The sequence below is a fragment of the Neobacillus drentensis genome (genome assembly GCF_036965645.1).
Classification (GTDB): Bacteria; Bacillota; Bacilli; order Bacillales; family Cytobacillaceae; genus Neobacillus; species Neobacillus drentensis_D.
The window spans coordinates 8,738-66,408 of sequence record NZ_JBALPZ010000092.1; the positions used below are offsets into that span (position 1 = coordinate 8,738).

The following is a 57,671-nucleotide window of genomic DNA, read 5'->3' on the forward strand; positions in this document are numbered from 1 at the left end:
CGCCCGCGGGTTTGCTGAGCGCCTGGAGCGGAAATCAACATCCAAGATTAAAACAGCCTTCTTTTTAAGTTCACAATTTTTTCACTGAAAATCCATAAAACTGTTAATGATAACGGTTCCAAATTAAAATAAAACGCTACCAGTTTACTAACTATTCCGTCTATTATAATTACTAATATGAATCGGTTGTTAACACGTTTTCTTCGTGTTATTTTATAAATATTCGAGAGCTTTATGTTAATAATAATAAAGTACTATGAAGTGTGGCTTAAATTCATTTATTTACTAACAAAATGTACATACGTTCAAATTGATTATTGAGGTGATAAACATGAAAAAAATAGGTGTTCTTACAAGTGGGGGAGATTCTCCAGGGATGAATCCTGCCATACGTGCGGTAGTTCGTAAGGCAATCTTTCATAATGTAGAAGTTTATGGTATTTACGGAGGCTACGCAGGATTAGTTAGCGGGAATATAAAAAAACTAGAGCTTGGTTCTGTTGGTGACATCATTCACCGTGGAGGTACGATGCTTCAGTCTGCCCGCCTGCCGGAATTTGCAAATAAAGAAGTGCAGCAACAAGGAATTGAGCAGCTTCGTGCCCATGGAATTGAAGGACTTGTTGTAATCGGGGGTGACGGTTCCTACCGTGGCGCAAGAGCCTTAACCCAGCAAGGGTATCCCTGTGTTGGTGTACCTGGAACGATCGACAATGATATTCCAGGAACAGAATTGACCATTGGCTTTGATACTGCTCTCAATACTGTAATTAATGCAATTGACAAAATTCGTGATACGGCAACATCCCATGAAAGAACATTTGTTATTGAAGTAATGGGACGTAATGCTGGAGATATAGCACTGTGGGCTGGACTTGCAGGCGGTGCGGAAACCATTTTGATCCCAGAAGAAAATTATGACATGAAAGAAGTGGCTGAAAGGCTGCGCAGTGGTCATGAACGCGGTAAAAAACACAGTATTATTGTCGTGGCTGAAGGAGTTTGCAGTGGCTATGAATTTGCCCGCCAGCTTAAAGAGACCACAACATTTGATACAAGAGTATCGGTATTGGGGCATATCCAGCGCGGCGGTTCACCGACCGTAGCAGACAGGGTCCTTGCCAGCAGGCTTGGAGCACGTGCAGTTGAATTACTAATTGATGGAAAAGGCGGACGTGCCGTAGGAATTGAAAATAATAAGCTTGTTGACTACGATATTATTGAAGCCTTAGAGAAAAAACATACGCTTGACCTTGAATTATTTAGGTTATCTAAGGAATTATCAATATAGGAATTAGAGTTTGTCTTTTCTAAAATAGGAGGAAAAAAGCATGCAACGAAAAACAAAAATTGTTTGTACGATTGGACCGGCAAGCGAATCAGTTGAAAAATTAACTCAATTAATTAATTCGGGTATGAATGTTGCCCGTTTAAACTTTTCTCATGGCGATTTTGAAGAGCATGGGGCAAGAATCAAAAATATCCGTGAAGCTGCGAAGCAAACTGGAAAGACCGTAGCTATATTGCTCGATACTAAAGGACCTGAAATTCGGACAAATAACATGCAAAACGGGGCAATTGAGCTTGAAGCAGGCAAAAATATTATTGTATCCATGATAGAAGTAGAAGGAACTACTGAGAAATTTTCTGTTACATACCCTGGATTAATTGAAGATGTACATGTAGGTTCTAAAATTCTTTTAGACGATGGATTAATCGGTCTTGAAGTTATTGAAATCAATCAAGCTGAAAAAGAAATTCATACAAAAATATTAAACAGCGGTACATTAAAGAATAAAAAAGGTGTTAACGTTCCAGGTGTGTCGGTTAATTTGCCAGGGATTACGGAAAAGGATACAAATGACATCCTATTTGGAATTGAGCAGGGAATCGATTTTATCGCTGCATCGTTCGTACGCCGTGCAAAAGATGTATTAGAAATACGTCAACTCTTGGAAGATAATAATGCTGCACATATTCAAATTATACCAAAAATTGAGAATCAAGAAGGCGTAGATAACATTGATGAAATTCTTGAAATATCAGATGGTTTAATGGTTGCCCGTGGAGACCTTGGTGTAGAAATTCCCGCTGAAGAAGTGCCTCTTGTGCAAAAAATGTTAATTAAAAAGTGTAATGCACTAGCAAAACCAGTTATTACAGCAACGCAAATGCTTGATTCTATGCAGCGCAACCCTAGACCAACTCGTGCGGAAGCTAGTGACGTTGCCAATGCCATTTTTGATGGTACGGATGCAATTATGCTATCTGGTGAAACAGCTGCAGGACAGTACCCTGTAGAAGCTGTACAAACGATGCATAACATTGCTTCAAGAGCAGAACAAGCCTTGGATCATAAAGAAATCTTATCAAGCCGCAGCAAGGACACTGAGCACAATCTTACGGATGCGATTGGTCAATCTGTAGCCCATACCGCATTAAATCTTGAGGTTAGATCAATTATTACACCAACCGAGAGTGGCCATACTGCCAGAATGATTTCTAAATATCGTCCAAAAGCAGCGATTGTTGCCGTGACTGCAAATGAAACAACTGTTCGTCGTTTACAGCTAGTTTGGGGTGTTTATCCACAACTTGGCAGAACTTCAACGACTACGGATGAAATGTTAGATACAGCAGTTGAATCAAGTCTAGAAAGTGGTATTGTTAAACATGGTGATTTAGTTGTCATTACTGCTGGCGTACCAGTTGGGGAAGCAGGCACAACCAACTTAATGAAGATTCATGTGGTTGGGGACATCATTATCAAGGCCCAAGGAATTGGACGTCGTTCGGCTTTTGGTAAAGTTGTGGTTGCGCATGATGCAAAGGAAGCATTGGATAAAGTGAAGACTGGATCCATTCTCGTTACACTCGGAACTGACCGTGATATGATGCCTGCTCTTGAAAAGTGTGCTGCTGTAATTACTACAGAAGGTGGGTTAACCAGCCATGCAGCAGTAGTTGGTCTTAACTTAAGCATTCCTGTTATTGTTGGAGTAGAACGTGCTCTAGAGTTATTTAGAGATGGACAAGAAATTACAGTTGATGCAGCAAGAGGTATTGTCTACAACGGCCACGCAAGTGTCCTTTAATGTCGAATGTTCAAATAAACGAGGAAAAAAATAAGTGATTAAAGCCAAAAAACGTCAGCATCCTTTTGGAGCTGACGTTTTTTATAATTTCCTTTAAATTCGCAGACAGTTAAATTTCTTTCCCTTTAATATAGGACCAGACATCATGAAAAACGTTTGCGCGATAAAGTGTACTAATGATTACAAGGGTCACTGGACCAACGATTAGGCCTAAAAATCCGATTAGTTTAAAGCCGACAAATAAGGCGATAAGGGTAGCTAATGGATCCAAGCCGATACTAGATGAGAGGATTTTTGGCTCCATGATTTGACGTTGTACGAGGACGATAATATAAAGAACACCTAAACCAATCGCCAGCCCCATATCACCGCTTATGGAGGAATAAATGATCCATGGTACAAAGACAATACCTGTTCCTAAGTAGGGGATAATATCAACAATACCTGTTGCTAACGCAATCGTGATCGCATAATCTACTCTTAGGATTAGCAAGCCGATTAAGATAATGACCGTTGTGATTGAAATAAGGGTTAGTTGTGCTTTAATAAAACCGAATAACGCCTTCTTTAAGTCTACAAAGACGGTTTTACCACTTGTTTTTGCTTTTTGCGGCAATATTCTGCCGCCCATTGCTGTCAAGTGATACCAATCTTTACTGATAAAAAAGGTTGCTAATAGAGAGAAAATCAGGACAGTAGCAGCGTTGGGAAACCAAGAAAGGATATTAGGAATATTTCCGAATAGATTTTTAATAAATGTCCCAACTGTAGAGCCGATTTTTGCCCCTACATTTTGGATATTACCAATAATCGTGTCCTGCTGGCCTGCTTCCAGTTTATTGAATACACTTGTTAATTGGTTGTATAAGGGAATAATTTGGGCTGTAAAATAATCCTCAAGATAATTAATCAGGGTATCTAGATGTTCAGGAACCACTGCAGCCAAGTAGGCAGCTCCAGAGACAATCTCTGCGATTAAAAGCGTAATTAGTCCTGCACAAAAAGCAAATATGACAATTAGGGATAGCAGGACGGCTAGAACCCGGGGCATCTTTGCCTTTTTCTCAAGGAGGTCGACTAAGGGGTTAATCAAAAAGGCAATGATAAGACCTATTAAAAATGGATAAGTGACTTTTGACAAAAAATAAAAAAGGTACAACGCTAAACACACACCGCCGATTACGAGCAAAAATCGTATGGTCCGGTATATATATTTAAGCTCCAAAAGCAGCCCTCCTAAAGGATGAATAGTAATTTCAGTTTACCATTTTATGATTGAAACTGCATAATTTTCCAGAATATATATTCTCTAAAAATATTACGAACTACCTGAGAAAAAGTTTCATTAGATATAAATAGAAAAAATGAAAAACGTTATATCAAACTGTCAATAAATAGTATGGTACGATAATTTGGAAAGGATTGGTGAGAAAATGCTCAGCGAGTCACTATTATTCCTCCTTCTTTTACTCGTAATCGGGTTCATTGCGAAAAATAGTTCTTTGATGATTGCTATAGCTGTCTTATTATTATTAAAAGTGGGTGGGATAGAGTCGAAATCATTTTCCTTTATTCAGTCAAAGGGAATTAACTGGGGTGTCACGCTGATTACGATTGCTGTTTTGGCCCCAATTGCCAGCGGGGATATCGGTTTTAAAGATTTAACTTCTTCTTTTAAGTCACCATATGCTTGGATTGCTCTTGTTTCTGGGATGTTAGTGGCACTACTTGCTAAGGGGGGCGTCAAACTTTTGGCCGATGACCCTCAGATTACAACCGCATTAGTACTAGGGACGATTCTGTCTGTTTCTATCTTTAAAGGTGTAGCAGTAGGCCCTCTGATTGGTGCAGGTATTGCCTACACTGCCATGAAAATATTTGGATATTTCAGCTAGATTTTTTGTGGAATAATATTTTTTTTGTTTTTTTCGGTGTCTTTTCATTCACAAAAATCTGATAATTGTTTATAATAAGCTTGTAAGCGTATCCTTATTTACATAAACTATATACAAATGTGTAAAATTATTTTTAAATGATTGTTAGAAACACATTCTTGGATTGATTCCGAGCAATCGCTCAGTCAATAGCAGGCAAGAAAAAATTCAGGCGTCATTTGATTAAGTCAAACACCATATATTTCAAGCTTTTAACTCAACTGAAACCTGTTCATTGCTTTCAGTTGTATAAGTATTTTTGCCTTAAGGAAAATATAACTGTCTTAATAGGCATAATTGTAATTATGAGCTGGCTTTATTCTTTGTGAAGGTTTAGGTCAGCAGATGGTTTTTTTAGAAAGATGGGGAAATTTAGAATGTGAGGAGAGATTTAGCTATGACAGTAACACGCGGTCTTGAAGGGGTAGTGGCAACAACATCTTCGATAAGCTCTATTATTGATGACACACTGACATATGTTGGCTATGACATTGATGACTTAGCAGTAAATGCTAGTTTTGAAGAGGTAATTTATTTATTATGGCACCGTCGTTTACCAAATGCAGAAGAATTAGCAGAGTTAAAAACACAACTTGCTGAAAGCTCAGCACTTCCAGAAGAAGTCATCCAGCACTTTAAGATGTATCCAATTGAGAAGGTACATCCAATGGCAGCCCTTCGTTCAGCCGTTTCATTATTAGGCTTATACGATGACGAAGCAGACTTAATGGACGATGAAGCGAACTATCGAAAAGCTGTTCGTCTGCAAGCAAAAATGCCTGCCATTGTAACTACTTTCGCTCGTGTTAGAAAAGGACTTGAACCAGTGGCGCCAAGAAAAGATCTAAGCTTTGCCGCTAACTTTTTATATATGTTAACTGGTAAAGAACCGGAGCCAATTGCGGAAGAAGCTATGAATAAAGCATTGGTGTTACATGCGGATCATGAATTAAATGCATCTACCTTTACGGCCCGCGTGTGTGTCGCAACACTGTCTGATGTTTATTCAGGGATCACATCTGCCATTGGTGCCTTAAAAGGACCTCTTCATGGCGGCGCAAACGAAGCAGTAATGAAAATGCTGACTGAAATTAGCACACTCGAAAACGTTGAGCCATATGTCCGCGGCAAGCTTGCCAACAAAGAAAAAATCATGGGCTTTGGCCACAGGGTATACCGTAAAGGGGATCCTCGTGCCAAGCATCTGAAAGAAATGTCTAAGAAGTTAACTGAGTTAACTGGTGCACCACACTGGTATGATATGTCTGTTCAGATTGAAGCCATTGTAACAGGTGAAAAGAAATTACCGCCAAATGTGGATTTCTATTCTGCTTCTGTCTATCACAGCCTAGGAATTGATCATGATTTAATGACACCTATCTTTGCTGTAAGCCGTGTATCAGGCTGGTTAGCCCATATCTTAGAGCAATATGAAAATAACCGTTTAATTCGTCCACGTGCGGAATATACCGGTCCTGGCATGCAAAAATATGTGCCAATTAATCAAAGAGGTTAACATTTTACTTTTTTCCAAAAAATTGATTCAATAGTATTGAATTAATAAAGGTTAGAGGATTAACTCTCTAACCTTTGATTCAGTCTTTTGATAGATCACGAACAAAGTTTAAAGTCTTTATACATACCAGGAGGGAGAATTACACAATGCAAGGTGAAAAAATCACAGTAACTAACGGAGTTCTAAATGTACCAAACAATCCTATTATTCCATTTATTGAGGGGGACGGCATTGGACCTGATATTTGGGCCGCTTCCGAGAGAGTTCTAAATGCAGCAGTAGAAAAAGCCTATAAAGGCGAGCGTAAAATCGTATGGAAGGAAGTTCTTGCTGGAGAAAAAGCTTTTAATCAAACTGGTGAGTGGCTTCCTAAAGAAACACTTGATGTAATCAATGAGTACCTGATTGCAATCAAAGGTCCTTTAACAACTCCTGTAGGCGGAGGAATTCGTTCCTTAAACGTTGCGCTGCGTCAAGAGTTAGATTTATTTGTATGCTTACGTCCAGTAAGATGGTTTGAAGGTGTTCCTTCCCCAGTTAAGCGTCCAGAGGATACTGATATGGTAATCTTCCGTGAAAATACCGAAGATATCTATGCTGGTATCGAGTATGAAAAAGGATCTGAAGCTGCAAAGAAGGTTATCAACTTCTTACAAAATGAATTAGGTGTTAACAAAATTAGATTCCCTGAAACTTCTGGTATTGGCATTAAGCCAGTTTCTGAAGAAGGAACTAACCGTCTAGTTCGTGCGGCAATTAACTATGCCATTAAAGAAGGCCGTAAGTCTGTTACACTTGTGCACAAAGGGAATATCATGAAATTCACTGAGGGAGCATTTAAAAACTGGGGCTATGCACTTGCAGAAAAAGAATTCGGTGATAAGGTGTTCACTTGGGCGCAATATGACCGCATTAAAGCAGAACAAGGTACAGATGCTGCGAACAAAGCACAAGCTGATGCTGAAGCTGCTGGTAAAATCATCGTAAAAGATGCGATTGCCGATATTTTCTTACAACAAATCCTTACTCGTCCTCGTGAGTTTGATGTTGTTGCAACGTTAAACCTAAACGGTGACTATATTTCTGACGCACTAGCAGCTCAAGTTGGTGGAATTGGTATTGCTCCTGGAGCTAACATCAACTATGAAACTGGACACGCAATTTTTGAAGCAACACATGGTACTGCACCTAAATACGCTGGCCTAGATAAAGTAAATCCGTCTTCAGTTATTTTATCAGGTGTGCTATTACTTGAGCACTTAGGTTGGAATGAGGCAGCAACTATGGTTATTAATTCAGTAGAAAAAACAATTGCATCTAAAGTTGTAACCTATGATTTTGCTCGTTTGATGGAAGGTGCAACTGAAGTGAGAACATCTGAGTTCGGTGACGAACTTATTAAGAACATGGAATAATCACACTGGCGATAAGCACATGTATTTCTTAACGGACCTTGTTCTCTAAATGCTTGATCAGGAACAGGGGCTGTTGTTACAACAGCCCCTGCCTGCATATGTAAGGTTTAAAAAACAATACGTTTCAAAGGGGAGAGCTTAAAATGTCATTAAAACGTAAAAAGATTTCTGTAATCGGCGGCGGTTTTACAGGTGCTACAACTGCGTTTTTACTTGCTCAAAAGGAACTTGGAGATGTTGTTCTAGTTGATATTGCTCCCATGGAAAACCCTACAAAAGGTAAAGCATTAGATATGCTTGAAGCCAGTCCTGTTCAAGGCTTTGATGCTAACATTACCGGTACATCTAACTATGAGGACACACGTGATTCTGATATTGTTGTGATTACAGCTGGTATTGCACGTAAGCCAGGCATGAGCCGTGATGATTTAGTGCAAACAAACCAAAAAGTGATGAAAAGTGTTACACAAGAAATCGTTAAATATTCTCCAAACTGCACCATTGTTGTTTTAACTAACCCAGTGGACGCAATGACTTACACGGTATTTAAGGAGTCTGGTTTCCCAAAAAATCGTGTAATTGGTCAATCTGGTGTTCTTGACACTGCTAGGTTCCGTACATTTGTTGCTCAAGAATTAAATGTGTCTGTAAAAGATGTTACAGGTTTCGTTCTTGGCGGCCATGGTGACGATATGGTTCCACTTGTGCGCTACTCCTATGCTGGCGGAATTCCATTAGAAACATTGGTTCCTAAAGATCGTTTAGATTCAATTGTAGAGCGTACTAGAAAAGGCGGCGGCGAAATTGTTAACCTTCTTGGTAATGGAAGTGCTTACTACGCACCAGCTGCTTCTTTAGTTGAAATGTGTGAAGCTATTCTTAAAGACCAACGCCGTATATTACCATCCATTGCCTACCTTGAAGGCGAATTCGGCTATGACGGAATTTATCTTGGCGTACCAACTATCCTTGGTGCAAACGGTATTGAAAAGGTAATTGAACTAGAACTAACTGCTGAAGAGAAGGCGGCATTGGATAAATCAGTAGAATCTGTCCGTAATGTAATGCAAGTTTTAGTTTAATGATAGTTGTTTCGGAGATCTCAATGGGGTCTCCGAATTTTTTTTCATATTAGACATCTTTTCTTTTACAAATACTATTGTATAAAACAAAAATCGCGAAACTAGCGAGAATTGTGAATTCTTTGTAAATTTTTTTACATGAAAGCGGTCTTATTTAACAAATATTGAGTTCAGCCTATAAAACTAGATAATCCTTATTCCTTATAGATATAATGAGGGTATCTAGTAAAATGGGGGTTATTGTATGAAGAATAAAGTACTAGTTGTCGATGATGAACAATCAATCGTGACCTTACTTCAATATAATTTAGAGCAGGCAGGATTTGAGGTTGTAACCGCAATGGATGGAGCAGAAGGGAAACAATTAGCCGAATCGGAGTCACCTGATATTATAGTATTAGATCTAATGCTGCCAAGATTAGATGGAATGGATGTTTGTAAACAACTGCGTCAACAAAATATTATGACCCCAATCCTGATGTTAACGGCAAAAGACGATGAGCTAGATAAAATTATAGGACTCGAGCTTGGTGCAGATGATTATATGGTTAAGCCTTTTAGTCCGAGAGAGGTCATCGCCCGGGTCAAGGCTATTTTAAGAAGAACCCAAATGCAGACCGAAGCAGCCCCAGAAAATGATGAAACAGAAGAGCAAATCCAAATTGGGAAATTAACCATTTTCCCAGGGAAATATGAAGCTTTTTTCAAAGAAAAGCAATTGGAATTAACATTAAAGGAATTTGAATTGCTCCTTTATCTTGGACGAAATAAGGGGCGTGTATTAACTAGGGATCAATTGCTCAGTTCTGTTTGGAATTATGACTTTGCAGGCGATACTAGGATTGTTGATGTTCACATTTCACACCTTCGCGAAAAGATTGAAAAAGATACAAAGAAGCCTGATTATATAAAAACAATGCGCGGCTTAGGCTATAAACTGGAGGAGCCGAAAGAAGAATGATTAAATTCCGATCGAGGGCTTTTGTTGCACTAATCAGTTTAATCGTGGTTGTATTAATAGGATTAGGAATATTGCTTGGACAGTTCTTTAAATACAACTTTTTAGATGCCCTGAATAACAAGATTAAGGTGGAAATCTGGTGGGTATTATCTGCTGGCTTTGGGACAGCAGTCATTGTCACGCTGCTTCTTGTTTTCAAGATTACTACTAGATACACAAAACCAATTAAAGCAGCAACCGAAGTGGCAATCGAGCTTGCGCACGGGAACTATCGTGCTCGTACAAAAGTAAGCCGGTTAGATGATACGGGAATATTAGGTTCTTCGATAAACATGCTGGCAGAGAATCTTCAGGAACTCACCAAAGTTCGAGATATTCAGCAGGACCGCCTGAGCGCTTTGATTGAAAATATGGGAGCTGGATTAATCCTTATAGACAGCAGAGGGTATATTAATTTAGTCAACAAGGGCTTTATTGACATTTTTCATATTAATCCAAGTGAATATCTAAATAAACAATATTATGAAGTAGTTGATTATGAGGAGATTTGTCAGCTTATTGCGGAGGTATTTCGTACGGAACAAAAGGTAAGTAAACAATTACATTTACCTTTACAGATCGAAAGGAAGTATTTTATCGTTTATGGTGTTCCAATTATCGGTGCTAATAATGTCTGGAAGGGAGTTTTGCTTGTATTCCACGATATTTCCGAAATCAAGAAACTTGAACAAATGCGCAAGGATTTTGTCGCCAATGTTTCTCATGAATTAAAAACACCAGTCACCTCGATAAAGGGATTTACAGAAACTCTCCTAGATGGTGCGATGAATAACAAAGAAACGCTTCAATCGTTTCTCTCAATCATCTTAAAAGAAAGCGACCGTCTGCAGACTCTAATTCAAGATCTATTGGACCTTTCAAAAATTGAACAGCAAGGCTTTCAATTAAATATTCAAATGATTAATTTATATTCCATCCTTCAAGATGTTCTAAAACTTTTGGATGGGAAAGCAGATACGAAGAACATTCAGCTCGAGTTTCAATCTAAACAGAATCATGCCTATATAAAAGGGGATTTCGATCGCTTAAAGCAAGTGTTTATCAATCTTATCAACAATGCTATTACGTATACGCCGGTTAATGGGAAGGTGAGTATATACCTGCTTGACAGTGATGAAATGGTACGCATTTCTATCAAAGATACGGGAGTGGGTATTAGTAAAGAAGATATTCCCCGGATATTTGAACGGTTTTACCGTGTTGACCGAGCGAGAAGCCGGAACTCTGGTGGAACAGGCCTCGGCTTAGCTATTGTGAAACACCTAATAGAAGCCCATCAAGGGAGCATAAGTGTGAAGAGTAAATTGGGTGAAGGCAGTGAATTTATCATTGAACTGCCAAAAGAAATGAATTTGAAAGATGGTGAAAGGTAATGGAAAAGAAAAAGCTTGTTCTGATAGATGGGAACAGTATTGCTTATCGCGCCTTTTTTGCTCTCCCTTTACTTAATAATGACAAAGGAATACATACAAATGCCGTTTATGGTTTTACCATGATGTTAATGAAAATATTGGAGGATGAAAAGCCGACCCATATGCTAGTTGCATTTGATGCAGGGAAAACCACGTTTCGGCATAAAACCTTTGGCGAGTATAAAGGCGGCCGGCAAAAGACACCGCCTGAGCTGTCAGAGCAGTTCCCGTTCATTCGAGACCTGTTGGATGCTTATGGGATATCAAGATATGAGCTAGAAAATTACGAAGCTGACGATATAATTGGTACGCTTTCGCTGACGGCTGAAAAGAATGGTTATGAGGTAAAAGTCATCTCTGGAGATAAAGATTTAACGCAGCTATCCTCTCCTATCACCACTGTTGGCATAACAAGAAAGGGAATAACCGATATTGAGGAGTATACACCTGAGCATGTCGCTGAAAAGTACGGCCTGATTCCGGAGCAAATCATTGATATGAAAGGGTTAATGGGAGATGCCTCTGATAATATCCCTGGGGTACCAGGGGTAGGTGAAAAGACCGCCATTAAGCTTCTTAAAGAATTCTCCACCCTGGAAAACTTATTAGACTCCATTGATCAGGTAAGCGGGAACAAGTTGAAGGAAAAATTAGCTGAATTTAAGGAACAAGCTATCATGAGTAAAGAACTGGCGACGATTGAACGGCAAGCGCCGGTGGAAGTCGACTTAGAAAGAATAGCTTATGAAGGCTATACGAGAGAAAAACTATTCAGCTTGTTTAAAGAATTAGGCTTTAACTCCCTACTAGAAAAGCTAGGAGATGAACCCATTGAAACAGTAGAACAAGTCCTTGAGGATATTGATTACGTAATTCCAGAAAAAATTACGGATGATCTCTTAGCTGAACACAATTATTTCTATGTTGAAATGCTTGATGATAATTATCATTTTGCTGATATTATTGGTTTTTCAATTGTCAATGAAACAGGTCATTATTATTTGCCGACAGAGATGGCATTAAAATCAGACGTCTTTAAAAAGTGGGCAGAAGATGAGCAGAAAAAGAAAATTGTATATGATGCCAAACGTTCTGAGGTTTCTTTGCGAAGATACGGTATTCATTTAACAGGAATAGAATTTGATATTCTAATGGCCGCTTATTTGGTTAACCCATCGGAAAATATTGAAGACTTAGCCGCGATTGCAAAAAGATATCCAATTCATACAGTTCAATCAGATGACTCCTTTTATGGAAAAGGGGCGAAGCGGAAGGTTCCTGAAAATGAAAAGCTTGCCGAACATCTGGTTCGAAAAAGCCTTGCTATGTCTGAGTTAAGAGATAAACTCGAAGATGAATTAAGGGAAAATGAACAGTACGAATTATTCAAAGAACTAGAAATGCCGCTATCCTTTATCTTAGCGGATATGGAATCAACTGGGATTAGAGTGGAACAGGACCGGCTGCAAATGATGGGAAAAGAACTGTCAGCAAGACTGATTGAAATTGAGGAAAAAATATGTGAGTTAGCTGGAGAAAAATTTAACATCAATTCACCAAAACAATTAGGTGTGATCCTTTTTGAAAAATTAGGCTTGTATTCGTATAAGAAAACAAAGACCGGTCATTCTACCTCCGCCGATGTATTAGAGAAATTAGCAGAGGATCATGAAATTATCCAATATATCCTTCTTTACCGCCAGCTTGGCAAACTGCAATCAACGTATATTGAGGGTCTATTGAAAGTCATAAACCAAAAAACGGAAAAGGTTCATACAAGGTATCAGCAAACGTTAACCGCAACAGGACGGTTAAGCTCCATTGATCCAAACTTACAAAATATCCCGATTCGTCTTGAAGAAGGCCGGAAAATTCGTCAATCTTTCGTTCCTTCTGAAAAGGGCTGGGTGATCTTTGCCGCAGACTATTCGCAGATTGAATTGCGGGTACTAGCCCATATTGCCGGAGATGAAAAACTGATAGATGCTTTTAAACATGATATGGATATCCATACGAAAACCGCAATGGAAGTATTTCATGTTGAAGAAGATGAGGTAACTTCTAATATGAGAAGACAGGCCAAGGCCGTAAACTTTGGGATTGTCTATGGAATTAGTGATTATGGACTTTCACAATCCTTAGGGATTACCAGGAAAGAAGCAGGCCAGTTTATTGACCGTTATCTTCATACGTATCCTGGTGTTAAAGAATATATGGATGACATCATTCATTCTGCCAGACAGAAAGGGTATGTGACGACCTTAATGCAAAGAAGAAGGTATCTTCCGGAAATTACTGCCCGAAATTTTAATTTACGAAGCTTTGCTGAAAGAACGGCGATGAACACGCCAATCCAGGGAACCGCCGCTGATATTATCAAAAAAGCGATGATTGATATGGACGAGGCCTTAAAGGATAAAGGTCTTCAAACACGACTCCTGCTACAAGTCCATGACGAATTAATCTTTGAAGCTCCTGAAGAGGAGATTGAAACATTGAAGAAATTAGTTCCTGCTGTCATGGAAAATGCGCTTGAATTAAAAGTACCTTTAAAGGTTGACTATGCCTATGGACCAACCTGGTTTGATGCTAAATAAAAGGAGAATTAACATTGCCGGAGCTTCCTGAGGTAGAAACTGTTAGAAAAACATTAAAACATCTTGTCCTTCATAAGGAAATTGCCAATATTTCTGTCTATTGGCCTAAAATCATTAAAAATCCTGTTGAGGTGGAGCAATTTATTGATGCCCTCAAAGGAGAAACAATCGTTGATGTAGGCCGAAGAGGTAAATTTTTAATTATTTATACAGATCAATTTGCGTTGGTGTCCCATTTACGCATGGAGGGCAAATATGGTCTGTATCCACAAGAAGAGCCTTTTGATAAGCATACACATGTGATTTTTCATTTTACCGATAATACCGAATTAAGATATCGTGATGTCCGTAAATTTGGAACAATGCATCTTTATATAAAAGGGGAAGAGTTTCTAAAGCCTCCATTGTTGGAACTTGGTCCGGAGCCATTTTCAGAAGAGTTTACAAAGGAATACTTAGCCGAAAAATTAAAAAAGACGAATCGCAGGGTGAAAACGGCCTTATTAGACCAAAAACTGTTTGTTGGTTTAGGAAATATTTATGTCGATGAGGCCTTGTTTCGTTCCGGTATTCATCCTGAACGGATTGCGAGTTCGCTAAATCCTGAGGAAATATCAGTTCTTCACGAGGAGATTGTCGCGACTTTAAGTGAGGCGGTTAAACAAGGCGGCAGTACGATTCGTTCTTATGTAAATTCTCAAGGTCAAATCGGAATGTTTCAAAAGGAGTTATTTGCCTATGGCCGGACTGGAGAGGCATGTAAAAAATGCGGGACTCCTCTTGAGAAAACCACAGTTGGCGGTCGGGGAACACACTATTGTCCTAAGTGCCAGAAAAAATAGGACAGACATAGCGTTGTTGAAAGAAAGAGAATAACAAAACACATTGGATGGGCTCCTGCCATATACTATCGTAGTGATTTTGGAGGAAGGAGCCCTAGACATCATGGTTCAGTTGTTCTCACTTCTTATATTAGCTTTTGCTCTCAGTCTTGACAGCTTTAGCGTTGGCTTCACGTACGGATTACGGCAAATGGTTATGCCGCTTAAATCCGTTTTAATTATTGCTACCTGCTCGGCTGTTTCATTAATGATAGCCGTGTCAATCGGACATGGTCTTGAAAAGATATTATCCCCCAAACTAACGGCAAGCCTAGGTGGAATTATCTTAATTGGCCTGGGTGCCTGGGTGTTATATCAGTTCTTTCGACCTGAGAAAGAAAAAGAAGAGCTGACACATGAAAAAACCATCGTTAACTTTGAAATACGCTCTTTAGGAATCGCCATAAACATCCTAAAAAAGCCGATGTCTGCCGATTTTGACCAATCTGGAACCATTACAGGAATTGAAGCCTTAATGCTTGGCTTCGCCTTATCTTTAGATTCTTTTGGTGCAGGGATTGGAGCGGCCATGCTTGGGTATTCTCCCTTTTCCTTAGCATTTGCGGTCGCTGTCATGAGTTCTCTATTTGTTCTGTTAGGGATCAAAAGTGGCACATTTTTTCATAAATTTGAATGGATTCAAAAATTCACCTTCTTACCAGGAGTCTTATTAATCATTATCGGAGTTATGAAGTTATAACTTTAGAAAGGAACAAAGCATGTCACTAGTTATTGGGCTAACAGGCGGAATTGCCAGTGGAAAAAGTACAGTTTCAAACATGTTAAAAGAAATGTCCATCACCGTTATCGATGCAGATGTAGAAGCCCGCTTAGCAGTAATGAAAGGGGAACCCGCTTACCAAGCGATTATTACTGAATTTGGTGAGGGTATTCTTTTAGAAAATGGTGGAATCGACCGGCAAAAACTTGGCGCGATTATCTTTCATCAAGCTGACAAACGGCAGCGGTTAAATGAAATCACCCATCCAGATGTAAGACGAAGAATGCTTGAACAAGTGGAGACTGCCAAGAGGAAGAATGAAAAAGTGGTGGTCTTGGATATTCCCTTATTATTTGAAAGTAAACTTACCTCAATGGTGGAAAAAACGTTACTCGTATATGTAGACAGTGATATCCAATTGCAAAGATTAGTGGATAGAAATAACCTAACCATTGCTGATGCAAAAGCAAGGATCGATTCACAAATGTCCTTATCAGAAAAAATTAAGCTTGCGGACGCTGTCATTAATAATAATGGAACCATTGAAGAGACGAAACAACAGCTTCATACTGTATTAACTAAATGGGGGATAAAACAAAAATAATGTATTGAAGGAGGCACTAGCCTTCTTTTTTTTTATGTGGAAAGTGGAATGTGACCAACTAATTTAAAATTATTCAAAATATCCGCTATTTAATGATCACAATTATTCCTAAATGTGTTATACTAATTATAATAATACTAGTTAAAAGTATAACACTAATAAGGAAGGGGTCATAAAATGAAAGCAAGAATTGCCATTAATGGATTTGGGAGAATTGGCAGGATGGTTTTTAGAAAAGCAATCCTTGAAAGTAATCTTGAGGTGGTAGCAATCAATGCAAGCTATCCGGCAGAAACATTAGCTCATCTCATTAAATATGATACAAATCATGGGCCATTTCAGGGAGATGTCATTCCTTTAGATAAAGAATTAATTGTCAATGGTAAACGAGTTAAACTATTAAATAATCGTGTGCCTGAGGAATTGCCATGGAGAGAACTTGAGATTGATATTGTTATTGAGGCAACGGGAAAATTTAATTCTCGTGAACAGGCTGCACTACATCTTGAAGCAGGTGCCAAAAAAGTTATTTTAACCGCACCAGGCAAAAATGAGGACGTAACAATTGTAATGGGGGTAAATGAAGAAATGCTTGATCTCACTCAGCATGATATTATCTCCAATGCCTCTTGTACAACAAACTGTCTTGCTCCGGTTGCAAAGGTATTAGATAAAAAATTCGGTATTGAGTGTGGGTTAATGACAACGATCCACTCTTATACAAACGACCAAAAGAATATCGACAATCCCCACAAAGACTTACGGAGAGCCCGTTCATGTGGACAATCTATCATCCCCACTACAACTGGGGCGGCTAAAGCTATCTCATTGGTACTTCCACAATTAAAAGGAAAACTCCACGGGATGGCATTACGTGTGCCTACGCCAAATGTTTCATTAGTAGACCTTGTGGTAGATTTAAAATGTGATGTTACACTAGACGAGATTAATCAGGTATTCTTAGAAGAAGCAAACGGCTCATTAAAAGGAATTTTGGATATTACAATGGAACCCTTAGTATCTGTAGACTTTAATACAAACCCTCATTCTGCTATTATTGACGGCCTTTCGACGATGGTAATGGGAACGAGAAAAGTGAAAGTCTTAGCTTGGTATGATAATGAATGGGGGTATTCATCCAGAGTGGTCGATCTTGCCCTTTATGTGGCAGAGGGAATCGCCAAAATCTCGAAGGTGAAAGTCAGCTAATTATTCTTTACAATCATTTATGAAAATGCTGTCATTTGACAGCATTTTTTTAGTGGTTTAAAATAAAATACAACAAGAGGTGTACCAAATCGTACACCTCTTTTTATATTTTTATCAGAATGTTGTAAAATAGAGAAAAAGGAAGAAACATGGAGGGTATGGCTGCTATGGTGAATATTTTTACACGTTTTAAAAAACAAATCGAAACGACTGATCGAAATACGGATGACTCGTTAAAAACGCACTATTATAAGGCAACCTTTAATCAATTATTTCAGTCTGTAGAAAAGTTATTTCATGATGATGCGGATTGTCGGGTAACGACGGTATCTAAAGACCATGGGGAAATTGCTGTTGAAATTAATAAACCAATCTCTTGCTTTCTTGTTGTAACTATTGTTTCTGTCAAACCATTGGAAACGGCAGTAGATTTTAATATTTCTTCAGAGAGTTTTTCCATCCTAGGCATGTATCCGCAGTTGAAAAAAAGAATCGAATCCTATTATGAAAAGATTAATAAACTACATAACCTTGTCGAAATAAGAAAAAACTCGTAATCCCCTACTTGTGTTAAAGTCGGCTTTTTTATAAGATAAACGTAAGGATTTTGTTCGGGATATAGGCATGTTTTTAGAATATGAAACGTATAACGACTTTGTCTTCGCCCCTTTGGGGAAAACCAGTGGCAAGTTCTTTTATTCAGATTTGGAGTTGATTAACAATGAAGTGCCCTTCATGTCAAAATTATGGTACACGTGTGCTTGATTCCCGGCCTGTTGATGAAGGACGTGCAACACGGAGAAGAAGAGAATGCGAGGAATGCGGTTATCGTTTTACTACTTTTGAGAAGATTGAAGAGATTCCCCTGATTGTAGTTAAAAAAGAAGGAACAAGAGAAGAATTCAGCCGTGATAAAATTCTAAGGGGCCTGATTAAGGCGTGTGAGAAACGCCCTGTTGCTCTAAAGGAGTTAGAGGATATTACGCATGGTGTAGAGAAAGACCTTCGCAGCCAGGGCATTTCAGAAATCAAAAGTGAGGCGATTGGCGAGATGGTTATGGACAGGCTTGCGCATGTAGATGAAGTCGCCTACGTACGATTTGCTTCCGTTTACCGGCAATTTAAGGATATTAATGTATTTATAGACGAACTTAAGGAATTAATAAAAAAAGAAAAATCGTAAAAGGAGCTAAAGATTTTGGCTCTTTTTCTTAATTTATACAGGGGAAGGGTTGAATGGATATGGCGCAGCATTGGCAGGAAATTCTTCCTATCGACCGTTATATAGTAGCTGCCGGAGGGCTGCTGCATGAATATGACCGGAAAGTGCTGACGTTTTTATATCAGCCTCTGATTGGGTCCACGTGTTTAAGCTTATATATGACGCTCTGGGCAGAGCTTGAAGAGAATCGTCTCTGGTCAGAATCATCCACACACCATTTACTAATGAATCTAATGGGAATGAATTTAAAAGATATATACGAAGCACGGTTAAAGTTAGAAGGAATCGGGTTAATCAAAACCTATGTTAAGAACTTGGATGATGAACGTTCCTTTATTTATGAGCTCAAGCCGCCTTTGAATCCGGAGCAATTCTTTTTAGATGGAATGCTGAACATTTATTTGTTCCGGAAAATTGGGAAAAACCATTTTGCCCGTTTAAAACGCTTTTTTACCGATTTACAAAAACCCAATGAAAGTGAATATCATGATGTAACAAAGGCATTTCAGGATGTGTTTGCTTCGGCCACATTAGGGAGCATGCAATATATACAGGATGTTTCAGGGGAATTACAAGCAGAAGAGGATGAACAGTTTATTGGACGCCGGGAGCAAAAGGGGATCCAAATTGATGTGGATACGTTTGATTTTGGTCTTTTAATGGCCGGCTTAAATGAATCGCTTGTACCTAAAAAGGCATTAACGAAAAAAGTGAAAGAAGTCATTAGTAATCTTTCATTTCTCTATAATATAAATCCGATTGAAATGAAAAATTTAATTCTCGACGCCATTAATCCAAATAATGAAATCGACCTTGAAGACTTAAGAAAAGCAGCACGGAACTGGTACCAATTTGAAAATAATGAGCAATATCCGAGCTTAGTAGAACGGACACAGCCGCCAAAGTACCGGGTCCAATTGGACGAGCCAAAGACGAAAGAAGAAGTGTTGGTCCGTTCATTAGAAACCACCTCTCCCATTAAGGTATTTAGAGACGCTTCCCACGGAATTGAACCCTCTGATACCGAAATGAAAATTATTGAAGATGTGATGTCCAAGAAGAAGTTACTGCCGGGTGTGGTAAATGTTCTCATCCAATATGTCCTGTTAAAAGCAGATTCGAAATTTACAAAGAATTATGTGGAGCAGATTGCCAGCCATTGGGCGCGCAAGGAAGTTAAAACTGTAAAAGAGGCAATGGAATTAGCTAGAAGTGAGCATAGTAAGTATCTTTCTTGGAATGAAGAAAAGAAAAACAAAAAGGCGTCAAATAAAAAACCGATAAGGACCGAACTTTTGCCTGACTGGTTTGATAAAGAACCAAATAAAGAACCTGAACAAGGACCAAAAGAAAAAAATCCAGATTTAGAGGCTAAAAAACGTGAAATTGAAGAAATGTTAAAAGCAATCGAAGAGTAAGAGGTGCCATATGGAAAAGATAAACCGAACACTAAAACGGATAGCCTCAAGTGAGAACTTTCAAAAACGATATGAAAAAATGCGGCAAGAAACGCTGTCGCATCCGGCTGTTAAATCGTTTATAAGAGAACATCAAAATGAACTTACCAAGGATGCAGTTGAAAAGGGTCTAAATAAGTTATATGAATACATTAACCAAAGCAAAGAATGTCATAAGTGTGAAAGTCTTGATGGCTGTGTCAATATGATGAAGGGATACCAGCCGGAATTGGTATTGGTAAGGAATCTAATTGATGTAAGATATGAACAGTGCCCAAGAAAAATAATGGACGATGAAAAAAGAAAAAATGAAAAGTTAATTAAAAGTTTATATGTTCCAAAAGATATCTTAAATGCAACGTTTGAAGACTTGGAACATGATGATAATCGAATTGACGCGATTCAAAAATCACTTTCGTTTATCTTAAACTATGAACAAGGGAAGCCAGCAAAGGGTTTATTTTTATATGGAGAATTTGGAGTGGGGAAATCTTATTTACTAGGTGCCATAGCTAACAAGCTTGCCAAAAAACATATCTCCTCCATGATTGTTTATGTACCGGAATTATTGCGAGAAATGAAAAGTTCAATAGCCGATTCCACCCTAAATGAAAAAATTGAGGCATTGAAAAAAGAACCGATTTTAATGCTGGACGATATTGGGGCAGAAGCTGTGTCAAGTTGGACAAGGGACGAGGTTCTTGGACCTATCCTTCAGTTCCGGATGCTGGAAAGCCTTCCTACCTTTTTTACGTCAAATTTTGATTTAAAAGGGCTGGAACATCATTTAACCTACAGCCAGCGCGGCGAGGAAGAGAAAATGAAAGCACGCAGGATTATGGAAAGAATCCGTACCTTGAGTGAGCCTGTGTTAGTAGATGGGCCGAATAGGAGATAATTTTGGTATTAAGGGATTGCCTAACTTCGAGGCAGTCCTATTTTTTATTTAAATAATATTTCTATAGCCTAGCGTACTTCTATTTTGGCCAAGTCCCCCATATATATTAAACAGAGATTTTTCTAAAAAGGGGGGATTTGGTTGGCGGAAATCATCTTCCAGAGCAAAATGGATGCGAACCGGTTTTTTAACCACTTGCTAACGTATGTACCATTCAATTCTGATGAAAAAACTATTCTTCTAATAGAAGATCGACATATAGTACAAGTATTAGATGGGATCTTTTCAAATGATATGTTTAATAAGGTGAAAAAAGCCTTTTATGATTTTATTATCACCGTGAAACGTGATGACTGGTTTCGAGATATTATTAAGAATCACTATTTTTTTCAAGACGAAGAAGAACAGCAGGCGATTATCGAGATTATTTATTCCATCCTGGAAGGTCAAAGAGAGGATCTTGCCGTTTTCTTAAAGGAAACCAATAAAGAGACGTCTTTTATTGCGGAGGCACTGGATCATATTTTTCAAGAAAATGTTACTTTCTCATTTGACTCTTTACTTAAATTTCGCTTGCGGCCGTACCTTCAGATGCTCGAAGAATATGTTGAACTCGCCATTGATGAATATAAAATGGAGCAGGAATATCAAATGTTTATTCAAATGCTCCGCGATTTTTTAGTAAAGCGGGAGCCGAAAATGGCAGCCCTGCATGTATTATTCGATGGGGAAATTACTTTTTATAATGAGGAGCTGGCAGAAATTAAGCGGGCGGAATTAACGAGAATGATTGACCGGAAATTATTAGTCAATCATCCGGTTTATGTGGATTCAGTTTCAATCGCACCACTACTGTCGATTGCTCCCACGTCTATTTATCTTTACACAAATAACCCAGATGAGCCGCTGGTAAGAACGATCAAAAATATCTTTGAAGAAAGGGTAACAATAAAAAATTTTACTGCCTTAAGAAATTTGAAGGAATGGACAGCGGAACAGGGATCGAATGAAAATCATGCATAAAATGATATGATTATGTCAATATTTAGTTTTATGTACCTTGCTTTTTTTTAAGTAAATCATTATAATAACGTACATAGCAAATATTGAAGTAAAAGTAATGATAAGGATAACAGTATTTCTTTACGGTTTAAAGAGAGGAAGACCACCGGCTGAAAGTCTTCTAACACGGACTAAATACTTACCACCTTTAAACTTCGACAGTGAACATTTCATTTTTGGAATAAGTAATTGTTGACGGTCTACAGCCGTTACCTGACCAAAGTCATTTTTAATGGTTCATATTAAAGATGAAAAATTGGGTGGAACCACGTGTTAATCAAAACTCGTCCCTATTCCTAGGGACGGGTTTTTTTATTTTTTACAATGAGAAATGTCCAGCTCCAGCCCCTTGGAAAAAATGAACTACTTTTTTTCCCAGGCAAGGCGCTTCCGCATTTCAATTAAGGAGGAGTTAATATGTCAGATGTTGTAAAGATTTCGTTTCCTGATGGGGCAGTAAAGGAGTTCCCAAAAGGAACAACAACAGAAGATATTGCCGCTTCCATCAGCCCGGGCCTCAAGAAAAAGGCAATTGCCGGCAAATGGAACGGTCAAATGTTTGATCTTCGCCGTCCTATTCTAGAAGACGGTTCTATAGAAATCGTTGTACCTGAATCAAGTGAGGCATTAGAGGTATTGCGCCACAGTACAGCTCATCTAATGGCACAAGCAGTAAGAAGGCTTTATCCAGATGTCAATTTAGGTGTCGGCCCGGTTATTGAAGGCGGCTTCTATTATGATATGGATCTTGATGTATCGTTAACACCAGAGGATTTGCCAAAGATTGAAAAGGAAATGGCGAAAATCGTCAATGAAAATCTTGAAATCGTTCGTAAGGAAGTAAGCCGTGCTGAAGCGGTACAGCTTTTTAAAGAAGCGGGAGATCCTTACAAGCTTGAACTAATTGAAGCGATTCCTGATGAAGAAACAGTAACAATCTATGAGCAAGGTGAATTTTTTGACCTTTGCCGTGGTGTTCATGTCCCTTCTACTGGAAAAATCAAAGAATTTAAGCTATTAAGTATTGCAGGTGCTTATTGGCGCGGCAACAGCGATAATAAAATGCTGCAGCGCGTTTACGGTACAGCTTTCTTCAAGAAGGAAGACTTAAAAGAGCATCTTCGTTTATTAGAAGAAGCAAAAGAGCGTGATCACCGGAAAATTGGGAAAGAATTAAGTCTTTTCACTAGTAATCAATTAGTTGGTCAGGGCTTGCCGTTATGGCTTCCTAAAGGGGCAACTATCCGCCGCGTGATTGAACGTTACATCGTCGATAAAGAACAGCGTCTTGGTTATGACCACGTGTACACGCCAATTATGGGAAGCGTAGATTTATACAAAACTTCAGGTCACTGGGATCATTATCATGAAGACATGTTCCCGATTATGGAAATGGATAACGAGCAATTAGTGCTCCGTCCAATGAACTGCCCGCACCATATGATGGTGTACAAAAACAGCATGCACAGCTATCGTGAGCTTCCAATTCGGATTGCGGAGCTTGGGCTAATGCATCGTTACGAAATGTCAGGGGCATTAGCAGGCTTGCAGCGTGTCCGTGGAATGACATTAAATGATGCTCATATCTTCGTCCGTCCAGATCAAATTAAAGATGAATTCAAACGTGTTGTGAATTTAATTCTAGAAGTATATAAAGACTTTAATATTAACGATTACTCGTTCCGTCTTTCTTACCGCGATCCGCAAGATACTGAAAAATATTTTGATGATGATGCAATGTGGGAAAAAGCACAAAGCATGTTGAAGGAAGCAATGGATGATCTTGGTCTTGATTATTTCGAAGCTGAAGGAGAAGCAGCCTTCTATGGTCCTAAGCTCGATGTGCAAGTAAGAACTGCATTAGGTAAAGACGAAACATTATCCACTGTTCAATTAGACTTCTTACTGCCTGAACGATTTGATTTAAATTATGTCGGGGAAGATGGCAAGCAGCATCGTCCTGTCGTTATTCACCGCGGTGTTGTATCGACAATGGAACGGTTTGTTGCTTACTTGATTGAAGAATACAAAGGGGCATTCCCTACATGGCTTGCTCCGGTACAGGTGCAGGTGATTCCGGTTTCTCCTGGCGCTCATTACGATTATGCGAAACAGGTTCAGGAACAGCTGCAAAATGAAGGATTCCGTGTAGAATTAGATGGCCGTGATGAAAAAATCGGCTATAAAATCCGCGAAGCACAAATGCTAAAAATTCCATATATGCTGGTTGTTGGCGACAAAGAAGTGGAAGATAATGCGGTCAACGTTCGGAAATATGGTGAACAAAAATCAGAAACTATAGCCTTTGTTGATTTCCTTGCAGGACTTCTAGCAGAAGTAAAACGCGGCTAAGCTTAGAATGAAAAAGTACCACAGCCTTTTTGGGCTGTGGTATTTTTATTTGGAACTCGCTAATTTAGTCCTCTAGCTGGAACGTATGAGTGAAATGAGTCTTCCCGTTTTCATCTTGGATTTCGACAGTAGCCTTCTTACTTGAAGGGTCCACCTTAAACACACCGAAGTTGAAGAAATTACCTTCTGAGTATAACCTTTCAGGGCCAAAGGTTGGATCCAAGGTGCCAGGATTAATTTTTACAGCGCCGATTGGACCACTGATGAGCTCATTATAGTCGGTTTTTCCATCTTTATTGGCATCATACTTGATGATTTCGGCAAAGTGGACATCAGTGGTAACAAAAAAGACGTTTTTAATTCCTTTTTCGATAATGAAATCTGAGATTTTTTTGAACTCGGTCTCATAGCCTGTCGGGTCATTAGGATTAACATTGTCCCCATCTGCCCATCCATCTCTAGCCATTGCTTTTCCGGTCGGTACAGAGATTGGCACGGAAGTCGCTACCAGTTTCACTTTTGCATCCGACTCAAGCAGCTGCTGCTCCAGCCATTTTAACTGTTCATCACCCAGCATCTGTTTATCTGGTCCGTCAGCCTGTGTGTTAGGTGAGCGGTAACCGCGGTTGTTCAGGATAATCATATCCATGGTATTTCCCCAAGAGTATTTATGATAAAGCTTGTCCGCAGAACTGCGCTCACTTGAAATCGGCCAATAGTCTTTAAACGCTTTTAATCCAGTGGGAGTAAGCTCCTGAGAAGGACCTGAAAAGTCATTAGTTACTTCATGATCATCCCAAATCGAGAATGTCCCTGTCTTTTGTAAAAGACTCCGCAAACCAGCATCTGTGCGGTTTTCTTTATATTTAGCCCAGAAATCCTGAACTGTTTTAGAAGGAGGGTTAGGGACAGCAGGTGTTTTATTATCTGCATAGATGGTGTCTCCGCTGAATAGGAAGAAGTCTGGATTTAAATTAGCCATAGCCTTAAAAGAGTTATATGGCGGAATCTCTCCCTGGCCGCCAGTATCTCCACCCCAAACCATTGTCATTGGCTTTAAGCTGTTTTCCTCTGGTGCAGTTTTAAAGGATCCGGTTACCATATACTTACTGGAAAGGGCATGAGCACGATAATAATATTTTGTATCGGCTTTTAATCCCTTGACCTCTACATTTACTGTAAAATCATCATCTTCAGTTGCATGACTAGTTTTTACGATTGTATTATTTTTAAAATTACTGTCAGTTGAAATTTCAAATTGGACTCCTGCTTCTCCATTTGTACGAGCCCATAAAATAGCGGAAGAATTGGTTACATCACCACTTGCCACTCCATGTGAAATAAATGGCTTTTTCAGTAAATCGTCCAACAGGTCAGGATTATTTGTGAACTCTCCATCGACACCCAGAGAGAGCATAGATACCAAATCATCCTGAGAATTTACGGTCCAAGGATGGACGAGAAGCTTGTTTTGATGGGCCGCCTCCATGAGTTTTGGAACAACAAGCTCCTTACTAGGACCTACCCCAGCAGCATAATCAGAGATTCTTTGCATCTCTTGGTACACATCTTTGCTTGCAAGCATGCTTCCGGTATAAAGCTGAATCAGCTTTACTTTAGGAGCGAGGGTTTTTAACTTCCTCAGGCTATCCTCGCTAAATGATTCAAGAAAAAGCTTTTCATCATCCAAGGCATTGGTTCTTTTTAAGATTTCAATTACTTTCTCTTCCATACCGGGGTAAACGTTAGGTGCTTTGGTTTCCATGTAAAGACCAACTTTTCCATTTCCGTGTTGTTTGACAAATTCTATTGCTTCTTGAAGAGTTGGGACCTTTTGTCCGATGTACTCTGTTTTTGCTTTGTCTGGATAGGCTTTATTGAACCATGAGCCCGCATCAAGCCGTTTGATTTCATCAAGTGTAAAATCCTTAACCCTCCATGGTGCACGGTCCGGATAGAGTTCCTTTGCATTAGTAGTTCGTGCCAAGGTTTCATCGTGCATAGCGATTAACTGGCCATCCTTGGTCATTTGTAAATCGAATTCCACATAATCCGCCTTCATCGTCATGGCTTGCTTATAGGCTGCAAGTGTATGTTCTGGACCGTATGCGCTTGCCCCACGATGAGCAATAACGGCAACATCAGAATTAATCGGGCGTAATGTAGATTGTCCATTGTCAGTAGCTGAACTTTCAATTGGGTGAGCAAATACTGCCAAAGGAGCTGCAGATGTTACCGTAAGTGACAAACAAGCAAGGCTGGCGATTAAACCTTTTTTCATTTCATAACCATCTCCTATAAGTTTATGTATTTCAAACATAAAAATATAGGAGAATTGTAAAGTGGGAATTACTAGAATATTAATCTTCTGTAAAAGGAGCATAAACAGTACCTTTTACCTATCAAACCCGCTTGTCAACAGCCTTTCGTGGAAGATTGTTTTTCTAGGCTGATTGATCATCATGAATGGACAAGAGCAATTGGAAAAGGCCTTAACAGCATTTTTAGAAAAAAACTATTGAATAATTTATTGTTTCTTGCTACAATAAATTTCGTTGTCAAAGAAAAATAGTTCGTTTGACAAGCAATCTTAGCTATGATATAGTTACTAAGGTAAAATTGAATACTTATTTTTGGGAAAAGAAGAAGCACCCGCTTCTCACCTGATTGACGCTAGTTGAGCAGTTGGCAGGTTTTACGTGAACTTTTTGTTTATTTACTTATGTTCTGTAAAGTGTGGGTGTATTCATCCGCACTTTTTTGTTTGTTTACTTAAGAAATAGCAACTTTAAAAGTAATTCATGCCTGTCAATCAAAATTGGGTGTCAAACAATAAGGTGATCTTATTCTTGGACCCAGACGTTGTATTCTTGATAAAACCTTGGAGGTGGCTAATTATTAGCAAAGATATGTTGTTAAATGAGGGCATCCGTGCTCGTGAAGTTCGTTTAATTGACCAGAATGGCGAACAATTGGGGATTAAATCCAAGTTCGATGCATTGGAAATTGCCGGAAGAGTAAATCTTGATTTGGTACTTGTTGCACCAAATGCAAAGCCTCCGGTAGCCCGGATTATGGATTATGGCAAATTCAAATTCGAGAACCAAAAGAAAGAAAAAGAAGCTCGTAAGAATCAAAAGATTATTACTACTAAAGAAGTTCGTCTAAGCCCAACGATTGATGAACATGACTTTAATACAAAGCTTCGCAATGCCATTAAGTTTTTGGAAAAAGGCGACAAGGTAAAAGCGTCAATCCGTTTCAAAGGCCGGGCGATTACACATAAAGAAATCGGTCAACGTGTGTTAGACCGTTTTTCCGAAGCGTGCAAGGAAGTTGCAACGATCGAATCACATCCTAAAATGGATGGACGAAGCATGTTCCTAGTTTTAGCACCTAAAAACGATAAGTAATATAGGGAGGACTATTACAATGCCAAAAATGAAAACTCACCGCGGCGCTGCAAAGCGTTTCAAGAAAACTGGTTCTGGTCAACTTAAGCGTGACCATGCTTATACAAGCCACTTATTCGCTAACAAATCAACAAAAGCTAAGCGTAAGCTTCGCAAATCAGGTCTTGTTTCAAAAGGCGATTTCAAACGCATTCGTCATTTACTAACTTACGTAAAATAATTATAAGTGATCGATTTATTATAGGAGGGAAATTTAATGCCACGTGTAAAAGGCGGTACTGTTACCCGCAAACGTCGTAAAAGAGTTCTTAAATTAGCTAAAGGTTATTACGGTTCAAAACATACATTATATAAAGTTGCTAACCAACAGGTTATGAAATCATTACAATATGCTTTCCGTGACCGTCGTCAGGTTAAGCGTGATTTCCGCAAACTTTGGATTACTCGTATCAATGCAGCAGCTCGTATCAACGGTCTTTCTTACAGCCGTTTAATGCATGGCTTAAAGCTTGCTGGTATCGAAGTAAACCGCAAAATGCTTTCTGAACTTGCAATTAGCGATGCAAACGCATTTGCTGAATTAGCAAACGTTGCTAAACAACAATACAACAAGTAATAATGATAATAGCCATTCTCATTGATGAGGATGGCTTTTTCTATAAAGGGGAAAATGGAATGAAACTATTCTTTCTAGTGGTGCTTGTCATGAACTTAATTGGGCTTTTGGTTATGAGAGAAGATAAAAAGCGTGCCATAAACCATCAGTATAGAATTAGCGAAAGGACGCTCTGGCTGGTAGCGATTTTTGGAGGGGCGATTGGGACAACGGCAGGTATGCAAGCTTTTCGTCATAAAACCAAGCATACATCCTTTAGGCTGGGCTTTCCAGTTCTTGCGATCATCGAGTTCATCATCTTTATTAAAATTATGATTTAAATTTAAGAAGGAGTGCTTTATATGGAACTAAAAAAGCTATTTCAGATGCAAAAAGCATTGGATTCACATATTGAAGAAAAACACCAGCTTGAAAATGAGGATTTGTTTGATCGGAAGGTTCTTGCGTTATTCGTTGAGATTGGTGAATTAGCAAATGAAACCCGCTGTTTTAAGTTTTGGAGTGTGAAACCCTCTTCGCCTAAAGACGTGGTTTTAGAAGAGTTCGTAGACGGGATTCACTTTATCTTATCACTTGGGATTGAATGCGGATTTGATCAAGAGTCAATCACGATAAAGGATCAAGAATCAGCAAGAACTGTGACTGAACAGTTTCTCCGTGTCTATGAATCCATTAATCAGTTTCAAAAAAGTAAGGCTTTTGATGATTATGCAGGATTAGTGGAGTCGTATCTAAAGTTGTCATCATTATTAGGATTTACAAATGAGGATATAGAAAAGGCATATTTTTCAAAAAACGAAGTAAATTATCAAAGACAACAAAATAACTATTAGCAGAAATTTGTTGCGGGTCCGTTTCGTTTTGTATAATTAAGGATGTACATACCTATTAGGGGGTTTAAACGTGGCAAAACTAGACGAAACATTAACGATGTTAAAAGACTTAACAGATGCCAAAGGTATTCCTGGCAATGAGCGTGAAGTCCGCGAAGTAATGAAAAAATACATAGCTCCATATGCCGATGAAATCACTTCTGATGGTCTAGGCAGTTTAATCGCCAAAAAAGTTGGGAAAGAGGGCGGTCCAAAGATCATGGTAGCCGGCCATTTGGATGAAGTAGGCTTTATGATCACACAAATCGACGACAAAGGCTTCCTTCGTTTTCAAACGGTTGGCGGCTGGTGGGGACAGGTTATGCTGGCCCAGCGCGTAACGATCGTAACAAGAAATGGTGAAGTAACAGGTATTATTGGTTCCAAGCCTCCGCATGTTTTATCAGCAGAAGCCCGCAAGAAGCCAATAGAGATCAAAGACATGTTTATTGATATTGGTGCCTCAAGCCGTGAGGAAGCGCAGGAGTGGGGCGTTCGTCCTGGCGACATGGTTGTCCCATATTTTGAATTTACCGTTATGAACAATGAAAAAATGCTATTAGCCAAAGCATGGGATAATCGGATTGGCTGTGCTATTGCTATTGATGTGTTAAGGCAATTACAAGGAGTGGATCATCCAAACGTTGTCTATGGTGTCGGGAATGTCCAAGAAGAGGTTGGCTTGCGCGGGGCGAAGACAGCTACTTACAAAATTGAACCGGATATTGGTTTTGCAGTGGACGTTGGAATTGCCGGTGATACACCTGGAATCTCTGAGAAAGAAGCAATGAGTAAAATGGGTAAAGGCCCGCAAATAGTCGTTTATGATGCTTCAATGGTGGCGCATAAAGGCTTGCGTGACTTTGTTACGGATACAGCGGATGAGTTGAACATTCCATATCAATTTGAGTCCATCCCTGGCGGCGGCACAGATGCAGGTTCAATCCACTTGACGCATAATGGTGTACCGGCGCTCGCCATTACCATTGCGACTCGTTATATCCACTCACATGCAGCGATGCTGCATCGTGATGATTACGAAAATGCAGTTAAATTGATTGTTGAAGTCATTAAGCGTCTAGACCGTGAGACGGTTGATAAGATTACCTTTGAATAAAATTTAGTCCCTCGGTTAGTCTTAGCCGAGGGACTTTTAGGATAAAAAAAAGCCGCCATGTTGGCAGCCGGTGAATTACTTCACGCCTTTTTCAAGGGTTTCGAGCATTTCTTTCTTCTCATCTTCAGATGAATTTTGCCAAATCACTTCAAATAATACCCCAAGTCCAGGAAGCATTTTTTCTTCGCCGCTTTGAATCGCATCCACGATTGTATCTTCTAATTGATCTTGAGTATTACCAGAAACGTTGTGTAGAATCGCATTTCTTAGGTTTAAGTTCATGTAAGCACCCTCCATTTGTTAACCTTTATTCAATATTATGTTTTCTAGTTTTTGGTTTTATTATGTAATATTTTTAGGATATAATGAAAAAATCATCGTGATAATTAAAGGAGAAGTGTTTTGAAACATATAGAATCTGTCAATAATCCTAAAGTAAAACAGTGGAGAAAACTTTTAACCAAAAAAGAACGGGATAAAAGCGAATCGTTTATAGTAGAGGGTTTTCATTTAGTAGAGGAAGCACTAAAGCACGGTGAACAGATATTAGAAATTATCGTTTCTGATCAAGCAGAACTGCCGCCGCGCTGGGATGTAAGTTCTACACCAGTCACTCTCGTTACAGAAGAAATATCTAAATTATTAACTGAGACCGAAACTCCTCAAGGAATTTACGCTATTTGCCGTGTACCAAGTAAGAATGCTGAAATCTTGGCCGAGGAGGGCAAGACGTTCTTATTAATAGACGCTGCCCAGGATCCGGGTAACCTAGGAACCATGATTCGTACCGCAGATGCTGCCGGTATTGATGCGGTTGTGGTGGGACGCGGCAGTGTCGATATCTATAACTCGAAGGTCTTAAGGTCGGCACAGGGAAGCCATTTTCATCTGCCAATCATTAGAGGAGACCTTCATGAATGGATTGACAAGCTTCAAGATAAAAATATTCCGGTTTACGGAACAGCACTTGAAGGAGCATCAGCCTATACGGATATTCCCAGCGGGGAATCGTTTGCCCTTATCGTTGGCAACGAGGGCAATGGTGTCGCCAAAGATCTCCTTTCAAGTACAACCGCCAACCTTTATATCCCGATTTTTGGGAAAAGTGAATCGTTAAATGTGGCTGTTGCGACAGGGATTTTGCTTTATTATTTGAAAAAATAGGTGGAATTCGTTTGACCTTTTGCTGAAAAACGTTATATAATAATGAACAATTGAAAAAAAGTAAAAACGATGACGGAGAAAAGTACCTAGTTATCGACCATTTAGGGAGAAAGTGCCGTGACTGTAAGCACTTTTATGGTTCTAGATTAGAGAAGTTCACCTCCAGAGTTGGCACCAGGACCATTTTTTTAAAAGTGTAAAGGTGTACCGGCAGAAGCCGTTATCTGAATGAAGCGAACACAATGTTTTTTTACATAACGTGTTTACAAGGGTGGTACCGCGAATAACAAACCTCGTCCCTTTCCAGGGATGGGGTTTTTTTGTTTTAATTTTGCGGAAATACCTTCCGGTTTGGCAGTATTCCCATCAATGTTGGCGGGAAAAATCCAAAGTTTGGCGGAATAAACGTTAAAGTCGGCGGAATTCCTCTCAAATCCAGCGGAATTACGATTAAGTTAACTACCCTAAAATGACCAATGACCATTAAGGAGGAATAGATGATATGCAAGAACGTTTAAAAGAATTGCAGCAAGAGGCTATTGAAAAAGTTGAACAGTCTGCCAGCTTAAAAGAATTAAATGATATCCGCGTTGCTTACCTGGGGAAAAAGGGACCTATTACAGAAGTACTACGCGGCATGGGGAAGCTTTCAGCTGAAGAACGTCCAGTCATGGGGGCACTTGTAAATGAAGTGCGCGAAACCATTGCAGCTAAAATTGAAGTGAAACAGAAAGTGTTAGAAGAAGCTGCCGTTTTAGAAAAATTAGCTTCTGAAAGCATTGATGTGACCCTTCCAGGCAGTCCAGTCAGAGTTAGAAACCATCATCCGCTGACAAGAATTATTGAAGAAATTGAAGACCTATTTATCGGCATGGGCTATCAAGTAGCTGAAGGACCTGAAGTAGAGCAGGATTATTATAATTTCGAAGCTCTGAATTTACCAAAAGGCCATCCGGCCCGTGATATGCAGGACTCCTTTTACATTACAGAAGAAATCCTTCTTCGTACCCATACATCTCCAGTCCAAGCACGGACAATGGAAAAGCATGAAGGCAAAGGACCCATTAAAATTATCTGCCCTGGTAAGGTTTACCGCCGCGATAATGATGATGCGACACACTCTCATCAATTCATGCAAATTGAAGGTCTAGTAGTCGGTGAGAACATCCGTATGAGTGACCTAAAAGGCACATTAGAGGTTTTTGCGAAGAAAATGTTTGGTGAAGACCGTGAGATTCGACTTAGACCAAGTTTCTTTCCATTCACGGAGCCTTCTGTTGAGATGGATATTTCTTGTAAAATTTGCGGCGGCCATGGCTGTAATGTTTGTAAGAAAACAGGCTGGATTGAGATTTTAGGTGCAGGGATGGTTCATCCGAACGTTCTTGAAATGGCCGGCTATGATTCTAAAAAATACACAGGATTTGCATTTGGGATGGGACCAGAGCGGATTGCGATGTTGAAATACGGTGTTGATGATATCCGTCATTTCTATACCAACGATGTACGATTCTTAAAACAGTTTTCAAAACACGAGTAAAACTAAATGCTGAAGCGCCTTGAACAGGGGCGATATAGGGAGAATTGTCGATTGAAAATCGACTTAGTCTCCCTTAATGCGTACAGAAAGCGCAAGCTTTCTGTAGCCAAGCATAAGTCGAGCCGTCATGAAGGTTGTTCTTTAACCTTAATGACGGGCTGGCTTAGACCAAAGAGCCCCTAGGCGCTGAAGCTGAATAATAGGAGGTTGGCGACATGTTCGTATCATATAAATGGCTGCAGGATTATATTGATTTAACAGGTGTCACATCAGCTGAACTAGCTGAAAAAATTACAAAAAGCGGGATTGAAGTAGAAGGCGTAGAGGTCCTTAACGAAGGCATTAAAGGTGTGGTTATCGGCCATGTCCTAGAGCGTGAACAGCATCCAAATGCTGATAAATTAAGCAAATGTCTTGTCGATATCGGCGCAGAGCAGCCTGTTCAGATTATTTGCGGTGCACCGAATGTGGCACAAGGCCAAAAGGTTGCAGTGGCTACAGTGGGTGCCGTACTTCCTGGTAATTTTAAAATCAAAAAAGCTAAACTTCGCGGTGAAGAGTCAAATGGAATGATTTGTTCTCTTACAGAGCTTGGGATGGAAGGGAAAATTGTTCCGAAAGAATATTCCGAGGGTATCTTTGTTTTTCCGGCAGACACGGAAGTTGGCGTTGATGCGTTAGCGCAGCTTAATCGTGACGATGAAGTGTTAGAGCTAAGTTTAACCCCAAACCGTGCGGACTGCCTAAGCATGCTGGGTGTTGCCTATGAAGTGGCAGCTATCTTAGGAAGAGAAGTTAAGTTACCAGAAACCGCTTTGGAGGCAACAAATGAAAAAGCAGCAGATTATGTAAAAATCACTGTAGATGCAAAAGAGGATAACCCACTTTACATTGCTAAGATCATTAAAAATGTAAAAATTGGACCTTCTCCACTGTGGATGCAAACACGTTTAATGAATGCTGGAATTCGTCCACACAATAATGTAGTTGATATTACCAACTATATTTTATTAGAATACGGCCAGCCATTACATGCATTTGATTATGACCGTTTAGGCTCAAAGGAAATTCTCGTCCGCCGCGCTGCCGATGGCGAGAAATTTGTTACTCTTGATGACGCTGAAAGGACCTTAACAGCTGACCATCTTGTTATTACAAATGGAACCGAGCCAGTCGCTTTAGCCGGAGTAATGGGCGGAGCCAATTCAGAGGTTACTACAGATACAACGACTGTTCTTTTAGAAGCCGCTTATTTCAACGGTCAGACTGTCCGTAAAGCTTCAAAAGATCATGGTTTAAGAAGTGAAGCAAGTGCCCGCTTCGAAAAAGGTGTGGATCCAAATCGTGTTCGTGCTGCCGGAGAACGTGCCGCTTACTTAATGGCCAAATATGCTGGCGGTGAGGTGCTTGAGGGTACTTCAGAGGTAGATACACTAACGGTTGAACCTGCAGTGGTATCCATTACACTAGAAAAAATTAATCGTGTCCTAGGCACAGAGCTTCAAATGAACGACATCAAAGAAATTTTTGATCGTTTGCAATTCCCTGTAAGTATCGAGCAGGATACCATAACGGTAACAGCACCAACACGCCGTGGGGATATCAGAATTGAAGAGGATTTGGTAGAAGAAGTTGCCCGTCTATACGGCTATGATGATATTCCAAAAACATTGCCAATTGGTTCAACAACCCCAGGCAAATTGTCGGCTTATCAAAAGAAACGCCGGGTCGTTCGCCAATATCTTGAGGGAGCAGGACTATATCAGGCTGTAACCTATTCTTTAACAAGTGAGGAAAAAGCAGCGCAATACGCCCTTGAAAAACGCAATCCAATTCGCTTAGCGATGCCGATGAGTGAAGAACGCAGCGTGCTTCGTTTAAGTATCATGCCGCAATTACTAGAAGTATTAAAATACAATAGTGCACGTCAAAACGACAGCTTAGCAGTTTATGAAACAGGTGCTGTATTCTTATCCAATGGGGAAGATACACTTCCGGTTGAAAACGAGCATCTAGCAGGGGCTGTTACAGGTCTGTGGCACAGCCATTCATGGCAGGGTGAGAAAAAGGCAGTAGACTTCTATGTTGTGAAAGGCATTTTAGAAGGGTTATTTGCAAAGCTTGGCCTAGAAGATCGTATTGAATATGTTCAGGCGCAAGTAGAAGGTATGCACCCTGGCCGTACCGCAGAAATCAAGTTGGACGGAGTGAGTGTTGGTTTCGTTGGTCAAGTACATCCAACTGTTCAAAAAGAACTAGATTTAAAAGATACCTATGTATTCGAACTTTCTTTACAATCAGTTCTTCAAGAAGAAACAGCACCATTACAATACAACAGCATCCCACGCTTCCCAACGATCACAAGAGACATTGCCCTTGTGGTAAACAGAGAAACGGTGTCAGGCACCTTAAAGGATATCATTCTCACAACGGGTGCACCGCTTCTAAAAGAAGCAGTGGTGTTTGATTTGTATGAGGGTGAAAGAATGGAAGAAGGCAAGAAGTCGATTGCTTTCTCATTAAAATACTTAGACCCTGAACGTACATTAACGGACGAAGAGGTTACGAAGGTTCATGAACGTGTGCTTGAAGCCTTAAAAGAAAAGGCTGGAGCCGTGCTTCGAGGATAATATTAAGGCTAGTTCGAAAGGTTATTTCTAACCGATTCGAGCTAGCTTTTTTATTTGCTGGGGAACTTTGGTTTTCGCCGATAAACTTGCTAAAACCGCCGATATGTTATTCGAAACCGCCGATAAACTTACGAATACCGCCGATAAATCAATAAAAACCGCTGATATTAAAAAAAGTCTTACAAATTTCGCTAAGATTCTACAGGATTTTCGGCGCTTCGTTTAGAATTTATTATAAAGACGAAAGGAGTGAACATTTTTGCTTATAAAAGAGAGGAAAATTCCACTGGTTATTCTTATTTTAGAGGCACTTTGTCGACGTCTTCCCTTGAACTATCCTAACTATCAGGAAATAAAAGAGGAGCTTGGAAGGAGGCGTGCTGGTTACCAAGGTGAAGTAGCGTTTGACTATTATCTAAGATACTTACCGAATGATCAATATATGATCCTTCACGATTTAAACCTTCCTGATGGGGAATACAACTGTCAAAACGATACTATCCTCATAACTCGAGAATATGCCTTGATTATTGAAGTGAAGAATATGGCTGGTAAATTAATATTTGATACCGAAAACGAACAATTTATCCAGATTAATAATGAAAAAGAAAAAGGCTACCCCTATCCAATTGCCCAAGCTGAAAGACACCAAGAATATTTACGAAAGCTTTTGGCAGCTCATAAATTTCCCCCGCTTCCTATTGAACACATAGTAGTAATCAGCAATAAGAATGCCACATATGTTGTCACAGGAAAAAATGCTCACAAAGTAAAGCCTCGTGTATGTAAAGCAGACGTCTTTCTAAATAAAATCCGATTCTTTGAAAATCAATTTACTATTCCTGTCCTCGATTCTAAGGATCTTCGTAAGCTATGCCGCCTTCTTATGAAAATGAATACAGTCCCTACAAACTATATTTTACGAAAATATGGAATAAATAAATCTGATTTATTTACCGGTGTTTTCTGTCCATACTGCAATAAATTCCCTCTCGAACGAAAAAATTCAAAATGGTTCTGTCCCACTTGTAATATTTATTCAAAAGACGCTCACTCAAATGCTCTAAGGGACTATTTTTTATTAATTGATTCAAAAATAACGAATGAGCAATTTCGAGACTTTTGTCATATAACATCACCTTATACGGCAAAAAGGTTTTTACAATCGGCAAACATTATTTCTTCCGGTGTTAATAAGGGAAGGTCATATTCTCCAAAGACCATTCCTTGGTAAAATTAATTTTTCGCTGATAAACTTGCGAAAACCGCCGATAAATAAAATAAAACCGCCGATATAAAAAGAAAAACCGCCGATATCTTTTCACAAACCGCCGATAAAAATATTCCCCCACTAAACTTTCTAACAAATCATTAAAAAAGAGGTTGTTTCAACACCAATAATGGTGTGAACAACCCCTTTTTATTAGATCTTTTCATAAATTTCATCATAAATCTTCGCCAACGCTACATCCAAATCCGTCAATCCCCCGGCATTCCAAGAAGTCATCCTGAGTGTCACTAATTTATAATCGATTGCAATAAAAGGATGATGATTTTTTTCCTCTGATAACTCCGCAATTTCATTCACAAAAGCTACCCCACTCAAAAACTCCCGAAAACGATACTTTTTAACAATGAATTTACCGTCTAATTTCCATCCCGGCAAACCCGCCAAAGCTTGATCGATTTCCGATAAACTTAGTTTTTTTGCCACCCGTATCCCTCCAATTGCCATTTACTATTACATTATTCAAGGGCTCTCACCCTAACGACTTAGTTCCGTTTTTTATTTACAATGGCGATTGCCTTGTCAGTATTGGCAAAATGAAGTTTTACATAGGAAGGAAGGCACTCTCGCCCTTTACTCAAGATCAGCTTGGCAGCTGCCACATCCACCTGTGATCCTGCCCCTTTAGGAATCTTAAAGCCCGCGGCCTCACTAAGCTTATCAATATATTGAATAAACGCATATCGTGCCAGGATACTAGCCGCAGCAACCGCTAGATGAATTCCTTCTGCTTTGGTACTAAAATAAACATCCTTATTAGCAATCGCCTTCTGCCCTTTTAAATGCTGAAAATAAGTACTAGGCTGGACAAATTGGTCAATTAAAATGGCCTCCGGTTTCGCAGGGGATATCTTCTCCAGCACATTTAAAATGGCCTGATTATGAAGCAGTGCCTTCATTTTACCTTGTGACATCCCCGAACGCTGCACTTGATTATACTTTTCATTTTTCAATGTCATCAAGCTAAATGGAACAACATCCTTAATAACTTTGGCTATGGAAATTATTTTTTCATCATTCAAATCCTTTGAATCACGTACCCCTAATTCCTTTAATAACGGAATATCTTCCTTTCTGACATAAGCGGCAACAACTGTAATAGGTCCGAAAAAGTCACCCGTACCCACTTCGTCTGAACCAATGGCCGACATCCCTCCAATTCCTGGAGGAAGGTCGCCTTTTGCTTCACCCTTACCCTTCGCAGCAGATGGCTTTTTACTTGGAACACCAGCAGGGCTGCCCCATCTCCCAGCCTCTGATTCACAATCATTCCCTTGAAACAGGACTTTACCAGATTTATAGGCCGTAATCATACAGGCTGGTGTTTTGGCAGCAAACACACTTCCAGGAATATTTTTATCTACTAGCTGCTTGGCATAATAGTTTTTCATCTCATTAATCTTCGACATTTCTAAATTAAGCACCACATTTCCCACTAAGACACCACATTTCCATTTATTTTCTTGCAAGTGTTTAAAAAACAGAATTGATCAAGGTCAGGCTTTATTTTCGGTTTGTTTGACTTTTCGACTTATGTCCGTTCGTGTTATAGTATAGAGTAGGATTCTGGAATGGAGGCTTTACGTTGTCAAATATACAAAAACATAAAACAACCGTCGCTATATACGGCCAATCATACGTCATAATGGGTACGGAAAGTCCGGGTCATGTACGACTTGTGGCATCGTTAGTTGACGACAAAATGCGCGAAATTAGTTATAAGAATCCAACTCTAGACGTAAATAAACTTGCTGTTCTAACGGCAGTCAATGCTGTCAATGATTATATTAAGTTAAAAGAAGAGTTAGAGCGGCTGCAAGCAGAACTACAAAAAGAAAAGGACTAAAAAAATATGTTGGGTTTAGCTATTATCATTTTTCTCATTATTGGATTCTTTGTTGGCCTTAAAAGGGGATTTATCCTTCAACTTGTGCATCTAATAGGTTTTATTATTGCATATGTGGCCGCCACTTCCTACTATGAAGAACTTTCATCAAAACTGATTTTATGGATTCCCTACCCAAACTTCGGTGATGCTGCGGGTTTAAAAATTTTAACAAATTCAAATGATATGGAGAGTGCTTTTTACCGGGCGATTGCCTTTGTGATTATCTTTTTTGCAGTAAAAGTACTGTTCCAGATTATCGGCTCTATGCTGGATTTTATTGCTCATTTACCAGTCCTGCGGCAGTTGAATGTATTAGCAGGCGGCCTATTGGGTTTTTGTGAAGTCTATTTACTTATTTTTATTTTATTATATATAGCAGCCCTAATTCCAATCGGATTTATACAGGATGCACTGGATCACTCCTCTTTGGCGAAAGCAATTGTGAATCACACCCCTATCCTTTCACAGCAAATTAAAAGCTTGTGGATTGAATATACAACTGCTTGAACTTCTCTGTAGCAGAGGAGTTTTTCTATTCATGCCATAAACGCAGATAAAATGAAAATCTAAACAGAGGGCAGGTGTTTATGATGGAAGTTAATAAAAAAGAAATCATTCGGTTATTAGAAACCATTGCAATTTATATGGAGTTAAAGGGTGAAAATCCATTTAAGGTTTCCGCTTTCCGTAAAGCGGCGAATGCTCTGGAAACAGATGAACGAGTTCTTACAGAAATTGAAGACTTTACAAGCATTTCTGGGATTGGCAAAGGGACTGCCGCCGTAATAGATGAGTACATAAAAGAGGGAACATCTACAGTCTTAAAGGAGTTAAAGGAAGAAGTTCCAGCTGGTTTAATCCCTCTACTCCAGCTCCCAGGTCTTGGCGGGAAGAAAATAGCCAAGCTTAATAAGGAACTGGGAATTGTAGATGTTGTTAGTTTAAAAGAAGCTTGTCAAGCTGGCAGGGTGCAAGGACTTGCTGGTTTTGGCAAGAAAACGGAAGAAAAAATCTTAAGTGCCATTGCTAATGTAGGAACAAGACCAGAACGGCTTCCGCTTGCCTATATGCTTCCGATCGCCGAACAAATCGAAGCAAAGCTGGCAGAAATGCCAGATATTACTCGTTTTTCTAGGGCAGGAAGCTTAAGAAGAATGAGAGAAACCATTAAAGATCTTGATTTTATTATTGCGACAACCAAGCCGGAAAAGGTCCGCGAGCATCTATTAAAACTGCCGGGAATAAAGGAAGTCATTGGTGCCGGTGATACAAAGGTCTCGATTGTCTTAGATTTTGATTATGACGTTTCAGTGGATTTCCGCCTCGTCCAGCCTGAGGAATTTATTACCACACTTCACCATTTTACCGGCTCTAAGGACCATAATGTCAGAATGCGTCAATTGGCAAAGGAACGCGGTGAAAAGATAAGTGAATATGGTGTTGAAAACGTAGAAACAGGTGAGATCCTTACTTTCACGTCGGAAGAAGAATTTTTCAAACACTTTGATCTGCCGTTCATTCCGCCAGAAATCCGGGAAGATGGCAAAGAGGTAGAACAATTCTCGGCGTCTGAAGAATTAATTGAACTTGCCGATATCAAAGGTGATTTGCATATGCATACCACCTGGAGCGACGGAGCTCACTCGATTGAGGAAATGGTAGAGGCCTGCCGGGCTAGAGGATATCAATACCTAGCAATCACAGACCACTCGCAGTACCTAAAAGTAGCAAACGGCCTGACGCGTGAGAGATTGTTAAAGCAAAAAGAAGAAATTAAAAAATTAAATCAGCAGTACGATGATATTCTAATCCTCTCGGGTGTTGAGATGGATATATTACCGGATGGAACCTTAGACTATGATGATGAGCTATTAGCAGATATGGATTTCGTGATTGCCTCCATTCATTCGGCATTTACTCAGCCTAGGGAAAAAATTATGGAACGGTTGAAGACGGCACTTGAAAATGCTCACGTCGATTTAATTGCCCATCCGACTGGCAGAAAAATTGGCCGCCGGGAAGGCTATGATGTTGATGTTGATTTATTAATCCAACTGGCAAAAGAGACTAATACGGCACTAGAATTAAATGCAAACCCTAACAGACTGGACTTGTCAGCTGAATATTTACGAAAAGCGCAAGAAAACGGAGTTAAGATCCTCATTAATACCGACGCCCATCAATTGGATACATTAAAACATATGGAAATAGGTGTTTCTGCCGCCAAAAAGGGCTGGATTAAAAAATCTACGGTAATTAATGCCTTGGATAAATATGATTTACTTGAATTTTTACATCAAAGATAAGAAAAGCGGAAGCGCCCCTAGGCGCTGTAGCTAGACAAATAAAAAAGGGGGGAAACTCCGTGCATGAAAGAGCTTTAAAGGTTTTAGAATTTACAAAAGTTAGAGAACAGCTTTTTGAACAGGCCTCTTCCTCGCTTGGGAGAGATAAAATAAAAAATTTAGTACCATCGACTGATTTTGAAGAAGTGGTTAGACTTCAGGCAGAAACCGATGAAGCAGCAACTGTCATTCGTATAAAAGGAAATGTACCATTAGCAGGGATTCATGATATTCGAGCCCATATTAAACGATCTGTGATTGGCGGCGTTTTGAGCCCGCACGAACTAATTCAAATTGCAAGTACTATTCATGCCAGCCGTCAAATGAAGCGATTTATCGAGGAACTGGCACAGGACAGAACAGAACTGCCAATCTTAGTGGAGCAAGTCGCCAACATTATTCCGCTCACGAACTTGGAGCAAGAAATTAAACATGCGATCGATGAGAGCGGAGAAGTATTGGATGGAGCAAGTGATCTGCTTCGATCGTTAAGGCATCAGCTTCGGTCTAGTGAATCGAGGATCCGCGAACGGTTAGAAAGTATGATTCGTTCTTCAAGCGCAGCTAAAATGTTGTCTGATGCGATTGTGACAATTCGGAATGACCGCTTTGTCATCCCTGTTAAACAGGAATATCGTGCCCATTATGGCGGGATAATTCATGATCAAAGTTCATCAGGACAAACCCTATTTATTGAGCCGCAGGTTATTGTTCAATTAAATAATCAACTTCAGGATATTCGCGTTAAGGAACAGTTGGAAATCGAACGAATCTTAACAGAGCTGTCGGCCAAAACAGCTGAATACGAAAGCGAGCTCAAGGTAATTGTCGATATTCTGGGCAATTTAGATTTTATTTTTGCAAAGGCGAAATATGGTAAAAAAATAAAGGCTTCGATGCCAATCATGAATGATCAAGGAAGAATCGCTTTATATAAAGCCCGGCATCCGCTCATCCCGATTGATGAAGTCGTTGCCAATGATATTATGCTCGGAAAAGAGTATACAACGATTGTCATAACAGGTCCGAATACCGGTGGTAAAACGGTCACCTTAAAAACGCTTGGCCTTTGCTCGTTAATGGCACAAGCGGGGCTTCAGGTACCGGCCCTGGACGGCTCCGAACTCGCCGTTTTTGATGCTGTTTATGCCGATATTGGAGATGAACAGTCGATTGAACAAAGCTTAAGTACCTTCTCGTCTCACATGGTTAACATTGTGGATATTTTAAATCGGGTCGATTTTAACAGCCTTGTCTTATTTGATGAGCTTGGAGCAGGAACAGACCCACAAGAAGGTGCTGCCTTAGCTATTTCGATTTTAGATGAGGTCCACAAGCGTGGCGCCAGGGTCATAGCGACTACTCACTATCCGGAATTAAAGGCGTATGGCTATGACCGCGAGGGGGTATTAAATGCCAGTGTGGAGTTTGATGTTGAGACATTGAGTCCGACATATAAACTGTTACTAGGAGTACCCGGACGGAGCAATGCTTTCGAAATTTCGAAACGGCTTGGTTTAAATGAAAGAGTTATTGAAGCAGCCCGCTCACATGTAAGTGAGGACACCAATCAAATCGATAAAATGATCGCTTCCCTTGAAGACAGCAAGCGCCAGGCTGAGCGTGAACAAGAAGAAGCACGCGACTTCTTAAAGCAAGCCGAAAAGCTTCACCAAGATTTACAAAAGCAAATGATCGAGTTTTATGATAAAAAAGATACAATGCTTGAAAAAGCAGCCGAACAAGCTGCTGATATTGTAGACGAAGCGAAGCAGGAAGCCGAAAAGGTTATCCGGGATTTACGCAAAATGAGAACAGAGAAACATGCGGAAATAAAAGAGCATGAACTTATTGATGCTAAAAAACGGCTTGACAAAGCAGCACCGGAAATCAAGAAGTCCACGAAACTAACAAATAACAAAACTAAGAAACACACCTTCATGCCAGGGGATGAGGTAAAGGTCTTGACCTTTGGGCAAACAGGAACCCTATTGGACCGTGTTTCAGACAATGAGTGGCTGGTTCAAATTGGGATTTTGAAAATGAAAGTTAAAGAGAAGGATATGGAGTACTTGAGTACACCAAAACAAGTGGAGACCAGGCCAATGGCGATTGTACAAGGGCGTGACACACTAGTAAAAATGGAATTAGATCTACGTGGGGAAAGGTATGAGGATGCCCTTCTAAAAGTAGAGAAATATATCGATGATGCTCTGCTGGCAAGTTATCCGCGTGTGTCCATCATCCATGGAAAAGGTACGGGTGCCTTAAGACAGGGCGTGCAAGAATATTTGCGAAATCACCGTTCCGTTAAGAAAATCCGCTTTGGAGAAGCCGGCGAAGGTGGTTCAGGGGTAACCGTCGTCGAATTTAAATAATATTCCAGGGAGATACGACATGGATCAGTTTTGGGAGAACAGATATATTGTGATTGCTGCCTATTACAGTGTTGTGATTTTATGTATGGTTGTCTTTTTAGCTGTGTTTGAACTGGTAACCAGATATAAAAATTGGGAAGAAATAAAAAAAGGAAACCTGGCTGTGGCAATGGCAACTGGAGGAAAAATATTGGGTTTGGCCATTATTTTTCGGGCTTCTATTAAGGGGAACAATTCCTTACTTGAGATGGTTGGCTGGGGTGTTTTCGGATTTGTCCTGCTGCTTGCCGGCTATTTTATCTTTGAATTTTTAACGCCCAAATTTAAAATTGATGAGGAAATTCAAAATGATAACAGAGCGGTTGGTTTGATGTCACTGATTATTTCAATTGGGTTGTCCTTAGTGATTGGTGCAGGAATTTCGTAAGGGGAGAAAAACAGTGGAGACATTAGCTAAAGTACTACTGGGTTTGTGCGGATTATTTTTACTTATAGGTATTATCTATATGGTGTTTTTTGCATAAGATGAATCATCGCTTTGGCGATGATTTTTTTTATATATTCGTAAGTCCCTTAATTGTAAAGTCTCATTGTCTATACCTAATCACTGTACTATAATAGAAGAGAGCTTAGCATTTTTACAAATTATAGGTAAAAAGGAGGGTATTTATGTTGGAGTCAAAACCATGGCTGGACCTTTATCCAAAGGAAATTCCTGTCACACTTGAATACTCCAGAGAACCCGTACAAGAATACTTAGTAAATGCAGCCAGAGAGTTTCCGGACAAAATTGCGATTCATTTTATGGGAAAAGAAATGACGTATAAGCAGCTTTATGAGGAGGCACTTAGTGTTGCCGGCTATTTACAGCAATCCATTGGTATTCAAAAGGATGACCGGGTTGCCATTATGCTTCCTAATTGTCCACAATCGGTCATCAGTTATTTTGGGATCTTAATGGCAGGCGGAATCGTCGTTCAAACCAATCCGTTATATACGGAGCGAGAGCTGGAGTACCAAATGAAAGACTCCGGATCTAAAGCTATTTTTACATTGGACATTCTTTATCCACGAGTCACAAAAGTTATGCCGCAGACTAATTTACAGCACATCATTGTAACCGCTATCAAAGACTACTTACCATTTCCTAAAAATCTCATTTACCCCTTCATCCAGAAAAAACAATATGGGATTGTCGTTAAGGTTAAACATGAAGGCCATTCCCATCTGCTCACCGAAATGATCAACATAAATTCAAGAGACCTAAACCAGCATGATGTTAATCCAGAGGAAGATATCGCCTTATTACAATATACTGGGGGAACAACTGGTTTTCCAAAGGGAGTCATGCTGACCCATAAAAATTTAATGGCCAATACATGTATGAGTGAAGCCTGGTTATATAAGTGCAAGCCTGGTGAAGAATCTGTTTTAGGGATATTACCTTTTTTTCATGTCTATGGAATGACTGCCGTCATGATTTTATCCATTAAAATGGCCTGTAAGATGATTCTTTTACCTAAATTTGATGCGTTAACAACATTGAAAACCATTCACAAACAGCGTCCAACCCTTTTTCCCGGTGCACCAACCATCTACATTGGCTTATTGAATCACCCGGACTTAAAAAAATATGACCTATCTTCCATTGATTCGTGTATCAGCGGGTCTGCACCGCTTCCGGTTGAAATACAGCAAAAATTTGAGGAAGTAACTGGTGGAAAGCTTGTTGAAGGCTATGGGTTATCTGAAGCATCTCCTGTCACACATTCTAATTTTTTATGGGATGTTCCAAGGGTAAAAGGCAGTATCGGTGTTCCCTATCCTGATACAGACGCTCTCATTTTGTCGGTTGATACGGGTGAACCGGTTCCTATTGGCGAAATCGGTGAAATTGTGATTAAAGGACCGCAAATTATGAAGGGCTATTGGAATCGTCCAAAGGAAACCGAGGAAGTACTAAAGGATGGCTGGCTCTATACAGGAGACCTGGGCTATATGGACGAAAAGGGATATTTTTACGTGGTTGACCGTAAAAAGGATATGATTATCGCGGGAGGTTTTAATATTTATCCTCGTGAAATCGAAGAAGTCCTCTATGAACATCCAGATGTAGTGGAGGCGGTTGCTGCCGGTGTTCCTGATCCATACCGCGGGGAAACGGTGAAGGCCTATCTTGTTTTAAAAGAAGGTTCCACTGTCACCGCTGAAGAAATGAATCATTTTGCCAGAAAATACTTGGCTGCTTATAAAGCACCCAGGGTTTATGAATTTAGAAAGGAATTACCGAAAACGGCAATAGGTAAAATATTAAGAAGAACACTTGTGGAAGAAGAAAAGCAAAAAATAGAGCAAGAAAGCCAAAAGCATGCGTAAGTCTTAAAACTATTTTTTTTTGAGCAGAAAAGCTTGTCACACTAGTCTTTTCTATATTAGGATGAAATGGTCAGTTTTTCTTGACAGAAGATAATTTAAATTCTATTATAAAATTATGAATGATGATTCATTCATAATTTCTTTTTATTTGGAAAAGAATACAAGAAAGACTTCTTCAAAAGGGTGGATACTGTGAAAAAGAACAAACCGAAATATATGCAAATTATAGATGCAGCAGTCATTGTTATTGCTGAAAATGGGTATCATCAAGCCCAAGTTTCCAAAATCGCGAAACAGGCAGGGGTGGCCGATGGAACCATTTATCTATATTTTAAAAACAAAGAAGACATCCTTATCTCTCTCTTTGAAGAAAAAATGGGCGAATTCGTAGAAAAAATCGAAGAAAAAATAGCAGGAAAAGTGACGGCAGAAGAGAAGTTATTAATGATGATTGAAACCCATTTTCAACTTCTATCTGATGATCACCATATGGCGATTGTTACCCAGCTAGAATTACGTCAATCCAATAAAGAATTGCGTTTAAGAATAAATTCAGTTCTGAGAGGATATTTACAGGTTATTGAGAAAATCATTTTAGAAGGTAAAGAAACAGGGGAGTTTTCAAGTAATCTTGATGTTCGTCTAGCCCGGCAAATGATCTTCGGGACAATCGATGAGACCGTTACATCATGGGTGATGAACGAGGAGAAGTATGATTTACTGGCATTAGCATCTCCAGTCCATCGACTGTTGATCGATGGCTGTGGAAAAAGATAAGGAAGGAAAAGGGGGAGTTGCATTGGAATACTTAAGATGGTCGTATCAGGATCGCATTGCCACGATTACTATCGAGCGTCCGCCCGCGAATGCATTATCATCAGGTCTGTTAAGAGAATTGTCAACAGTCCTTGATGAAATCGAGCCAAACCGTGAGATTGGAGTTATCGTCATCCACGGAGAAGGCCGATTTTTCTCAGCTGGAGCCGACATTAAGGAATTTACGACAGTAACTTCATCAGAAGGATTTGCGAACCTTGGCAAGTATGGGCAAGATTTATTTGATCGCATGGAAAAGTTTCCAAAACCAATTATTGCAGCCATCCATGGTGCGGCACTTGGCGGCGGACTTGAGTTGGCAATGGCCTGTCATATCCGTTATGTAAGTGAAAATGCCAAACTTGGTCTGCCTGAGCTTCAGCTTGGGTTAATCCCAGGTTTTGCAGGGACACAGCGTTTGCCTAAATACATCGGTGTGGCAAGGGCGGCGGAAATGCTGTTTACTTCTGAACCGATTTCCGGTCTTGAGGCAGTGCAATATGGTTTAGCAAATCGAGCCTTCCCTGAAAGTCAACTGTTAGATGAAGCGTTTAAACTGGCGGGCAAAATTGCTAAGAAAAGTGCTGGTTCCATTCAAGCAACCATAGAATTATTAAATTATGCGAAAACAGAAGAATTTTATGAAGGAACAAAAAGGGAAGCTGAATTATTTGGTGAAGTATTTGTTTCAGAAGATGCAAAAGAAGGAATAAAGGCATTTCTTGAAAAGAGAGAGCCTAGTTTTAAAGGGGCATAACTTCTAATGGCAGACCTCTGTCCGGAAGTTCCAATATTTTTTTGCTGAAAATTTTCTCAATCTTTCGAACTGAATTAATGTTTGAAATTTACTAGGAGGGAAACCATGAACATTTACGTTTTAATGAAAAGAACCTTTGATACAGAAGAGAAGATAACCATTTCCGGCGGTAAAATCAATGAGGATGGTGCAGAGTTTATCATTAATCCTTATGATGAATATGCGATTGAAGAAGCGATTCAAGTTCGTGATGCAAATGGCGGTGAAGTGACCGTTATTTCCGTTGGAAATGAAGAATCTGAAAAACAATTACGTACAGCACTTGCCATGGGGGCAGACAAGGCTGTTCTAGTTAATATTGAAGATGAAGTAGAAAATGGCGACCAATTTACTACTGCGAAAATTCTAGCTGAATACTTGAAGGATAAAAATGCGGATTTAATTTTAGGAGGAAATGTCGCTATTGATGGCGGTTCAGGCCAAGTGGGACCGCGTGTTGCTGAACTGCTTAACATCCCGTATGTCACAACGATTACGAAGTTAGAAATCAATGGAACAAATGTAACGGTAACTCGTGATGTCGAGGGCGACTCTGAAGTGATTGAAACCAGCCTGCCGCTATTGGTTACTGCACAGCAGGGGCTAAACGAGCCGCGTTACCCTTCATTGCCAGGTATTATGAAGGCAAAGAAAAAGCCGCTTGAAGAATTAGAATTAGATGATCTTGATCTTGAGGAAGACGATGTGGAAGCCAAAACAAAGACAATTGAAATCTATTTGCCGCCTAAAAAAGAAGCCGGCAAGGTTTTAGCGGGCGACTTAAATGACCAAGTTAAAGAACTCGTTCATCTTCTTCATACAGAAGCGAAAGTAATCTAATCCATTCACATAAAAATTGTTTTTCAGGAGGGGTATTAGCATGGCAAGAAAAGTATTGGTACTCGGGGAAGTACGTGACGGATCATTACGTAATGTTTCTTTCGAAGCAATTGCTGCAGCTAAAACAGTGGCAGAGGGCGGCGAAGTGGTAGGTGTTTTAGCAGGCCAATCTGTAAGCGCTTTAGGTGTGGAACTGATCCAATATGGAGCAGACCGTGTGGTAGTGATTGAGAACGAAAAATTAAAGCAATATACATCTGACGGTTTTTCCCAAGCTTTATTAGCTGCCATTGACCAAGAAAAACCTGAAGGATTGGTGTTAGGTCATACGTCATTAGGAAAGGATTTAGCACCGCGTATTGCTGGAAAACTTTCTTCTGGCCTTATTTCTGACGTAACGGCCGTAGAAGCCGCAGGCGGAAATATTGTGTTTACTAGACCCATATACTCTGGTAAAGCATTTGAAAAGAAAATTGTGACCGAGGGGTTAATTTTTGCAACCGTCCGTCCGAATAATATTTCCCCGCTAGAGAAGGATGAAAGCAGAACAGGAGATGTAACTTCGCTTTCTGTTGACATTAAAGATCTTCGTGCCATCATTAAGGAAGTAGTGAGAAAGGCAAGTGAAGGAGTAGATTTAAGTGAGGCAAAGATCGTTGTTTCCGGCGGCCGGGGTGTGAAAAGTGCGGAAGGATTTGCGCCGCTAAAGGAATTAGCTCAAGTATTAGGCGGGGCAGTTGGGGCCTCTCGTGGTGCATGTGATGCTGACTATTGTGATTACTCCCTGCAAATTGGCCAGACTGGAAAGGTTGTTACACCTGATCTATATATTGCCTGTGGTATATCAGGTGCTATTCAACACCTAGCCGGAATGTCCAATTCTAAAGTCATTGTAGCGATTAACAAAGATCCAGAGGCTAATATTTTTAAAGTAGCGGACTATGGGATTGTCGGTGATTTGTTCGAAGTCGTGCCACTGCTAACAGAAGAATTTAAAAAATTAAAAGTCCACTCATAACGGATATAGGGTTCAAACTAAAAAGAAAGCATGGAAGCGAGTTTACTGACTGACATGCAGGTCAATACTAAAAAGCGGGCAGGCAGCTGCTCGCTTTTTATCACGCTATTGAATAGAATACTTACAGTAAAAAAGGGAAAATTATTTGCGAGACATATTATTAGCGTGATATGACGAACAAATGATATACTTTCCGTAGTATTTCAGTATTTCAGAGGAGGTCAATATAAATGGCTATTTCACACGTAACAGATCAAAATTTTACTGCTGAAACAGGTTCAGGCCTTGTGCTTGTAGATTTTTGGGCACCATGGTGCGGACCTTGTAAAATGATCGCTCCAGTTCTAGAAGAACTTGATGCAGAAATGGGCGATAAAGTAAAAATCACTAAGCTTGATGTGGATGACAATCCACAAACGGCAGCTAACTTTGGTGTAATGAGCATCCCAACATTGTTGGTATTCAAAGACGGCGAAGTGGTTGATAAAGTAGTCGGCTTCCAGCCTAAAGATGCGCTAGCAGGCGTATTAGAAAAGCACGTATAAGGTAAACATGTAAGAACCTCAGGCTAATAGGCTGAGGTTCTTTTTTTACAAACTTCTCCTACTTCCCTTTATTGTGTTTTTGCATTAGAATTTTATAGATAGATAAAAAGACGGAGGAGTGGCCGGAATGAATGAAATTATTAAGCAAAAATTGACCCTGCTGCCCGATCAGCCTGGCTGCTACTTAATGAAAGACCGTCAGGGAACAATTATTTATGTAGGGAAAGCAAAGGTGTTAAAGAACCGTGTTCGCTCTTATTTTAACGGTTCTCACGACGGGAAGACATTAAGACTTGTCAATGAAATCGAGGACTTTGAGTACATTGTTACCTCTTCAAATATAGAAGCGCTGCTGCTTGAATTAAATCTAATCAAGAAATACGACCCTAAATATAACATCATGCTAAAGGATGACAAGACATATCCGTTTATTAAATTAACAGCGGAGAGACATCCGAAACTAATTATTACGAGAAAAGTAAAAAAGGATAAAGGAAAATATTTTGGGCCCTATCCAAATGTCGGAGCGGCGAACGAAACCAAAAAACTGCTCGATCGAATTTATCCGTTACGTAAGTGCTCTACCCTTCCTGACCGGGTATGCTTGTACTACCATTTAGGACAGTGCCTGGCACCATGTGTCAATGAAGTAAGTGAAGAACAGTATAAAGAAATGACGGACGAAATCACCCGCTTTTTAAATGGCGGCTATAAAGAAATTAAGAATGAGCTAACGGAAAAAATGACGGCCGCAGCAGAAGAACTTGATTTTGAACGGGCAAAAGAATTTCGAGATAAAATAGTTCACATCGAGACCATTATGGAAAAACAAAAAATCACGATGACGGACTTCACTGACCGTGATGTGTTTGGCTATGCAGTCGATAAGGGCTGGATGTGTGTTCAAGTATTCTTTGTCCGTCAAGGCAAGTTGATTGAGCGGGATGTGTCGATGTTCCCGATTTATAATGAACCTGAGGAAGAAATCTTAACTTTCCTCGGTCAATTTTATACGAAAGCAAATCATTTTAAGCCAAAAGAGATTCTCATCCAAGATGAAGTTGACCTTCATTTAGCGGAACAGCTGCTTGAGGTAAAGGTATTGCAGCCGCAAAGAGGGGCCAAAAAAGATCTGGTTAAAATGGCGATTAAAAATGCCAATATTGCTTTAAAGGAAAAATTTTCACTCATTGAAAAAGATGAGGAAAGAACGATAAAGGCTGTTGAAAATTTGGGAGAGCTCCTTGGGATTTATACACCGCACCGAATTGAGTCATTTGATAACTCCAATATTCAAGGGACAGACCCCGTATCAGCGATGGTTGTTTTTACAGATGGAAAAGCAAACAAACGGGAATATCGAAAATATAAAATAAAATCAGTAAAGGGTCCTGATGATTATGAATCTATGCGGGAAGTCACAAGAAGACGATATTCGAGAGCTCTAAAAGAAAACCTGCCGCTGCCGGATTTAATTATTATTGATGGCGGTAAAGGACATGTTGAGGCCGTACGGGATGTTCTCGAAAATGAACTTGGTTTAGATATTCCGCTTTCAGGTCTTGTGAAGGATGAGAAGCACCGCACTTCACAGCTTCTTTATGGAAATCCGCTCGAAATTGTCCCATTAGCCCGGAATAGCCAGGAGTTTTATTTACTGCAGCGAATTCAAGATGAAGTCCACCGTTTCGCGATTACTTTCCACAGGCAAATTCGAGGGAAAAGTGCATTCCAATCATTACTCGACGATATCCCGGGAATTGGGGAAAAACGCAAAAAATTATTATTAAAACAGTTTGGTTCGGTGAAAAAAATGAAGGAAGCCACGCTGGAGGAATTTACTGCTCTTGGTATTCCAAACAATGTCGCGGAAGAATTAATCGAAAAACTTCGTTCATAATTATTGTCATATAAAAATGAACATGCTATAATGGTGAAAATTTAATCAGTCACTTTATCGTACTAAAGTGAAGGTAGAGGTGCGAAATTCAATAGTAATGATTCTGAGAAGGATGAGCTTCAATGAAGGATCATGAAAGGGAATATTCGCCGAAGTGAAGAAGGACTCATATCCTTTTTTTGCTGGTTCTGTATTGAAGAAATCCAGAATTGTCAAGACGATGTCTTGGAGAGCTATCTTACGTTGTTTGTGCAGGAATGTATTTTTCGTGTTCAAAAAGCAATGAGATGCTCTCTCATTGCTTTTTTTATTTTTCTAGAATACTAGTTACAGCAAAGTCGAAAGTAGGGGAAAAAGATGGGTTTAGTTGTTCAAAAATTTGGCGGCACTTCCGTTGGAAGTGTGGAAAGAATATTAAATGTTGCTGCATGTGTAAGAGAGGAGAAAGAGCGCGGCAATGATGTGGTCGTCGTTGTTTCAGCAATGGGAAAGTCAACGGACCAGCTTGTAAGCCTGGCCAAGGATATAACGAAGGAGCCTAGCAAACGCGAAATGGATATGCTCTTGTCTACAGGCGAGCAGGTTACGATTGCTTTACTTTCCATGGCTTTACAACAACAAGGGCTTGAGGCCGTTTCCTTTACAGGCTGGCAGGCTGGAATCGTTACGGAGCCTGTTCATGGTAATGCCCGAATTGCAAAAATCAATCCAGAAGCGATTCAATCTCAAATCTCAACTGGGAAAGTTGCCATTGTCGCAGGCTTCCAAGGTGTAACCGAGGATGGCCAAATTACGACATTAGGCCGCGGCGGATCAGATACAACCGCAGTTGCCTTAGCGGCGGCACTAAAAGCTGATAAATGTGATATTTATACGGATGTAACAGGCGTATTTACGACAGACCCAAGATATGTAAAAGATGCCCGGAAACTATTATCCGTTTCCTATGATGAAATGCTCGAGTTAGCCAATTTAGGCGCGGGTGTGCTTCATCCTAGAGCAGTCGAGTTTGCAAAAAACTATAAAGTACAGCTTGTTGTCAGATCAAGCATGGAGAAAGAAGAAGGAACAGTTATTGAGGAGGAAGCAACAATGGAACAAAATCTAGTGGTACGCGGAGTGGCATTTGAGGATGAAATTACAAGAGTTACCGTATTAGGTTTGACTAACTCACTTACAAGTCTATCAACCATTTTTACGACTTTAGCACAAAATCATTTAAACGTAGATATTATTATTCAAAGTACAACTGAAGCTGGAAGTGCTAATCTGTCATTCTCCATCCATACAAATGATTTATTAGAAACATTACGAGTGCTTGAGGACAATAAAGAAGAACTAGGGTATGAACAACTCGATGCCGAAAATAAGTTAGCCAAGGTATCGATTGTCGGTTCAGGAATGATTTCTAACCCGGGTGTCGCAGCGAAAATGTTTAAGGTTCTCGCTGAAAACGATGTCCAAATCAAAATGGTCAGCACATCCGAAATCAAAGTCTCAGCCGTAGTCGAAGAAAAAAACATGTTAAAAGCAGTTGAAGCCCTTCACAAAGCATTCGAGTTAGGCGAACAACAATAAGATAGTAAAAATGGTGTCAGGCTGCCTTTCGGTGCCTGACACCATTTTTATCACCGCTGTAGAATAATTTGATTGGATAGGAGACTGGATTACTTGATGTAGTCTTTATTGTCCCATTTGACGGTAAATTGTACTTTGTTTCCTTTTTTGACTGGATGTTCGAAGGCTTCAGCGACGACTTCTTTTTGAAGCTCCATTTGCTGGGCGAGAAAGCCTGCCTCGAGCTGGAAGTAATGCTCGGCCTTTGATTTTACCCGTGAAACATGTAATGGGCTCAACAGTTCAATCTCCATCTCATTTCCTGATTCTTTTTTAATTTCCAGCTGGCCCCATGAGGCATTATGAAAAAAACTAATGACCTCATCAAAATCAGCTAATGGGTATTTCCGCGCAAGCCGTTTGCCTGCCCAATATAATATTTCCGGTGTATCCTTACCAAGAATCTCAGGCAGAAGGATTTCCCTGATTAACTCATATCCGAATATCGATATGGTGCGCGGTTCAGCTGTGTGGTCAGCTCCGGGTTCAACGGAATGTTCAGCTGTGTTCAAACTTACATCAGCAACAGTGCTTTCTTTCAATATGTTTCCCCTCTTTCTATCATTCTATTATATACAATTTGCGACGGATTTCAGTACGGTTTTATCTGGAATTAATAAATTATTGCGGAATATTTAATCCTATTTTTTATCATAATTATTATTTCCTAATGCAAAAAATTACTAACAGTTAGATGTTGGAAATTCATTGATAAATATCGTGCTATTACATAACAAAAGGCTATAATAACCAACTGTTATAAAGGTCTATTATAATATCAATATATTTAAAAAATTTTATATTTTTGCTAAAGAATCTGTATCCGTTTTCTTGACGCTCTTAAATGACAGGAGTAAAATGGACTTGTCACATAATTGTCACAGTGGAAGTGGTGTCAATTATGAATTCGTAAAGTATTAAATAAAGCAGCTTAAAAACAACATTTTTTTAAAACTAAAAGGGGGGTAAAAAAAATGGCGGGTAATCGTGAGTTTGTTAATCGCAGATTGCACTCATTATTAGGGGTTATTCCAATCGGAGTATTCCTGACGCAGCACTTAATAGTCAACCATTTTGTAACAGGGGGAGCTGAATCTTTTAATAAGGCTTCAAACTTTATGGGAAGTCTTCCTTTCAAGATTGTCCTCGAAACAGTAATTATTTATTTACCGTTGTTATATCATGCAATCTATGGACTTTATATTGCTTTTACTGCAAATAGTAATGTTAATAGATTTGGTACTTTCAGAAACTGGATGTACTTACTGCAGCGTATTACAGGCGTAATTACCTTAATCTTTATTGCCTGGCATGTATGGCAAACACGTGTAGCAGCTGCTATGGGGACTGAAGTAAACTATGACATGATGCATGATATTCTTTCATCACCATTTATGTTTGGTTTTTATTTAGTAGGAATTCTCTCAGCTATTTTTCACTTTGCGAATGGTTTATGGTCATTCTTAGTAAGCTGGGGAATTACGGTATCACCACGTTCACAAAAAATTACCACATACGTGACGATCGGTGTGTTTGTTATTCTCTCATTAATTAGTATTCAAACATTAATAGCATTTGTATCTTAATAGATTATATATCGGAAAAAATTGTATTTTGGATTAAAGGAGTGAGTCACGAATGGGAAAAGGTAAAGTGATTGTAGTCGGCGGCGGCCTTGCGGGCTTAATGGCTACTATCAAAGTGGCAGAATCAGGAACACCGGTAGAGCTTTTTTCGCTAGTTCCGGTTAAACGTTCTCACTCTGTTTGTGCCCAAGGTGGTATTAATGGAGCGGTAAATACAAAAGGTGAAGGTGATTCTCCGTGGATTCACTTTGACGATACCATTTATGGCGGAGATTTCTTAGCGAATCAGCCGCCTGTAAAAGCGATGTGTGATGCAGCACCTGGAATTATTAATTTATTTGACCGGATGGGTGTTATGTTTAACCGTACGCCTGAAGGTCTACTAGATTTTCGCCGTTTCGGCGGAACACAGCACCACCGGACAGCGTTTGCTGGAGCAACAACTGGACAGCAGCTTCTCTATGCACTTGATGAGCAGGTTCGCCGCCATGAAGTGGATGGTTTAGTAACCAAATATGAAGGCTGGGAATTCCTTGGTGCGGTTCTAGATGATGAACAGGTTTGCCGCGGCGTTGTCTGCCAAAACCTAAAAACAATGGAAATTAAATCCTTTGCTGCAGATGCTGTCATCATGGCAACCGGCGGCCCTGGTATTATTTTCGGTAAGTCTACTAACTCTGTTATTAACACAGGGTCAGCTGCATCGATCGTTTATCAGCAAGGCGCTTACTATGCAAATGGTGAAATGATTCAAATTCATCCAACCGCTATTCCTGGTGATGATAAGCTTCGTTTAATGAGCGAATCCGCACGTGGTGAAGGCGGTCGTATCTGGACATATAAAGACGGAAAACCTTGGTATTTCCTAGAGGAAAAATACCCTGCCTACGGAAACCTTGTACCACGTGATATTGCGACACGTGAAATCTTTGATGTATGCGTTCGTCAAAAACTTGGTATTAATGGGGAAAACATGGTATTCCTTGATCTATCTCACAAGGATCCACATGAACTAGATATAAAACTAGGCGGTATTATTGAAATTTATGAAAAATTCATGGGTGACAACCCGCGTAAAGTTCCAATGAAAATTTTCCCTGCTGTTCACTATTCAATGGGTGGACTATGGGTTGATTATGATCAAATGACAAGCATCAAAGGTTTATTTGCTGCCGGTGAGTGTGACTATTCACAGCACGGTGCTAACCGTCTTGGAGCAAACTCCTTGTTATCAGCGGTATACGGCGGTATGGTGGCAGGACCAAATGTTGTTAAATATATTGAGGGACTTGAAAAGAGTTCTGATGCCATTTCTTCTACTGTATTTGATCGTCATGTAAAAGAACAGGCAGAAAAATGGAATAATATTATGTCTTTAGATGGTAAGGAAAATGCCTATGTTCTTCATAAAGAGCTTGGCGAATGGATGACTGATAACGTAACGGTTGTCCGTTATAATGACAGCCTGTTAAAAACAGATGAAAAGATTCAAGAACTATTGGAGCGTTATCAAAACATTAATATCAATGATACTTCGAAATGGAGCAACCAAGGAGCGGCGTTCACAAGACAATTACAAAACATGCTGCAATTGGCTCGTGTTATTACGATTGGTGCATATAACCGAAATGAGAGCCGTGGTGCTCATTATAAACCTGATTTCCCTGAACGGAATGATGAGGAATTTATGAAAACAACAATGGCTAAATTCGTTGATTCTAAAACTGCTCCTGCTTTCCATTACGAAGATATCGACGTTTCGTTAATTAAGCCAAGAAAACGCGATTACACTACAAAACATTAATAGAAAGGGGAGTAGGGAAACATGTCTGAAAATAAAAAGGTAACTTTTATTATTACTCGTCAAGATAGCCCAGATGCTGCTCCTTATGAGGAGACATTCGAAATTCCATATCGTCCGAATATGAACGTTATTTCGGCATTAATGGAAATCCGTAAAAATCCGGTAAATTCACAAGGGAAAACGACCACTCCCGTAACATGGGAAATGAACTGCCTTGAAGAGGTTTGCGGTGCATGTTCAATGGTTATTAACGGAAAGCCTCGTCAATCATGTTCGGCATTGGTTGATCAATTAGAGCAGCCAATCCGCTTAGCACCAATGAAAACATTCCCGGTTGTCCGTGACCTTTCCGTTGACCGGAGCAGAATGTTTGATTCGTTGAAAAAGGTAAAAGCATGGATTCCGATTGATGGAACGTATGATTTAGGACCTGGACCACGGATGCCTGAAAGAAAACGTCAATGGGCATATGAGCTTTCTAAATGTATGACATGCGGCGTATGTTTAGAAGCCTGTCCAAATGTGAATAGTAAAACAAACTTCATGGGACCAGCTGTATTTAACCAAGTTCGCCTATTTAACGCTCATCCAACAGGTGAAATGAATGCGGCAGAACGTTTAAATGCTTTTATGGAGGATGGCGG

Annotated in this window: 51 protein-coding genes, 1 riboswitch and 3 other annotated features (1 of these 55 cut by a window edge); of the genes, 45 read left to right on the forward strand and 6 right to left on the reverse strand. The window is 39.7% G+C overall.

The genetic code is table 11. From position 1 onward, the window contains the following. Nucleotides 1–331 precede the first annotated feature (331 nt). Together pfkA and pyk are read left to right on the forward strand one after the other, a co-directional pair. Nucleotides 332–1,291: a 6-phosphofructokinase gene (pfkA, locus tag V7266_RS17940; RefSeq protein ID WP_335469622.1), complete on the forward strand. Its 960-nt coding sequence runs from the start codon at nucleotides 332–334 to the stop codon at nucleotides 1,289–1,291. 40 nt (nucleotides 1,292–1,331) lie between these two features. Next, nucleotides 1,332–3,095, forward strand: coding sequence for a pyruvate kinase (pyk, locus tag V7266_RS17945; RefSeq protein WP_335469623.1), 1,764 nt, complete (start codon nucleotides 1,332–1,334; stop codon nucleotides 3,093–3,095). A 109-nt stretch (nucleotides 3,096–3,204) separates the two neighbouring features. Here pyk and ytvI read toward each other — a convergent pair whose 3' ends face one another. Beyond that, nucleotides 3,205–4,320: a sporulation integral membrane protein YtvI gene (gene ytvI, locus V7266_RS17950; RefSeq protein ID WP_335469624.1), complete on the reverse strand. Its 1,116-nt coding sequence runs from the start codon at nucleotides 4,318–4,320 to the stop codon at nucleotides 3,205–3,207. 208 nt (nucleotides 4,321–4,528) lie between these two features. Here ytvI and V7266_RS17955 point away from each other — a divergent pair, with 208 nt between their 5' ends. The 17 genes from V7266_RS17955 (at nucleotide 4,529) to thrS (ending at nucleotide 24,478) form a co-directional block, all read left to right on the forward strand. Further along, the gene (locus V7266_RS17955; RefSeq protein WP_335469626.1) at nucleotides 4,529–4,990 is read left to right on the forward strand and encodes a DUF441 domain-containing protein; all 462 of its coding nucleotides are present in this window, start codon (nucleotides 4,529–4,531) and stop codon (nucleotides 4,988–4,990) included. A gap of 436 nt (nucleotides 4,991–5,426) precedes the next feature. Beyond that, on the forward strand, nucleotides 5,427–6,545 hold the full coding sequence (citZ, locus tag V7266_RS17960) for a citrate synthase (RefSeq protein ID WP_335469627.1): 1,119 nt from the start codon (nucleotides 5,427–5,429) through the stop codon (nucleotides 6,543–6,545). A gap of 146 nt (nucleotides 6,546–6,691) precedes the next feature. Then, nucleotides 6,692–7,960 (forward strand): NADP-dependent isocitrate dehydrogenase, encoded by a 1,269-nt coding sequence (gene icd, locus V7266_RS17965; protein WP_335469629.1) that lies wholly within the window; start codon nucleotides 6,692–6,694, stop codon nucleotides 7,958–7,960. Between the two features lie 143 nt (nucleotides 7,961–8,103). Further along, nucleotides 8,104–9,042, forward strand: coding sequence for a malate dehydrogenase (gene mdh, locus V7266_RS17970; RefSeq protein ID WP_335469631.1), 939 nt, complete (start codon nucleotides 8,104–8,106; stop codon nucleotides 9,040–9,042). 244 nt (nucleotides 9,043–9,286) lie between these two features. After that, nucleotides 9,287–10,003, forward strand: coding sequence for a response regulator transcription factor (locus tag V7266_RS17975; protein WP_335469632.1), 717 nt, complete (start codon nucleotides 9,287–9,289; stop codon nucleotides 10,001–10,003). After that, nucleotides 10,000–11,436, forward strand: coding sequence for a two-component system histidine kinase PnpS (gene pnpS, locus V7266_RS17980; RefSeq protein WP_335469633.1), 1,437 nt, complete (start codon nucleotides 10,000–10,002; stop codon nucleotides 11,434–11,436). The genes V7266_RS17975 and pnpS overlap by 4 nt, the downstream gene beginning before the upstream one ends. Next, on the forward strand, nucleotides 11,436–14,072 hold the full coding sequence (polA, locus tag V7266_RS17985; protein ID WP_335469634.1) for a DNA polymerase I: 2,637 nt from the start codon (nucleotides 11,436–11,438) through the stop codon (nucleotides 14,070–14,072). Before pnpS ends, polA begins: the two co-directional genes overlap by 1 nt. A gap of 14 nt (nucleotides 14,073–14,086) precedes the next feature. Further along, nucleotides 14,087–14,914: a DNA-formamidopyrimidine glycosylase gene (mutM, locus tag V7266_RS17990; RefSeq protein WP_335469636.1), complete on the forward strand. Its 828-nt coding sequence runs from the start codon at nucleotides 14,087–14,089 to the stop codon at nucleotides 14,912–14,914. A 103-nt stretch (nucleotides 14,915–15,017) separates the two neighbouring features. Next, complete coding sequence (gene ytaF / locus V7266_RS17995) at nucleotides 15,018–15,653, forward strand: sporulation membrane protein YtaF (RefSeq protein ID WP_335469638.1); 636 nt, start codon at nucleotides 15,018–15,020, stop codon at nucleotides 15,651–15,653. Between the two features lie 19 nt (nucleotides 15,654–15,672). Further along, a complete protein-coding gene (coaE, locus tag V7266_RS18000) occupies nucleotides 15,673–16,278 on the forward strand; it encodes a dephospho-CoA kinase (protein ID WP_335469640.1) in 606 nt (201 codons plus the stop codon). Nucleotides 16,279–16,455: 177 nt separating this feature from the next. Further along, nucleotides 16,456–17,487 (forward strand): glyceraldehyde-3-phosphate dehydrogenase, encoded by a 1,032-nt coding sequence (locus V7266_RS18005; RefSeq protein WP_335469642.1) that lies wholly within the window; start codon nucleotides 16,456–16,458, stop codon nucleotides 17,485–17,487. 167 nt (nucleotides 17,488–17,654) lie between these two features. Further along, complete coding sequence (locus V7266_RS18010; RefSeq protein ID WP_335469643.1) at nucleotides 17,655–18,044, forward strand: hypothetical protein; 390 nt, start codon at nucleotides 17,655–17,657, stop codon at nucleotides 18,042–18,044. Between the two features lie 164 nt (nucleotides 18,045–18,208). Beyond that, complete coding sequence (nrdR, locus tag V7266_RS18015; RefSeq protein ID WP_026563356.1) at nucleotides 18,209–18,670, forward strand: transcriptional regulator NrdR; 462 nt, start codon at nucleotides 18,209–18,211, stop codon at nucleotides 18,668–18,670. Between the two features lie 59 nt (nucleotides 18,671–18,729). Further along, complete coding sequence (locus V7266_RS18020; protein ID WP_420491445.1) at nucleotides 18,730–20,127, forward strand: replication initiation and membrane attachment family protein; 1,398 nt, start codon at nucleotides 18,730–18,732, stop codon at nucleotides 20,125–20,127. A gap of 10 nt (nucleotides 20,128–20,137) precedes the next feature. Beyond that, on the forward strand, nucleotides 20,138–21,064 hold the full coding sequence (gene dnaI / locus V7266_RS18025; protein WP_335469646.1) for a primosomal protein DnaI: 927 nt from the start codon (nucleotides 20,138–20,140) through the stop codon (nucleotides 21,062–21,064). Nucleotides 21,065–21,205: 141 nt separating this feature from the next. Further along, the gene (gene ytxC / locus V7266_RS18030) at nucleotides 21,206–22,087 is read left to right on the forward strand and encodes a putative sporulation protein YtxC (protein ID WP_335469647.1); all 882 of its coding nucleotides are present in this window, start codon (nucleotides 21,206–21,208) and stop codon (nucleotides 22,085–22,087) included. Nucleotides 22,088–22,175: 88 nt separating this feature from the next. Further along, nucleotides 22,176–22,421 (forward strand) — a binding site (T-box leader). Between the two features lie 122 nt (nucleotides 22,422–22,543). After that, complete coding sequence (thrS, locus tag V7266_RS18035; protein WP_335469648.1) at nucleotides 22,544–24,478, forward strand: threonine--tRNA ligase; 1,935 nt, start codon at nucleotides 22,544–22,546, stop codon at nucleotides 24,476–24,478. Between the two features lie 64 nt (nucleotides 24,479–24,542). On the opposite strand, the gene V7266_RS18040 is transcribed toward thrS, so the two are convergent. Then, nucleotides 24,543–26,759 (reverse strand): glycerophosphodiester phosphodiesterase family protein, encoded by a 2,217-nt coding sequence (locus V7266_RS18040; RefSeq protein ID WP_335469651.1) that lies wholly within the window; start codon nucleotides 26,757–26,759, stop codon nucleotides 24,543–24,545. 353 nt (nucleotides 26,760–27,112) lie between these two features. Next, nucleotides 27,113–27,246 (forward strand) — a sequence feature (ribosomal protein L20 leader region). 141 nt (nucleotides 27,247–27,387) lie between these two features. On the opposite strand from V7266_RS18040, the gene infC reads away from it, so the two are divergent. From infC to V7266_RS18070, 6 genes are all read left to right on the forward strand, one after another. After that, nucleotides 27,388–27,891, forward strand: a complete 504-nt coding sequence (gene infC, locus V7266_RS18045; protein WP_205178214.1) for a translation initiation factor IF-3 — start codon at nucleotides 27,388–27,390, stop codon at nucleotides 27,889–27,891. Between the two features lie 19 nt (nucleotides 27,892–27,910). After that, nucleotides 27,911–28,111: a 50S ribosomal protein L35 gene (gene rpmI, locus V7266_RS18050; RefSeq protein ID WP_215044037.1), complete on the forward strand. Its 201-nt coding sequence runs from the start codon at nucleotides 27,911–27,913 to the stop codon at nucleotides 28,109–28,111. 36 nt (nucleotides 28,112–28,147) lie between these two features. Further along, a complete protein-coding gene (gene rplT, locus V7266_RS18055) occupies nucleotides 28,148–28,507 on the forward strand; it encodes a 50S ribosomal protein L20 (protein ID WP_098532740.1) in 360 nt (119 codons plus the stop codon). A 59-nt stretch (nucleotides 28,508–28,566) separates the two neighbouring features. Beyond that, complete coding sequence (locus V7266_RS18060; protein WP_335469653.1) at nucleotides 28,567–28,827, forward strand: DUF1294 domain-containing protein; 261 nt, start codon at nucleotides 28,567–28,569, stop codon at nucleotides 28,825–28,827. Between the two features lie 21 nt (nucleotides 28,828–28,848). Then, nucleotides 28,849–29,340, forward strand: a complete 492-nt coding sequence (locus tag V7266_RS18065) for a dUTP diphosphatase (RefSeq protein WP_335469654.1) — start codon at nucleotides 28,849–28,851, stop codon at nucleotides 29,338–29,340. Nucleotides 29,341–29,410: 70 nt separating this feature from the next. Then, nucleotides 29,411–30,496, forward strand: a complete 1,086-nt coding sequence (locus V7266_RS18070) for a M42 family metallopeptidase (RefSeq protein ID WP_335469655.1) — start codon at nucleotides 29,411–29,413, stop codon at nucleotides 30,494–30,496. A 75-nt stretch (nucleotides 30,497–30,571) separates the two neighbouring features. Here the strand turns inward: V7266_RS18070 and sspI are convergent, their stop codons facing one another. Then, entirely contained in the window at nucleotides 30,572–30,778 is a 207-nt protein-coding gene (sspI, locus tag V7266_RS18075) for a small acid-soluble spore protein SspI (RefSeq protein WP_098526887.1), read from the reverse strand. Nucleotides 30,779–30,898: 120 nt separating this feature from the next. On the opposite strand from sspI, the gene V7266_RS18080 reads away from it, so the two are divergent. From V7266_RS18080 to V7266_RS18095, 4 genes are all read left to right on the forward strand, one after another. After that, nucleotides 30,899–31,660 (forward strand): TrmH family RNA methyltransferase, encoded by a 762-nt coding sequence (locus V7266_RS18080; protein ID WP_335469657.1) that lies wholly within the window; start codon nucleotides 30,899–30,901, stop codon nucleotides 31,658–31,660. Nucleotides 31,661–31,720: 60 nt separating this feature from the next. Further along, nucleotides 31,721–31,964, forward strand: a binding site (T-box leader). A gap of 198 nt (nucleotides 31,965–32,162) precedes the next feature. Beyond that, on the forward strand, nucleotides 32,163–33,200 hold the full coding sequence (pheS, locus tag V7266_RS18085; RefSeq protein WP_335469658.1) for a phenylalanine--tRNA ligase subunit alpha: 1,038 nt from the start codon (nucleotides 32,163–32,165) through the stop codon (nucleotides 33,198–33,200). Nucleotides 33,201–33,415: 215 nt separating this feature from the next. Next, nucleotides 33,416–35,830: a phenylalanine--tRNA ligase subunit beta gene (gene pheT, locus V7266_RS18090; RefSeq protein ID WP_335469659.1), complete on the forward strand. Its 2,415-nt coding sequence runs from the start codon at nucleotides 33,416–33,418 to the stop codon at nucleotides 35,828–35,830. Nucleotides 35,831–36,089: 259 nt separating this feature from the next. Next, nucleotides 36,090–37,064, forward strand: coding sequence for a nuclease-related domain-containing protein (locus tag V7266_RS18095; protein ID WP_335469661.1), 975 nt, complete (start codon nucleotides 36,090–36,092; stop codon nucleotides 37,062–37,064). Nucleotides 37,065–37,253: 189 nt separating this feature from the next. Here the strand turns inward: V7266_RS18095 and V7266_RS18100 are convergent, their stop codons facing one another. Further along, nucleotides 37,254–37,544 carry a 4a-hydroxytetrahydrobiopterin dehydratase gene (locus V7266_RS18100; protein ID WP_335469662.1) on the reverse strand — a complete coding sequence of 97 codons (291 nt, stop codon included), beginning with the start codon at nucleotides 37,542–37,544 and terminating at the stop codon, nucleotides 37,254–37,256. A 59-nt stretch (nucleotides 37,545–37,603) separates the two neighbouring features. Next, on the reverse strand, nucleotides 37,604–38,554 hold the full coding sequence (rnhC, locus tag V7266_RS18105) for a ribonuclease HIII (protein ID WP_335469663.1): 951 nt from the start codon (nucleotides 38,552–38,554) through the stop codon (nucleotides 37,604–37,606). A 149-nt stretch (nucleotides 38,555–38,703) separates the two neighbouring features. Between rnhC and zapA the strand changes: the two genes are divergently transcribed. The 13 genes from zapA (at nucleotide 38,704) to V7266_RS18170 (ending at nucleotide 53,598) form a co-directional block, all read left to right on the forward strand. Further along, on the forward strand, nucleotides 38,704–38,964 hold the full coding sequence (zapA, locus tag V7266_RS18110; RefSeq protein ID WP_335469665.1) for a cell division protein ZapA: 261 nt from the start codon (nucleotides 38,704–38,706) through the stop codon (nucleotides 38,962–38,964). 6 nt (nucleotides 38,965–38,970) lie between these two features. After that, the gene (locus tag V7266_RS18115) at nucleotides 38,971–39,513 is read left to right on the forward strand and encodes a CvpA family protein (protein ID WP_335469667.1); all 543 of its coding nucleotides are present in this window, start codon (nucleotides 38,971–38,973) and stop codon (nucleotides 39,511–39,513) included. Between the two features lie 83 nt (nucleotides 39,514–39,596). Further along, nucleotides 39,597–41,312 carry a DNA polymerase/3'-5' exonuclease PolX gene (polX, locus tag V7266_RS18120; RefSeq protein WP_335469702.1) on the forward strand — a complete coding sequence of 572 codons (1,716 nt, stop codon included), beginning with the start codon at nucleotides 39,597–39,599 and terminating at the stop codon, nucleotides 41,310–41,312. 59 nt (nucleotides 41,313–41,371) lie between these two features. Further along, entirely contained in the window at nucleotides 41,372–43,729 is a 2,358-nt protein-coding gene (locus V7266_RS18125; RefSeq protein WP_335469669.1) for an endonuclease MutS2, read from the forward strand. Nucleotides 43,730–43,748: 19 nt separating this feature from the next. Continuing rightward, nucleotides 43,749–44,156, forward strand: a complete 408-nt coding sequence (locus tag V7266_RS18130) for a DUF350 domain-containing protein (protein ID WP_335469671.1) — start codon at nucleotides 43,749–43,751, stop codon at nucleotides 44,154–44,156. A gap of 242 nt (nucleotides 44,157–44,398) precedes the next feature. Next, nucleotides 44,399–46,105: an AMP-binding protein gene (locus tag V7266_RS18135; RefSeq protein WP_335469672.1), complete on the forward strand. Its 1,707-nt coding sequence runs from the start codon at nucleotides 44,399–44,401 to the stop codon at nucleotides 46,103–46,105. A 192-nt stretch (nucleotides 46,106–46,297) separates the two neighbouring features. Next, the gene (locus V7266_RS18140; protein ID WP_335469674.1) at nucleotides 46,298–46,882 is read left to right on the forward strand and encodes a TetR/AcrR family transcriptional regulator; all 585 of its coding nucleotides are present in this window, start codon (nucleotides 46,298–46,300) and stop codon (nucleotides 46,880–46,882) included. 22 nt (nucleotides 46,883–46,904) lie between these two features. Next, nucleotides 46,905–47,678 (forward strand): enoyl-CoA hydratase, encoded by a 774-nt coding sequence (locus tag V7266_RS18145; RefSeq protein ID WP_335469675.1) that lies wholly within the window; start codon nucleotides 46,905–46,907, stop codon nucleotides 47,676–47,678. Between the two features lie 105 nt (nucleotides 47,679–47,783). Further along, entirely contained in the window at nucleotides 47,784–48,557 is a 774-nt protein-coding gene (locus V7266_RS18150; RefSeq protein ID WP_335469677.1) for an electron transfer flavoprotein subunit beta/FixA family protein, read from the forward strand. A gap of 40 nt (nucleotides 48,558–48,597) precedes the next feature. Then, the gene (locus tag V7266_RS18155; RefSeq protein WP_335469678.1) at nucleotides 48,598–49,575 is read left to right on the forward strand and encodes an electron transfer flavoprotein subunit alpha/FixB family protein; all 978 of its coding nucleotides are present in this window, start codon (nucleotides 48,598–48,600) and stop codon (nucleotides 49,573–49,575) included. 230 nt (nucleotides 49,576–49,805) lie between these two features. Continuing rightward, nucleotides 49,806–50,120: a thioredoxin gene (gene trxA / locus V7266_RS18160; protein WP_335469679.1), complete on the forward strand. Its 315-nt coding sequence runs from the start codon at nucleotides 49,806–49,808 to the stop codon at nucleotides 50,118–50,120. A 127-nt stretch (nucleotides 50,121–50,247) separates the two neighbouring features. Continuing rightward, a complete protein-coding gene (uvrC, locus tag V7266_RS18165) occupies nucleotides 50,248–52,020 on the forward strand; it encodes an excinuclease ABC subunit UvrC (protein WP_335469680.1) in 1,773 nt (590 codons plus the stop codon). Between the two features lie 66 nt (nucleotides 52,021–52,086). After that, nucleotides 52,087–52,264, forward strand: a riboswitch (Lysine riboswitch). A 113-nt stretch (nucleotides 52,265–52,377) separates the two neighbouring features. After that, nucleotides 52,378–53,598: an aspartate kinase gene (locus V7266_RS18170; protein ID WP_335469681.1), complete on the forward strand. Its 1,221-nt coding sequence runs from the start codon at nucleotides 52,378–52,380 to the stop codon at nucleotides 53,596–53,598. A gap of 89 nt (nucleotides 53,599–53,687) precedes the next feature. On the opposite strand, the gene V7266_RS18175 is transcribed toward V7266_RS18170, so the two are convergent. Next, the gene (locus V7266_RS18175; protein ID WP_420491443.1) at nucleotides 53,688–54,179 is read right to left on the reverse strand and encodes a YslB family protein; all 492 of its coding nucleotides are present in this window, start codon (nucleotides 54,177–54,179) and stop codon (nucleotides 53,688–53,690) included. A 432-nt stretch (nucleotides 54,180–54,611) separates the two neighbouring features. Here V7266_RS18175 and V7266_RS18180 point away from each other — a divergent pair, with 432 nt between their 5' ends. The 3 genes in view from V7266_RS18180 to sdhB are tightly spaced (at most 52 nt apart) and all read left to right on the forward strand, a layout consistent with a single transcriptional unit that may run on beyond the window. Further along, a complete protein-coding gene (locus tag V7266_RS18180; RefSeq protein ID WP_335469683.1) occupies nucleotides 54,612–55,223 on the forward strand; it encodes a succinate dehydrogenase cytochrome b558 subunit in 612 nt (203 codons plus the stop codon). A gap of 52 nt (nucleotides 55,224–55,275) precedes the next feature. Further along, a complete protein-coding gene (gene sdhA, locus V7266_RS18185) occupies nucleotides 55,276–57,027 on the forward strand; it encodes a succinate dehydrogenase flavoprotein subunit (protein ID WP_335469685.1) in 1,752 nt (583 codons plus the stop codon). Nucleotides 57,028–57,048: 21 nt separating this feature from the next. After that, nucleotides 57,049–57,671: the 5' portion of a succinate dehydrogenase iron-sulfur subunit gene (gene sdhB / locus V7266_RS18190; protein WP_335469686.1), read on the forward strand. 142 nt of this gene lie beyond the right edge of the window; only the first 623 of its 765 coding nucleotides appear in the window; it begins with the start codon at nucleotides 57,049–57,051; its stop codon lies beyond the right edge, outside the window.

Excerpts from the sequence above, each read along its gene's own strand:
- pfkA (WP_335469622.1), top strand. The coding sequence starts at position 332 with ATGAAAAAAATAGGTGTTCTTACAAGTGGGGGAGATTCTCCAGGGATG.
- pyk (WP_335469623.1), top strand. The coding sequence starts at position 1,332 with ATGCAACGAAAAACAAAAATTGTTTGTACGATTGGACCGGCAAGCGAA.
- V7266_RS17955 (WP_335469626.1), top strand. The coding sequence starts at position 4,529 with ATGCTCAGCGAGTCACTATTATTCCTCCTTCTTTTACTCGTAATCGGG.
- citZ (WP_335469627.1), top strand. The coding sequence starts at position 5,427 with ATGACAGTAACACGCGGTCTTGAAGGGGTAGTGGCAACAACATCTTCG.
- icd (WP_335469629.1), top strand. The coding sequence starts at position 6,692 with ATGCAAGGTGAAAAAATCACAGTAACTAACGGAGTTCTAAATGTACCA.
- mdh (WP_335469631.1), top strand. The coding sequence starts at position 8,104 with ATGTCATTAAAACGTAAAAAGATTTCTGTAATCGGCGGCGGTTTTACA.
- V7266_RS17975 (WP_335469632.1), top strand. The coding sequence starts at position 9,287 with ATGAAGAATAAAGTACTAGTTGTCGATGATGAACAATCAATCGTGACC.
- pnpS (WP_335469633.1), top strand. The coding sequence starts at position 10,000 with ATGATTAAATTCCGATCGAGGGCTTTTGTTGCACTAATCAGTTTAATC.
- polA (WP_335469634.1), top strand. The coding sequence starts at position 11,436 with ATGGAAAAGAAAAAGCTTGTTCTGATAGATGGGAACAGTATTGCTTAT.
- ytaF (WP_335469638.1), top strand. The coding sequence starts at position 15,018 with ATGGTTCAGTTGTTCTCACTTCTTATATTAGCTTTTGCTCTCAGTCTT.
- coaE (WP_335469640.1), top strand. The coding sequence starts at position 15,673 with ATGTCACTAGTTATTGGGCTAACAGGCGGAATTGCCAGTGGAAAAAGT.
- V7266_RS18005 (WP_335469642.1), top strand. The coding sequence starts at position 16,456 with ATGAAAGCAAGAATTGCCATTAATGGATTTGGGAGAATTGGCAGGATG.
- V7266_RS18010 (WP_335469643.1), top strand. The coding sequence starts at position 17,655 with ATGGTGAATATTTTTACACGTTTTAAAAAACAAATCGAAACGACTGAT.
- nrdR (WP_026563356.1), top strand. The coding sequence starts at position 18,209 with ATGAAGTGCCCTTCATGTCAAAATTATGGTACACGTGTGCTTGATTCC.
- V7266_RS18020 (WP_420491445.1), top strand. The coding sequence starts at position 18,730 with ATGGCGCAGCATTGGCAGGAAATTCTTCCTATCGACCGTTATATAGTA.
- dnaI (WP_335469646.1), top strand. The coding sequence starts at position 20,138 with ATGGAAAAGATAAACCGAACACTAAAACGGATAGCCTCAAGTGAGAAC.
- thrS (WP_335469648.1), top strand. The coding sequence starts at position 22,544 with ATGTCAGATGTTGTAAAGATTTCGTTTCCTGATGGGGCAGTAAAGGAG.
- V7266_RS18040 (WP_335469651.1), bottom strand. The coding sequence starts at position 26,759 with ATGAAAAAAGGTTTAATCGCCAGCCTTGCTTGTTTGTCACTTACGGTA.
- infC (WP_205178214.1), top strand. The coding sequence starts at position 27,388 with ATGTTGTTAAATGAGGGCATCCGTGCTCGTGAAGTTCGTTTAATTGAC.
- rpmI (WP_215044037.1), top strand. The coding sequence starts at position 27,911 with ATGCCAAAAATGAAAACTCACCGCGGCGCTGCAAAGCGTTTCAAGAAA.
- rplT (WP_098532740.1), top strand. The coding sequence starts at position 28,148 with ATGCCACGTGTAAAAGGCGGTACTGTTACCCGCAAACGTCGTAAAAGA.
- V7266_RS18060 (WP_335469653.1), top strand. The coding sequence starts at position 28,567 with ATGAAACTATTCTTTCTAGTGGTGCTTGTCATGAACTTAATTGGGCTT.
- V7266_RS18065 (WP_335469654.1), top strand. The coding sequence starts at position 28,849 with ATGGAACTAAAAAAGCTATTTCAGATGCAAAAAGCATTGGATTCACAT.
- sspI (WP_098526887.1), bottom strand. The coding sequence starts at position 30,778 with ATGAACTTAAACCTAAGAAATGCGATTCTACACAACGTTTCTGGTAAT.
- pheS (WP_335469658.1), top strand. The coding sequence starts at position 32,163 with ATGCAAGAACGTTTAAAAGAATTGCAGCAAGAGGCTATTGAAAAAGTT.
- pheT (WP_335469659.1), top strand. The coding sequence starts at position 33,416 with ATGTTCGTATCATATAAATGGCTGCAGGATTATATTGATTTAACAGGT.
- V7266_RS18115 (WP_335469667.1), top strand. The coding sequence starts at position 38,971 with ATGTTGGGTTTAGCTATTATCATTTTTCTCATTATTGGATTCTTTGTT.
- polX (WP_335469702.1), top strand. The coding sequence starts at position 39,597 with ATGGAAGTTAATAAAAAAGAAATCATTCGGTTATTAGAAACCATTGCA.
- V7266_RS18130 (WP_335469671.1), top strand. The coding sequence starts at position 43,749 with ATGGATCAGTTTTGGGAGAACAGATATATTGTGATTGCTGCCTATTAC.
- V7266_RS18135 (WP_335469672.1), top strand. The coding sequence starts at position 44,399 with ATGTTGGAGTCAAAACCATGGCTGGACCTTTATCCAAAGGAAATTCCT.
- V7266_RS18150 (WP_335469677.1), top strand. The coding sequence starts at position 47,784 with ATGAACATTTACGTTTTAATGAAAAGAACCTTTGATACAGAAGAGAAG.
- V7266_RS18155 (WP_335469678.1), top strand. The coding sequence starts at position 48,598 with ATGGCAAGAAAAGTATTGGTACTCGGGGAAGTACGTGACGGATCATTA.
- trxA (WP_335469679.1), top strand. The coding sequence starts at position 49,806 with ATGGCTATTTCACACGTAACAGATCAAAATTTTACTGCTGAAACAGGT.
- uvrC (WP_335469680.1), top strand. The coding sequence starts at position 50,248 with ATGAATGAAATTATTAAGCAAAAATTGACCCTGCTGCCCGATCAGCCT.
- V7266_RS18170 (WP_335469681.1), top strand. The coding sequence starts at position 52,378 with ATGGGTTTAGTTGTTCAAAAATTTGGCGGCACTTCCGTTGGAAGTGTG.
- V7266_RS18180 (WP_335469683.1), top strand. The coding sequence starts at position 54,612 with ATGGCGGGTAATCGTGAGTTTGTTAATCGCAGATTGCACTCATTATTA.
- sdhA (WP_335469685.1), top strand. The coding sequence starts at position 55,276 with ATGGGAAAAGGTAAAGTGATTGTAGTCGGCGGCGGCCTTGCGGGCTTA.